The organism is Campylobacter jejuni (genome assembly GCF_049221745.1).
GTDB classification, from domain to species: domain Bacteria; phylum Campylobacterota; class Campylobacteria; order Campylobacterales; family Campylobacteraceae; genus Campylobacter_D; species Campylobacter_D jejuni_E.
Genome location: NZ_JBMJAO010000003.1, coordinates 57,672 through 115,342 on the forward strand (window position 1 = coordinate 57,672; position 57,671 = coordinate 115,342).

At 29.0% G+C, this 57,671-nt stretch carries 57 protein-coding genes and 1 pseudogene (2 of these 58 cut by a window edge); 44 read left to right on the forward strand and 14 right to left on the reverse strand.

From position 1 onward, the window contains the following. The 33 genes and pseudogenes from ACOTU8_RS03860 to ACOTU8_RS04020 all read left to right on the forward strand — a co-directional run. Window positions 1–14 carry the 3' end of a hypothetical protein gene (locus ACOTU8_RS03860; protein WP_422341859.1) on the forward strand. Its footprint begins 394 nt before the window's first position, so the window shows 14 of its 408 coding nt (coding positions 395–408); its start codon lies off the left edge, out of view; its stop codon occupies window positions 12–14. Between the two features lie 71 nt (window positions 15–85). Beyond that, entirely contained in the window at window positions 86–868 is a 783-nt protein-coding gene (gene kpsM / locus ACOTU8_RS03865; RefSeq protein WP_422341860.1) for an ABC transporter permease, read from the forward strand. Next, complete coding sequence (gene kpsT, locus ACOTU8_RS03870) at window positions 865–1,527, forward strand: ABC transporter ATP-binding protein (RefSeq protein ID WP_422341861.1); 663 nt, start codon at window positions 865–867, stop codon at window positions 1,525–1,527. The genes kpsM and kpsT overlap by 4 nt, the downstream gene beginning before the upstream one ends. Next, complete coding sequence (gene kpsE, locus ACOTU8_RS03875; protein WP_422341862.1) at window positions 1,527–2,645, forward strand: capsule biosynthesis protein; 1,119 nt, start codon at window positions 1,527–1,529, stop codon at window positions 2,643–2,645. The genes kpsT and kpsE overlap by 1 nt, the downstream gene beginning before the upstream one ends. Before the next feature lies 1 nt (window position 2,646). Continuing rightward, window positions 2,647–4,305: a polysaccharide biosynthesis/export family protein gene (gene kpsD, locus ACOTU8_RS03880; RefSeq protein WP_422341863.1), complete on the forward strand. Its 1,659-nt coding sequence runs from the start codon at window positions 2,647–2,649 to the stop codon at window positions 4,303–4,305. 9 nt (window positions 4,306–4,314) lie between these two features. Continuing rightward, a complete protein-coding gene (gene kpsF / locus ACOTU8_RS03885) occupies window positions 4,315–5,262 on the forward strand; it encodes a KpsF/GutQ family sugar-phosphate isomerase (protein WP_422341864.1) in 948 nt (315 codons plus the stop codon). Next, a complete protein-coding gene (locus ACOTU8_RS03890) occupies window positions 5,262–6,893 on the forward strand; it encodes a glycosyltransferase (RefSeq protein ID WP_422341865.1) in 1,632 nt (543 codons plus the stop codon). Before kpsF ends, ACOTU8_RS03890 begins: the two co-directional genes overlap by 1 nt. Beyond that, window positions 6,886–7,929: a glycosyltransferase family 2 protein gene (locus ACOTU8_RS03895; RefSeq protein ID WP_422341866.1), complete on the forward strand. Its 1,044-nt coding sequence runs from the start codon at window positions 6,886–6,888 to the stop codon at window positions 7,927–7,929. The genes ACOTU8_RS03890 and ACOTU8_RS03895 overlap by 8 nt, the downstream gene beginning before the upstream one ends. Before the next feature lie 4 nt (window positions 7,930–7,933). Continuing rightward, window positions 7,934–9,316 carry a glycosyltransferase family 2 protein gene (locus ACOTU8_RS03900; RefSeq protein WP_422341867.1) on the forward strand — a complete coding sequence of 461 codons (1,383 nt, stop codon included), beginning with the start codon at window positions 7,934–7,936 and terminating at the stop codon, window positions 9,314–9,316. A gap of 49 nt (window positions 9,317–9,365) precedes the next feature. After that, window positions 9,366–10,322 (forward strand): UDP-glucuronic acid decarboxylase family protein, encoded by a 957-nt coding sequence (locus ACOTU8_RS03905; protein ID WP_422341868.1) that lies wholly within the window; start codon window positions 9,366–9,368, stop codon window positions 10,320–10,322. 8 nt (window positions 10,323–10,330) lie between these two features. After that, window positions 10,331–11,629 carry a UDP-glucose dehydrogenase family protein gene (locus ACOTU8_RS03910; RefSeq protein WP_422341869.1) on the forward strand — a complete coding sequence of 433 codons (1,299 nt, stop codon included), beginning with the start codon at window positions 10,331–10,333 and terminating at the stop codon, window positions 11,627–11,629. Next, complete coding sequence (galE, locus tag ACOTU8_RS03915; protein ID WP_422341870.1) at window positions 11,626–12,600, forward strand: UDP-glucose 4-epimerase GalE; 975 nt, start codon at window positions 11,626–11,628, stop codon at window positions 12,598–12,600. The genes ACOTU8_RS03910 and galE overlap by 4 nt, the downstream gene beginning before the upstream one ends. 1 nt (window position 12,601) lies before the next feature. Then, on the forward strand, window positions 12,602–13,720 hold the full coding sequence (gene glf / locus ACOTU8_RS03920) for a UDP-galactopyranose mutase (protein ID WP_422341871.1): 1,119 nt from the start codon (window positions 12,602–12,604) through the stop codon (window positions 13,718–13,720). Continuing rightward, on the forward strand, window positions 13,717–15,003 hold the full coding sequence (locus tag ACOTU8_RS03925) for a DUF4422 domain-containing protein (protein ID WP_422341872.1): 1,287 nt from the start codon (window positions 13,717–13,719) through the stop codon (window positions 15,001–15,003). Before glf ends, ACOTU8_RS03925 begins: the two co-directional genes overlap by 4 nt. After that, window positions 14,993–16,756, forward strand: a complete 1,764-nt coding sequence (locus ACOTU8_RS03930) for a hypothetical protein (protein ID WP_422341873.1) — start codon at window positions 14,993–14,995, stop codon at window positions 16,754–16,756. The genes ACOTU8_RS03925 and ACOTU8_RS03930 overlap by 11 nt, the downstream gene beginning before the upstream one ends. After that, entirely contained in the window at window positions 16,756–18,012 is a 1,257-nt protein-coding gene (locus ACOTU8_RS03935) for a protoporphyrinogen/coproporphyrinogen oxidase (protein WP_422341874.1), read from the forward strand. The genes ACOTU8_RS03930 and ACOTU8_RS03935 overlap by 1 nt, the downstream gene beginning before the upstream one ends. Next, the gene (locus tag ACOTU8_RS03940; protein WP_422341875.1) at window positions 18,012–18,557 is read left to right on the forward strand and encodes a dTDP-4-dehydrorhamnose 3,5-epimerase family protein; all 546 of its coding nucleotides are present in this window, start codon (window positions 18,012–18,014) and stop codon (window positions 18,555–18,557) included. Before ACOTU8_RS03935 ends, ACOTU8_RS03940 begins: the two co-directional genes overlap by 1 nt. 2 nt (window positions 18,558–18,559) lie before the next feature. After that, window positions 18,560–19,493 (forward strand): annotated as a pseudogene (locus tag ACOTU8_RS03945) (hypothetical protein). Between the two features lie 3 nt (window positions 19,494–19,496). Beyond that, window positions 19,497–20,540, forward strand: coding sequence for a GDP-L-fucose synthase family protein (locus ACOTU8_RS03950; protein ID WP_422341876.1), 1,044 nt, complete (start codon window positions 19,497–19,499; stop codon window positions 20,538–20,540). A gap of 126 nt (window positions 20,541–20,666) precedes the next feature. Continuing rightward, on the forward strand, window positions 20,667–21,698 hold the full coding sequence (locus ACOTU8_RS03955; protein ID WP_422341877.1) for a GDP-mannose 4,6-dehydratase: 1,032 nt from the start codon (window positions 20,667–20,669) through the stop codon (window positions 21,696–21,698). Next, on the forward strand, window positions 21,695–22,714 hold the full coding sequence (gene hddA / locus ACOTU8_RS03960) for a D-glycero-D-manno-heptose 7-phosphate kinase (RefSeq protein ID WP_422341878.1): 1,020 nt from the start codon (window positions 21,695–21,697) through the stop codon (window positions 22,712–22,714). Before ACOTU8_RS03955 ends, hddA begins: the two co-directional genes overlap by 4 nt. Next, a complete protein-coding gene (gene gmhA2 / locus ACOTU8_RS03965) occupies window positions 22,702–23,307 on the forward strand; it encodes a D-sedoheptulose 7-phosphate isomerase (RefSeq protein ID WP_422341879.1) in 606 nt (201 codons plus the stop codon). Before hddA ends, gmhA2 begins: the two co-directional genes overlap by 13 nt. Further along, window positions 23,295–23,969, forward strand: a complete 675-nt coding sequence (hddC, locus tag ACOTU8_RS03970; protein WP_422341880.1) for a D-glycero-D-manno-heptose 1-phosphate guanosyltransferase — start codon at window positions 23,295–23,297, stop codon at window positions 23,967–23,969. Before gmhA2 ends, hddC begins: the two co-directional genes overlap by 13 nt. A gap of 12 nt (window positions 23,970–23,981) precedes the next feature. Further along, a complete protein-coding gene (locus ACOTU8_RS03975) occupies window positions 23,982–25,796 on the forward strand; it encodes a DUF2972 domain-containing protein (protein ID WP_422341881.1) in 1,815 nt (604 codons plus the stop codon). Then, window positions 25,786–26,319, forward strand: a complete 534-nt coding sequence (locus ACOTU8_RS03980; RefSeq protein ID WP_422341882.1) for an adenylyl-sulfate kinase — start codon at window positions 25,786–25,788, stop codon at window positions 26,317–26,319. Before ACOTU8_RS03975 ends, ACOTU8_RS03980 begins: the two co-directional genes overlap by 11 nt. Next, complete coding sequence (locus ACOTU8_RS03985) at window positions 26,320–27,366, forward strand: hypothetical protein (protein ID WP_422341883.1); 1,047 nt, start codon at window positions 26,320–26,322, stop codon at window positions 27,364–27,366. Between the two features lie 10 nt (window positions 27,367–27,376). Further along, complete coding sequence (locus ACOTU8_RS03990; RefSeq protein WP_422341884.1) at window positions 27,377–28,336, forward strand: pyruvate kinase; 960 nt, start codon at window positions 27,377–27,379, stop codon at window positions 28,334–28,336. Window positions 28,337–28,345: 9 nt separating this feature from the next. Next, window positions 28,346–29,599: a cation:proton antiporter gene (locus ACOTU8_RS03995; protein ID WP_422341885.1), complete on the forward strand. Its 1,254-nt coding sequence runs from the start codon at window positions 28,346–28,348 to the stop codon at window positions 29,597–29,599. A gap of 78 nt (window positions 29,600–29,677) precedes the next feature. Beyond that, complete coding sequence (gene kpsC, locus ACOTU8_RS04000; protein WP_422341886.1) at window positions 29,678–31,747, forward strand: capsular polysaccharide biosynthesis protein; 2,070 nt, start codon at window positions 29,678–29,680, stop codon at window positions 31,745–31,747. Further along, window positions 31,744–32,928, forward strand: coding sequence for a capsule biosynthesis protein (gene kpsS / locus ACOTU8_RS04005; RefSeq protein ID WP_422341887.1), 1,185 nt, complete (start codon window positions 31,744–31,746; stop codon window positions 32,926–32,928). Before kpsC ends, kpsS begins: the two co-directional genes overlap by 4 nt. A 71-nt stretch (window positions 32,929–32,999) precedes the next feature. Continuing rightward, window positions 33,000–34,121 carry a DUF829 domain-containing protein gene (locus tag ACOTU8_RS04010; protein ID WP_422341888.1) on the forward strand — a complete coding sequence of 374 codons (1,122 nt, stop codon included), beginning with the start codon at window positions 33,000–33,002 and terminating at the stop codon, window positions 34,119–34,121. Further along, window positions 34,118–35,479, forward strand: a complete 1,362-nt coding sequence (locus ACOTU8_RS04015) for a cytochrome P450 (RefSeq protein ID WP_422341889.1) — start codon at window positions 34,118–34,120, stop codon at window positions 35,477–35,479. Before ACOTU8_RS04010 ends, ACOTU8_RS04015 begins: the two co-directional genes overlap by 4 nt. After that, window positions 35,476–35,895, forward strand: coding sequence for a hypothetical protein (locus ACOTU8_RS04020; RefSeq protein WP_422341890.1), 420 nt, complete (start codon window positions 35,476–35,478; stop codon window positions 35,893–35,895). The genes ACOTU8_RS04015 and ACOTU8_RS04020 overlap by 4 nt, the downstream gene beginning before the upstream one ends. Here ACOTU8_RS04020 and acpS read toward each other — a convergent pair whose 3' ends face one another. Together acpS and fliL are read right to left on the reverse strand one after the other, a co-directional pair. Then, window positions 35,896–36,243: a holo-ACP synthase gene (gene acpS / locus ACOTU8_RS04025; protein WP_074486995.1), complete on the reverse strand. Its 348-nt coding sequence runs from the start codon at window positions 36,241–36,243 to the stop codon at window positions 35,896–35,898. It abuts the gene before it with no gap. Continuing rightward, window positions 36,243–36,779, reverse strand: a complete 537-nt coding sequence (fliL, locus tag ACOTU8_RS04030; protein ID WP_002855429.1) for a flagellar basal body-associated protein FliL — start codon at window positions 36,777–36,779, stop codon at window positions 36,243–36,245. Before fliL ends, acpS begins: the two co-directional genes overlap by 1 nt. A 121-nt stretch (window positions 36,780–36,900) precedes the next feature. On the opposite strand from fliL, the gene pgmL reads away from it, so the two are divergent. Both pgmL and ACOTU8_RS04040 read left to right on the forward strand, forming a co-directional pair. Then, window positions 36,901–38,271: a phosphoglucosamine mutase PgmL gene (gene pgmL, locus ACOTU8_RS04035; protein WP_422341891.1), complete on the forward strand. Its 1,371-nt coding sequence runs from the start codon at window positions 36,901–36,903 to the stop codon at window positions 38,269–38,271. 46 nt (window positions 38,272–38,317) lie between these two features. After that, window positions 38,318–38,695: a DUF1090 family protein gene (locus ACOTU8_RS04040; RefSeq protein ID WP_422341892.1), complete on the forward strand. Its 378-nt coding sequence runs from the start codon at window positions 38,318–38,320 to the stop codon at window positions 38,693–38,695. 31 nt (window positions 38,696–38,726) lie between these two features. Here ACOTU8_RS04040 and rsfS read toward each other — a convergent pair whose 3' ends face one another. Continuing rightward, window positions 38,727–39,053 (reverse strand): ribosome silencing factor, encoded by a 327-nt coding sequence (gene rsfS, locus ACOTU8_RS04045; protein WP_002855339.1) that lies wholly within the window; start codon window positions 39,051–39,053, stop codon window positions 38,727–38,729. 27 nt (window positions 39,054–39,080) lie between these two features. Next, window positions 39,081–39,626, reverse strand: a complete 546-nt coding sequence (nadD, locus tag ACOTU8_RS04050; protein ID WP_422341893.1) for a nicotinate (nicotinamide) nucleotide adenylyltransferase — start codon at window positions 39,624–39,626, stop codon at window positions 39,081–39,083. 59 nt (window positions 39,627–39,685) lie between these two features. On the opposite strand from nadD, the gene gap reads away from it, so the two are divergent. Genes gap through ACOTU8_RS04075 form a run of 5 tightly spaced genes read left to right on the forward strand, consistent with a single transcriptional unit; the run spans window position 39,686 to window position 44,884 of the window. Continuing rightward, window positions 39,686–40,684: a type I glyceraldehyde-3-phosphate dehydrogenase gene (gap, locus tag ACOTU8_RS04055; RefSeq protein ID WP_422341894.1), complete on the forward strand. Its 999-nt coding sequence runs from the start codon at window positions 39,686–39,688 to the stop codon at window positions 40,682–40,684. A gap of 2 nt (window positions 40,685–40,686) precedes the next feature. After that, window positions 40,687–41,889 carry a phosphoglycerate kinase gene (gene pgk, locus ACOTU8_RS04060; protein WP_422341895.1) on the forward strand — a complete coding sequence of 401 codons (1,203 nt, stop codon included), beginning with the start codon at window positions 40,687–40,689 and terminating at the stop codon, window positions 41,887–41,889. After that, window positions 41,886–42,557 (forward strand): triose-phosphate isomerase, encoded by a 672-nt coding sequence (tpiA, locus tag ACOTU8_RS04065; RefSeq protein ID WP_422341896.1) that lies wholly within the window; start codon window positions 41,886–41,888, stop codon window positions 42,555–42,557. The genes pgk and tpiA overlap by 4 nt, the downstream gene beginning before the upstream one ends. A 5-nt stretch (window positions 42,558–42,562) precedes the next feature. Continuing rightward, window positions 42,563–43,387, forward strand: coding sequence for an enoyl-ACP reductase FabI (gene fabI / locus ACOTU8_RS04070; RefSeq protein ID WP_422341897.1), 825 nt, complete (start codon window positions 42,563–42,565; stop codon window positions 43,385–43,387). Between the two features lie 3 nt (window positions 43,388–43,390). Next, entirely contained in the window at window positions 43,391–44,884 is a 1,494-nt protein-coding gene (locus ACOTU8_RS04075) for a hydrogenase small subunit (RefSeq protein ID WP_422341898.1), read from the forward strand. On the opposite strand, the gene feoB is transcribed toward ACOTU8_RS04075, so the two are convergent. The 7 genes from feoB to ACOTU8_RS04110 all read right to left on the reverse strand — a co-directional run bounded on the left by feoB (window position 44,881) and on the right by ACOTU8_RS04110 (window position 52,732). After that, complete coding sequence (gene feoB / locus ACOTU8_RS04080; RefSeq protein WP_422341899.1) at window positions 44,881–46,722, reverse strand: ferrous iron transport protein B; 1,842 nt, start codon at window positions 46,720–46,722, stop codon at window positions 44,881–44,883. The genes ACOTU8_RS04075 and feoB overlap by 4 nt on opposite strands. Beyond that, entirely contained in the window at window positions 46,719–46,943 is a 225-nt protein-coding gene (locus ACOTU8_RS04085; RefSeq protein WP_422341900.1) for a FeoA family protein, read from the reverse strand. Before ACOTU8_RS04085 ends, feoB begins: the two co-directional genes overlap by 4 nt. 81 nt (window positions 46,944–47,024) lie before the next feature. After that, window positions 47,025–48,365, reverse strand: a complete 1,341-nt coding sequence (locus ACOTU8_RS04090; protein WP_422341901.1) for an MmgE/PrpD family protein — start codon at window positions 48,363–48,365, stop codon at window positions 47,025–47,027. Window positions 48,366–48,373: 8 nt separating this feature from the next. Next, the gene (gene purB, locus ACOTU8_RS04095) at window positions 48,374–49,741 is read right to left on the reverse strand and encodes an adenylosuccinate lyase (RefSeq protein WP_422341902.1); all 1,368 of its coding nucleotides are present in this window, start codon (window positions 49,739–49,741) and stop codon (window positions 48,374–48,376) included. Between the two features lie 9 nt (window positions 49,742–49,750). Continuing rightward, window positions 49,751–50,914: a trans-sulfuration enzyme family protein gene (locus ACOTU8_RS04100; protein WP_422341903.1), complete on the reverse strand. Its 1,164-nt coding sequence runs from the start codon at window positions 50,912–50,914 to the stop codon at window positions 49,751–49,753. Window positions 50,915–50,926: 12 nt separating this feature from the next. Then, a complete protein-coding gene (dcuC, locus tag ACOTU8_RS04105; protein ID WP_422341904.1) occupies window positions 50,927–52,366 on the reverse strand; it encodes a C4-dicarboxylate transporter DcuC in 1,440 nt (479 codons plus the stop codon). A 3-nt stretch (window positions 52,367–52,369) separates the two neighbouring features. Further along, window positions 52,370–52,732: a Rid family detoxifying hydrolase gene (locus ACOTU8_RS04110; protein WP_422341905.1), complete on the reverse strand. Its 363-nt coding sequence runs from the start codon at window positions 52,730–52,732 to the stop codon at window positions 52,370–52,372. 170 nt (window positions 52,733–52,902) lie between these two features. On the opposite strand from ACOTU8_RS04110, the gene ACOTU8_RS04115 reads away from it, so the two are divergent. Beyond that, the gene (locus tag ACOTU8_RS04115; RefSeq protein WP_422341906.1) at window positions 52,903–53,559 is read left to right on the forward strand and encodes a helix-turn-helix transcriptional regulator; all 657 of its coding nucleotides are present in this window, start codon (window positions 52,903–52,905) and stop codon (window positions 53,557–53,559) included. Here the strand turns inward: ACOTU8_RS04115 and ACOTU8_RS04120 are convergent, their stop codons facing one another. Continuing rightward, complete coding sequence (locus ACOTU8_RS04120) at window positions 53,560–54,030, reverse strand: Cj1386 family hemin-binding protein (protein WP_422341907.1); 471 nt, start codon at window positions 54,028–54,030, stop codon at window positions 53,560–53,562. 56 nt (window positions 54,031–54,086) lie between these two features. After that, a complete protein-coding gene (katA, locus tag ACOTU8_RS04125; protein WP_422341908.1) occupies window positions 54,087–55,511 on the reverse strand; it encodes a catalase in 1,425 nt (474 codons plus the stop codon). Between the two features lie 170 nt (window positions 55,512–55,681). Here katA and ACOTU8_RS04130 point away from each other — a divergent pair, with 170 nt between their 5' ends. From ACOTU8_RS04130 to fldA, 3 genes are read left to right on the forward strand one after another with little or no spacing between them, the layout of a single operon-like run. Next, the gene (locus ACOTU8_RS04130) at window positions 55,682–55,996 is read left to right on the forward strand and encodes a DUF2325 domain-containing protein (protein WP_002855637.1); all 315 of its coding nucleotides are present in this window, start codon (window positions 55,682–55,684) and stop codon (window positions 55,994–55,996) included. 2 nt (window positions 55,997–55,998) lie between these two features. Next, window positions 55,999–56,694 (forward strand): hypothetical protein, encoded by a 696-nt coding sequence (locus ACOTU8_RS04135; RefSeq protein WP_422341909.1) that lies wholly within the window; start codon window positions 55,999–56,001, stop codon window positions 56,692–56,694. Then, window positions 56,694–57,185, forward strand: coding sequence for a flavodoxin FldA (gene fldA, locus ACOTU8_RS04140; protein WP_002855629.1), 492 nt, complete (start codon window positions 56,694–56,696; stop codon window positions 57,183–57,185). The genes ACOTU8_RS04135 and fldA overlap by 1 nt, the downstream gene beginning before the upstream one ends. 44 nt (window positions 57,186–57,229) lie before the next feature. Here the strand turns inward: fldA and ACOTU8_RS04145 are convergent, their stop codons facing one another. Beyond that, window positions 57,230–57,671, reverse strand: the 3' portion of a protein-coding gene (locus ACOTU8_RS04145; protein WP_422341910.1) for a hypothetical protein. The gene runs 89 nt beyond the window's last position; the window shows 442 of its 531 coding nt (coding positions 90–531); its start codon lies off the right edge, out of view; the stop codon is at window positions 57,230–57,232.

Genomic DNA, 57,671 nt, shown 5'->3' on the forward strand with positions numbered 1-57,671 from the left:
TTTGTAAAAAATAAATTTTTATGTTTTTGTTTAAAAAAACGAGTTATGATTATAGTTTATGTAAAATTGTTAGGTATAAAAATAAATGTTAAATGTAATTTATGCTTTATTTTTTAGAGAGTTAAAAACTAGATTTGGTGCTAATAGACATTTAGGTTATCTTTGGGTAGTTGGAGAGCCAATGTCAATAACACTTGCCATCACAGTAATTGTCACTATTATAAGAGAATATAATCATCAAGTTATGCCTGAGGGAATTTCTATTTTTATGTTTGTAATTTCAGGCATTATACCTTTTTTTATGTTTAGAAGTATAGTAACCCAAATTATGAATGGTACCCAAGCAAATTTGGCTCTTTTTGCTTATAAACCTGTAAAGCCTATACATGTATTTATTGCTAGAACTTTGCTTGAGTTTTGCATTTATTTTGTGATTTTTATCACTGTACTTTTTTTTGCAGGGTGGTTTTTTAGGTTTAATGTATTCCCTGTTCATTTGCTCGGGGTTTTATTTTGCATTTTTTTGCTTATGTGCTTAGCTTTTGCTTTGGGGATTTGTTTTGCTATTATTTGGCATTTTGTAGAATCTTTAAGAGCTTTGCTTATTTATTTTAGTATATTGGTTTATTGGACTTCAGGTATTATACTCCCTACTTGGTTAACCCCTCGCCCTTTACTTGATATACTATATTATAATCCCTTGCTTCATGTTTTTGAACTTTTAAGATTTAATTTTTTTGAGAATTATCCTTTGCAAGATGAATATAGTTATTTTTATGCTATATTCTGGATTTTACTTGTTTTATTTATAGGACTTTTTGTCTATTATCATAACAGACAAGCTTTAACGGCGGCAAAAAAAGAATGATAAAGCTAATTAATCTAACTAAATCTTATCCTTTATTTAGCGGTGGAAGGCATTATGTTTTTAAAAATTTTACTTTTGAATTTCCTGAAAATTGTAGCATAGGATTAATGGGGTATAATGGAGCAGGTAAATCTACTCTCATGAGACTTTTAAGCGGGGCAGAGCTTCCTGATAGTGGTAAAATAATTACTAATAAAAAATTATCCTGGCCTTTGGGTTTAAACGGAGCTTTTCAAGGTTCTTTAACAGCTAGAGATAATGCTAAATTTGTAGCTAGAGTGTATGGTTATAAAGGAAAAGAACTCCAAGAAAAAGTAAAATTTGTGGAAGATTTTGCAGAACTTGGGAAATTTTTTGATGAGCCTATGAAGACTTATTCTTCGGGAATGAGTGCTAGGATAGCTTTTGGACTTAGTATGGCTTTTAATTTTGATTATTATTTGATCGATGAGGCTGGAGCTGTTGGAGATCCTGCTTTTAGGGAAAAAAGTGTGAAATTATATAGAGAAAGATTAAGCAAATCAAAAGTGATTATGGTATCTCATGATGTAGCTGAAATTAAAGAATGGTGTGATAAAATAATTTATATGAAAAATGGTCAAATTACAGTGTATGATGATGTAGATGAAGGAATAGCTGTGTATCAAGGAAAAGCTTAATGGAAAAAAATAAAACTTTATTAGAAAAAATCAAAGATTTAAGCATATTTGATTCTTTTAAAATTGTTTGGTTTATAATGATTTTTGTTGTGATTTATTATACATTGATTGCAGCACCAAGATATGTAAGCACGATGATTTTAGATGTTAGATCAACAAGTGGAGAAAGTGTTCAAACAAGTGGAATCTTGTCTTTGCTTAGTAGTACTTCTACAGCAAGCGAAGATTTAAATTATCTAAAAGGTTATATAGAATCAAGTGATATGTTAAAGATTTTGGATGAAAAAATCAAACTTAAAAATCTTTATCAAGAACAACATATAGATTTACCTTTTAAAATTTGGGATTCAAGCTCGATAGAATCTTATCTTAAATACTACCAAGCAAGAGTTAAGGTTCATACGGATGAAACCACTAAACTTTTAAAAGTTGAAGTAGAGGGTTTTACACCTAAATCAGCTCATTTGATTGCTCAAACTATTATGCAAGAAAGCGAAAAGTTTATCAACGAAATCTCTCATAAAGCAGCTAGAGAGCAAATGGCTTTTGCTGAAAATGAAGTACAAAAATACAAAGAACGTTATCAAAAAGCACAAAATGATTTGATTGCTTTTCAAAATAAATATGGAGTTTTTGACCCTTTAAAGCAAGCTGAAACTAAAGCAAGTTTGGTTGCACAAATTGAGGCTAATCTAGCTCAAAAAGAAGCTAAACTTTTAACTTTACAAAGCTATATGAATGATGCAGCACCTGAAGTAGTAGCACTTAAAGCAGAAATTGAAGCGATTAAAAAGCAACTTTTAAGGGAAAAATCTAAAATTTCAGCTAACAATTCTTCTCAAAAGCTTAACGATTTAGCTGCTAAATTTCAGGATTTAACTATAGAAGCTACTTTTGCGCAAAAAGCTTATGAAGCAGCTTTAAAAGCTTATGAAAGTGCTAGAATAGAAGCATTAAGAAAAATAAAACAACTTGTCATCATCCAAAGTCCAGATATTCCAGAAAGTGCAAAATATCCTGAAAGAATTTATGATATTTTAACAGTATTTATTGTATTATCTTTGATTTTTGGGGTTGTTAAATTTATTAAAATGATAATAGAGGAGCATAAGTATTAAAATGAAAAAAATATTAATTTTATTTTTTAGTTGTATTTTATGTTTTGGAGCTGTGGATGTTTCACAAATCATTTCAGCAGAGAGTCAAGGTCCTACTACAACTAGCATAGATCAAAATTTAAGCTCAAATTATGATATAGTAAATAAAGAAAATAATCTTACAAAAATTCATCAAATTTTAGTATTTGGTGCTCATCTTTTTAATGGAAATTTTAAAAATTACAATCAAAGAGTTTATAACCCAGATTATAAGATCGCAGTCGGTGATCAAATCAGTCTTAAAATTTGGGGATCTGTTGAGTTTTCACAAGTTTTAGCGGTGGATTCTCAAGGAAATATTTTTATCCCTAAAGTAGGAGCTGTAAATTTACTAGGTGTGAAAAATAGTGCCCTTGTAAGTGTTATAAAAGCACGTGTTAATAAAATCTATAAAAGTAATGTTTTTGTTTATGCAGATATGAATGCTTATCAAAATGTCAGTGTTTTTGTAACAGGAAGTGTTAATGCTCCAGGACTTTATCAAGGACTTAGTTCAGATTCAGTGATACAGTATCTTGATAAAGCAGGAGGTATAAATTTAGAATATGGAAGTTTTAGAGATATTCAAATTTTGCGCAATAACAGCGTGATAAAAAATATCGATCTATATGATTTTTTGCTAAAAGGGCAAATAGATCTTTTTCCTTTTAGAAGCGGAGATGTTATCTTGGTAGGAAATGTTCAAAATTACGCTTTTGTTAACGGTGATGTGCAAAGACCTTTTCGCTTTGAACTTTCAAATGATATTAAAACTTTAGCTGACTTAGCTAGAGTATCAGGTGCTAAACCTATCGTAACTAATGCTATCGTAAAAAGTTATGGTGAAGATCATAAGCTTGATGTAAGTGCTTATAATAAAATGCAATTTTCAAAAGTTTTGCTTAGAACGGGAGATGAGGTAGAATTTAACCCTGAGTATGTTTCTGAAAATATAACTATAAGTGTAAATGGTGAGCATAATGGTTTAAAAACTTTAGTTGTAGGTAAAGGAACGACTTTAGAAGATATTTCTAAACTAATCAAGGCTAATCCGCAATCAAATATGCAAGCTTTGCAAGTATTTAGAAAAAGTGTAGCTAGAACTCAAAAAGAACTTATCAATGCTCAGCTTAAAGAGCTTGAAACTCTAGCTTTAACTAGCAGTTCTGTTACAGCTCAAGGCGCAGCTATAAGAGCTCAACAAGCAAAAACTATTTTAGAATTTATCCAAAGAGCTAAGCAAGTGCAACCAAAAGGCCAAATTGTCATCGATAATCCAAAGTCTTATAATTCGGTTATTTTAGAAAATGGTGATACTATTAATGTACCAAGTAAGAATAATCTCATTATAGTTCAAGGCGAGGTTTCTTTACCTGGAGCTTTTGTGTATGATAAAGGAAAAGATTTAAGATATTATATCAATCTTGCAGGAGGTTATGGAGAAAGAGCGGATACTTCAAAAGTTTTGGTGATACGAAGCAATGGAAAAGCTGAAAAATACCATAGTGGTATAGACATGAAACCAGGCGATTCTGTGTTGGTATTACCAAAAGTGGATAGTGAGAATTTGCAAATTTTTTCAATGTTAACTCAAATTCTTTATCAAATTGCTATCGCAACCAATGTTGTGCTTAATCTTTAAGGTTTAAATATGAATACTCTTGAAATAGCCAAAGAAGTTTTTGAAAAAGAAGCACAAGCTATTTTGGGTTTGGCTAAAAATTTAGATGAAAATTTCAATCAAGCTATAAATTTAATGTTAAATACCAAAGGGCGTTGCATAGTCAGTGGAATGGGTAAATCAGGCCATATAGGTGCTAAGATAGCAGCTACTTTAGCAAGCACAGGAACGCCAAGCTTTTTCATCCATCCAGGAGAGGCTTTGCATGGAGATCTTGGAATGTTAACTCCCGAAGATGTTTTAATCGCTATTTCAAATTCAGGAGAAACTGAAGAAATTTTAAAAATCATTCCTGCTATAAAAAAGCGCAAAATTCCACTTATAGTAATGTGTGGTAAAAAAAATTCCACCCTTGTAAAGCAAGGCGATATATTTTTAAATATAGCCGTAGAAAAGGAAGCTTGTCCTTTGCAGCTTGCTCCTATGTCATCAACAACGGCAACTTTGGTTATGGGGGATGCTTTAGCTGCTGCTTTGATGAAGGTAAGAAATTTCAAGCCTGATGATTTTGCCCTTTTTCATCCAGGGGGAAGTTTAGGACGTAAGCTTTTAACCAAGGTAAAAGATCTTATGGTTTCAAGTAATCTTCCTATAGTGTATCCTGATACTGAATTTAACGATCTTGTTGATGTGATGACTAGTGGCAAGTTAGGACTTTGCGTAGTGCTTGAAAATGAAAAATTGGTTGGTATCATCACTGATGGGGATTTGCGTCGTGCTTTAAAAGCCAGTGATAAACCGAGATTTGATTTTAAGGCTAAAGAAATCATGAGTACAAATCCTAAAGTAGTTGATGCTGATGCTATGGCAAGTGAAGCAGAGGGGATCATGCTAAAACATAAAATCAAAGAAATTATAGTAGGAAAAGAAGAAAGGGTTGTAGGGATTATCCAGCTTTATACGATAGGAAATGTTTAATGGCTCTTTTATCTGTTATTATTCCTTTTGGATTAAGTAAGGAGCGTCCTTATATAGAAGAAAGGGTTATTGAGAAAGCAAAATATTTTAAAAGTGATGAGAATATAGAATTTATTTTTGTTGAAGGATATTCATCTAAAGATCACGAGCTTAAAAATTTTATCCAAGCAAACTATCATATTTATCTTAGAGATATGGATCAAAAAGCTTTTTCTCAAGGAAGATGTAGGAATTTAGGAGCAAGTTATGCGCATTCAAATGTTCTTTTGTTTTTGGATGTGGATTGTTATATTTCTTTGGATAATTTTGAAAAAATTTTAAAACTAATTCAAATTAAAAATATTTCTCAAAATATCAATGCTTTGATAGTTTTACCCGTAGTGTATCTTAATAAAGAAGCTAATGAAAGATTAAAACAATACGATGAGAAATTTTGGGATATTTTGATACAAGAGGATTTGTTTACAGCAAAAAATACTTGGATAAAATTTTTTGCCCCAAGTTCTACTTCAAGTATTGTGATAAATAAATACCAGTTTTTAAGATTAGGCGGAAATGATGAACATTTTATCGGACATGGTTATGAAGATTTTGATCTTTTTGTTAGAATTTTAAAAGCTTGTGTGAGTTTTGAAAAAATGCCTACTAATTTAAGTTATGATGCTAGAAATTGGAATTTTTTTAATTTTAAAGGTTTTAGATCTTGGTTTTCATTACTTGGTTATGAGGCTTGTTTTTATGGAATTTATATGTATCATTTTTGTCATATAGAACCCAATCAAAATGCTTATATGCAAAATAAAGATAAGAACCATCAGCTTTTTTATAAACATTTAAAAAATATCAAAAAACACGATTTAAAACCTTTGCAAGTTTTTAAAGCCAAAGGTGAAAAAGTTTTAATGCTTTTTAAAGATCAAAATTATGATTTTAAAGATATTAGTGTTTATGTGGGAGAAATCATTTATAAAAATATAAGTGATTTTTTCATAGATAAAGAGTTAAAATATGAACTTTTGTTGAATTTTTTACAACAAGAAAAAATCACTAAAATATTTTTAGATGCAAGTATAAAACTACAATTTGATGGTATAGATTATTGTGATATTTTTTATTTTCAAAAAGGTATTTTACCTCATTCTTGGTTTTTTTCAAAAAATTTAGAGTTAGATTATAAACAAGATTTAATTTTAAGCGAGCAAAAACTTTATCAAGTTAAAGAATATTTCTTAACTTTAAAGGAGGATGAAAAAAAAGTTATCTTAGATTTTTTAAGCCAAAACAATGATGATAAGCATGATTTGTATGAAATGCTTTATTATTTGATTAACGAGCTTTATAGTTTTGAGCATGAGGGAATTTTTTATCAAATCATCATTGATAAAGAAAAAATGCTGATGGCACAAAAATATGATAAAAGTTTTTATCCTTTAAAATCTTTTGTTTATAAACCTTATTTGTATGAGCTTAGAAGCATAAGACCTTTTTCATTTTTAATGAAAATTTTAGGTTTAGAGTATCTTGGTGCTATGATTTCACATACTAAATTTTATCGTTTAGCAAGAAAATTGTTTTTTAATCCTAAGGGTTTTTTTGAGGATTTGAGAGTTAAAAAGAATGCAAATGTATAAATATTTAGTTAAACCTAAAATTTCTGTTATTATCCCTTCTTATAATTCGGCTAAATATATAAAAGAATGTTTAAACAGTGTGATTTTTCAAAGTTTAAAAGAGATTGAAATTTTATGTATAGATGCATATTCAATTGATGGAACTATAGATATATTAAAATCATATGAAAAGCAAGATAGTAGAATTAAAATTATTTTTTCAAAAAAAAAGAGTTTAGGATATCAAATTAATCTAGGATTAAAAGAAGCTAAAGGGGAATATTTTACAATAGTTGAAAGTGATGATTATGTAAAAATAGATATGTGTGAAAAACTTTATAGATTAGCCCGCAATCAAGATTGCCAAGTAGTTAAATCTGATTTTATTGGTTTTGAAGATAAGGAGAAAGAAAGAATTTTTAAAAACCTCCCTATATGTTATGATCAAACTTTGTATAATAAAAAAACTAATTCGTATTTAAATCCAAATATTATTAAAGATTCTTGGAATATGAATCAATCTAGTCTTTATAAAATGGATTTTATAAAAAAATATGATATAAGAGCAAATGAAACACAAGGAGCTTCTTATCAAGATATAGGATTATGGTTTCAAATTTTAAGTTTGGCTTCAAGCATTTATTTTTATAAAGAAAGGTTTTATTTTTATAGACAAGATAATGAACATGCTTCAGTTAAGAGTAAAGATAAAATATATTGTGTTTGTGATGAGTTTGAGTTTTTAGATAAGTTTCTTGATAAAAATTTAGAGCTTAAAAGTAGATTGCAAGATGTTTTTTATTATTTTAAATTCAAGGTATATTTGTGGAATTTAAGGCGTATTGATGATAAATATAAATTAGATTTTTTGTATAAATTTTCACAAGATTTTTCACTTATTTATAATAAGTTAGATAAAACGGTGTTTAAATCTAGCGAAATATCAGAACTACGATGTATTATTCAAGATCCTAATAAATACTATAAAAAATATAATAGTATTTTTTATAGTATAAAAAAAAAGATTTTTAGAATAAAAAGAAAAATATTTAAGTAAAAAAATGAATAAAATAGTAGGTGTGGTTATCCCAATTTATAATGTAGAAAAATATTTAAGAGAGTGTTTGGATAGTGTTATTAATCAAACTTATAAAAATTTACAAGTTGTACTTGTAAATGATGGTAGCACAGATAAAAATTCTTTTAATATAGCCAAAGAATATACTTTAAAAGATGAAAGATTTATACTTTTTGATAAAAAAAATGGTGGTCATAGTTCCGCTAAAAATGTCGGCATAGAATATTTTAGCGGAGAATATATACTTAAAAATAAAACTCAAATTTTAGAAAAAAATTCTTTAATAGAATTTAATATAAAAGGTAATAATCCCTATGAAATTTATACAGTGTATAAAAGTTATAAAGCTTTTCATACTACTAAAGATTTAGCTGATTTTATTTATCCTAGTATAGACTATATTATCTTTTTAGATTCTGATGATTATTGGGAGCTTGATTGTATAGAAGAGTGTGTAAAAAGAATGAATGGGATTAATGTTCTTTGGTTTGATTATAAGTTTTTAAATAAAAATAAAGCAACTCAAATGGAAATTTATAATTACACAAAAGAACAAATCATTACTCCTTTGCAATGGTTAAAAAGGACTAGAGAAATAGGTAATTATTTATTTTGGTATGCTTGGCAAGGAATGATTGACTTTACTTTTTTGCAAAAAATTAATATTAAATTTATCAATCAGATCATCCATGAAGATCATCATTTTGGTATAGCACTTTTTTCTATGACTGATAATATATACATTTATCCTGACAAAAAATATATATATCGTTTTAGAGAAAGCAGTATAAGCAATCAAAAACAATATAGCATAAATACTAACTCTTATTTGTATACTTTATACATAGAATTTGATAAAAATACCTATGAATTAAAAAGATATCAAATGTCTATGAACTGGATTTTGACTTGTTTGGAATTGATAAAAGTTTTAAGGTATAATGAGAATAGTAAAATATCAACACTTGTTGAACAAACTTTTTTGCCTACTTTGCTTGATAAAACTTTGATTATTTTTTTTATAGATAAAGATCCGTTGTTGCTTAAAAATAAACTGCAAGAATTAAAAGATTATTTTGAAAAATTTCATTTAAGTGGAGCAGAATGTCTTAAATATCAATTGTCTTATCGTTTAGGACAATTTGTTTTAACAAACTATAAAAATTTAACAGGCTTTATGAAAATTATCTTAAATACTAAAAAAATGATATTAAATATTAAAAAAGAAGAAGAATTGTTTCAGAAAACAATCAAAAATTACCCTTTTATTACTTTTTCTGCTTCTAGCAAAGATCTAGAAAGTAGAAAAATCAAAAAACATTATTCTTATCGTTTAGGGAAATTTTTAAAAATTATTTTAATATAAGTTAGTTTGAATTATAATAAGTTTTATAGAAATTAAGAAAGTATTTATAATGAGAGTTATTTTAATCACTGGGGGAACGGGATTTCTAGGTTCTAATTTATGTAAAAGATTGCTTAGCGAAGGCAATAAAATTATTTGTGTAGATAATAATTACACAGGTAAAATAAAAAATATTAAAGAGCTTTTAGAAAATGAAAATTTTACTTTTATAGAGCATGATATTTGCGAACCACTAAAAATCACACAAAAACTTGATCAAATTTATAATTTTGCTTGTCCCGCTTCTCCGCCTGCTTATCAAGGAAAACACGCCATAAAAACAACAAAAACAAGTGTATATGGTGCTATAAACATGCTTGAGCTTGCAAAAGAGCATAATGCAACGATTTTACAAGCTTCAACTTCAGAAGTTTACGGAGATCCACTCGTTCATCCACAAAATGAAGAATATAGAGGCAATGTAAATCCTATAGGAATTCGTGCTTGTTACGATGAGGGAAAAAGATGTGCAGAAAGCTTGTTTTTTGACTATCATAGACATGAAGGTGTGGATATTAAGGTTATAAGAATTTTTAACACCTATGGAGAAAATATGGATCCAAATGATGGAAGAGTTGTAAGTAATTTTATCTGTCAAGCTTTAAGTGGAAAAGATATCACAATTTATGGAGATGGTTCGCAAACACGTTCTTTTTGTTATGTGGATGATTTAATTGATATTATTATAGAGGTAATGAATTCTTCAAAAGATTTTCAAGGACCTATAAATATTGGTAATCCTGGCGAATTTACCATAAAAGAGTTAGCACAAAAAATTATAGAAAAAACAGACTCAAAATCAAAGATTATTTATAAAGATTTACCATTAGATGATCCAACTCAAAGAAGACCTGATATTTCTTTAGCTAAAGCTAAATTTAATTGGGAGCCAAAAATAAATTTAGATGAAGGTTTAGAAAAAACTATAAAATATTTTAAAGAAAAAATTACAGAATTTAAAGGATGAATTAAAATATGAAAATAGGAATTATAGGAACAGGTTATGTTGGACTCCCAATAGGTGTTGGATTAGCAGAACTTGGTAATGATGTTGTTTGTATAGATAGAGAAAAATCAAAAATTGATGCTTTAAATAATGGTGTGCTAACAATTTATGAAGATAGTCTTGAAGAACTTTTTCATAAAAATGTAAAAGAAGGTCGTTTAAAATTTACAACTTCTATGCGAGAAGGTATTAAAAATGCGGATTTAGTGATCATAGCAGTAGGAACTCCCCCGCATCCAGTTACAAAAGAAGCAGATATGAAGTATATCCATGCAGCTGCAACTGAGTTAGCGGATTATTTAACAGGCTATACAGTAATTGCTATAAAATCTACTGTTCCTGTTGGCACAGGTGATGATATAGAAAATTTAATTAGCAAGAAAAATCCAAATGCAGAATTTGATGTTCTTTCTTTACCTGAATTTTTAAGAGAAGGTTTTGCAGTATATGATTTTTTTAATCCAGATAGAATTATAGTAGGAACAAATTCACAAAGAGCAAAAGCGGTGATAGAAAAACTTTATGAGCCTTTTAAAGGAAAAAGCGAATTGCTTTTTGTAAATCGTCGTTCTTCAGAAACTATCAAATATGCTTCAAATGCATTTTTGGCTATAAAAATTCATTATATTAATGAAATGGCAAATTTTTGTGAAAAAGCTGGAGCTGATATTTTAGAAGTTGCTAAAGGTATGGGTCTTGATACTAGGATAGGAAATTGCTTTTTAAATCCTGGACCTGGATATGGAGGTTCATGTTTTCCAAAAGATACTTTAGCTATGGCTTTTATGGGTAAACAAAATGATATCGATTTAACTTTAATAAATGCAGCTATTAAAGGCAATGAAGAACGTAAAAACCATATGTGTGAAAGAATTTTAAATAGCGTTAAAGATATCAAAAATCCAAAAATAGCTATACTTGGCCTTGCTTTTAAAGATGGTACCGATGATTGCAGGGAAAGTCCTGCTGTAGATATTGTTTTTAAGCTTTTGGAACAAAAAGTTAAAATTTGTGCTTATGATCCAAAGGCTATGGATTTAGCTGGGCAAATTTTAGGAGATAAGATTGATTATGCTAATTCCATGTATGAAGCTATAAAAGATGCTGATATGATTGCTATACTAACAGAATGGAAAGAATTTTCAAGTCTTGATTTAAAAAAGGCTTATGATTTAGTAAGGCATAAAAAAATTGTTGATTTAAGAAATTTAATTGATAAAGATGAAGCTATAAAGCTAGGTTTTGAGTATCAAGGTGTAGGTAGATGAAAAATATTTTAGTTGTAGGTGGTGCAGGTTATATAGGCTCACATACCTTAAAGCATTTGCTGGATAATAATTATAATTGCATTGTTATGGATAATCTCATCTACGGGCATAAACGAGCTATAGATAAAAGAGCTAAATTTATTCATGCAGATTTACTAGATACCTTTTCTTTAACTAGTGTTTTCAAGCAAGAAAAAATAGACGCAGTGGTGCATTTTGCAGCTTTTGCTTATGTGGGAGAAAGTGTTGTAAATCCTGCAAAATATTATCAAAATAATGTAATAGGAACTATAAATCTTTTAAATGTGATGTTTGAAAACAATGTTAAAGATATAGTTTTTTCAAGTACTTGTGCAACTTATGGAGAGCCACAATATACTCCTATTGATGAAAAACATCCCCAAAATCCTATCAATGCTTATGGAAGAACTAAGCTTATAATAGAACAAGTTTTTACTGACTATGAAAAAGCTTATGGTTTAAGACATATTTCTTTAAGATATTTTAATGCTGCAGGTGCAAGCAAGGATGGACTTATCGGAGAAAGTCATAAACCTGAAACCCATTTAATTCCTTTAGTTTTAAAGGCTATAAAAGGAGAAATTCTTGCTATAAATATTTTTGGAAATGACTATGACACCGAAGATGGAACTTGCATAAGAGACTATATTCATGTAGAAGATTTAGCACTTGCTCATCGTTTAGCCTTAGAAAATTTACATAAATTTAGTGGTTGTATAAATCTTGGTACAGGTATAGGAACAAGTGTAAAAGAAATCATTAGTGCAGCCGAAGTTGTAAGTGGTAAAAAGTGCCCTATAAATTATGCACCACGTAGGATAGGCGATCCTGCAAGATTATACGCAGATAATAAAAAAGCAAAAGAAATTTTATCTTGGGAAGCAAAATACACTGATATTAAAGATATAATTAAAAGTGCTTGGGATTGGGAAAATAATAGAAAGTATTAAGATGAAAAAAGTTAAAAATTTAATTGTAGGTTGTGGGCTTAGTGGATCGATTTTAGCTGAGCGTTTAGCTAATAAAGGGCAAGAAGTTTTAATCATAGATAAAAGAGAACATATTGGCGGAAATATTTATGATTATAAAGATCAAGAGAGCAATATAACTGTACATAAATATGGACCTCATGTTTTTCACACTAGCATAAAAGAAGTATGGGATTATCTAAGTCGTTTTACAAAATGGCATTATTTTATGTATAGAGTAAAAGCTTTTATAGATGGTAAAGAAGTAAATATCCCTTTTAATCTTGATACTTTACATAAGGTTTTTCCTGAAAGTTTGGCTAAAGATCTTGAGCAAAAATTAGTAAATAAATTTGCTTTTAATTCCAAAATTCCTATTTTAGAATTAAAAAGTGTAAATGATAAAGATTTGGAATTTTTAGCTGAGTATATTTATAAAAAAGTTTTTTTAGGCTACACAGTAAAACAATGGGGTATAAAACCTGAAGAACTTAATTTTTCAGTGAGTGCAAGAGTTCCTGTATATATAAGTCGTGATGATAGGTATTTTGTAGATACTTATCAGGCTATACCAAAAGATGGCTATACGAAAATGATTGAAAATATTATAAATCATTCTTTGATAAAAGTGCAGTTAAACACTGATTTTAAAAACATAAAAAAAGATATAGAATATGAAAGATTGTTTTATACAGGAGCAATTGATGAATTTTTTGATTATAAATTTGGAAAATTGCCTTATAGAAGTTTAAATATAGTATTTGAAGCTTTTGATAAAGAGTATATACAATCAGGTCCTCAAATAAACTATCCTGAAAATTATGATTTTACAAGAAGTGTCGAGTATAAATATTATCTTGATGAAAAATCTAATAAAACCATACTTTCTTATGAATTTCCTTGCGAATATGAAGAAGGCAAGAACGAAAGATACTATCCTATACCTAATGATGAAAATCAAAAACTATATGAGAGATATTTAAATGAAGCTGCTAAACTTACAAATGTGCATTTTTTAGGTAGGCTTGGGGATTATAAATACTACGATATGGATAAGGCTGTAGAGAGAGTGTTAAAATTTATAAAGGAGTTTTTACAGTGAAAGAAAAAAAAGAAAATCAAAATCCAAGTATCAAAATACTTGTGGGTTACCATAAACCAGCTGAGTTGCTTAAAGATGATATTTTAACTCCTATTCATTTAGGAAGAGCTTTAGCAACTGAAGCTTCTAAAGATGGTAGCATATCAAGAAATGACTATGAGTGGATGTGTAAAAATATGATAGGTGATGATACAGGAGATAATATATCACATTTAAATCGTTATTTTTGCGAACTTACTGGAATTTATTGGGCTTGGAAAAATTATGATAAATTGGGAAATCCGGATTATATAGGATTTATGCATTATAGAAGACAATTTATTTTTGATGAATCAAAAGTTGAAAATTTAAGTATACACGAAAATGGATGGCCTTGGGTTATAAGAACTTCTCAAGATCAATTTCCTTCTTACAATAAACATGATATATTAAAGCATTTGGATGATGGACGCATTGATATGTTTATTCCAAAATTTTTTGAATTAAATTCCCCTTTTAATGATAATTTTTATAAGTTTGATACAATAGAAGATTGGTATCCTGGAGAAAAACTTTTTATCCAGAATAGAAATTTAACCATAGGTCATTATTTATATAAATATATTCTTGATACCTTTGCAGAATTTTCTGAATACAAAAGTTTAGCTAATAAATATTTCTTAGGGTGTGGATACTATCCATGTAATGTTTTTATATTAAAAAAAGAAGTTTTTTTTGAATATTGCAATTTTTTATTTAATTTGTTGTTTATAGTATATGAAATTTTAGAAAAAAATTTAAAAATTAGAAATTTGCATGAAGCAAGAGAACCAGGATATTGTGCAGAATTAATTACAACTATTTTTTTTCTAAAAAAAATCAAAGAAGGAAAAAAATATAAAGAGTTGTATCTTTTCTGGAATGATGGAATTTTTTTAAATCGCGATTCTTTTTATGTTGGAGCCGAAGATAGAGTTAAGCGTCATTTATCCTATCAAGTTGGTAATTTAATTATTCAAGATGTTAAAACTCCAAAGATACTTATTTTACCTTTTAAAATATTTTTTTTATGCTTAAAATATTTTATATTGAAAATTGCTTATCAAAAATTTATTAAAAAATATCCGGAATTAAAACCACCTAAATTAGATAATTATTTTGATTATCAAAAGGCTGTTGTTATTCAAAACTATTTTTCATATAAACTAGGAAATAATCTACTTAAGAATCCTTTAAAATTAGTAGTATTAGTTTTTAAAAATTTTAAAACTATTGTTATATCAAGGAGAAAATTTGAATTATAATAAAGATTTAATTGTTGCTTGCAGGGGAGATGGTTTTGGTGAGAGAATGTTGGCTTTATTAAACGCAATGTATATAGCCAATAGATTAAATATAAAGTTTAAATTTGTTTGGAATGTTCTTACAAATAACAATAAAGAAGATGATAGATTTGTTGATTCAACTGATGTTCCTTCTGAAAATAGAATTTTTTCTAATCAATTTATTAACAAATATTCTTGTACTCAAAGTATGAATGTATGCGCTGTTGATGGGATGGGGTTATTTTTAAAAAATGGTAAATATAGATTAGAGAAATTATTTGATTATGAATCTGGATATGATTTTGGATATGTTAGTACGCAATATGATTTATCTAAAATTTGTGAAGATGTTGAGCATGAAGAATATTATTCATCACTTAAAAATATATGGAAGCAAATTCATTTTTCTGAAAAACTTCAAGAAATAATCAATTTTGTTGAAACTTATAATGATAGTTATATAGCAGTTCATATTCGTTCCGGTGAAGCATTGTATGAATACAACAGAAGAGATATTTATTTTTTTAGAAATAAAATTTTAGATGTTAACTTGGCATTAAAGGTAATAAATTTTGAATCTTTAGATAAAAATAATAAGATTATTATTTTCAGCGATGATCTTGATGCAAAAAAACATATAAAAGATTTTTTTAAGGATAGGAATAATATTTTTACAGTTGAAGATTTTAAAATTTATAAAGATGTTTTTTCTCAAACTTTTTTTGAATTACTGTTGATGTCAAAGTCTAAAAAAATTTATAGTTCTGGTAGCTCGGGTTTTTCTCAGTTGGCTTGTAGGATATCAAATAAGGCCGAATTTATTTCGATTTATAGTTTATATACCGAGCAAGAACAATATGATATTATTAGATCCTATATCAATAAAATAGATTTTAATAATTACAGTAAAGCTTTTTCCTATTTTAAACTATACTTATTATCTGATTATTTAAAATTATCCATTTCTTTGCAAAAAAAATACTTATTTCAAGCTATGAAATTAGATCCAGTTTGCAATGTTTATATTATATTATTTATACATTTGTTAGCTCGTGAGAAAAAAATACTAGATTTAGAACTTTTTTTAAAAAAAATGTTTTTTCAAAAGAAAGATATTTTAATCGAAGATTTTTTATTTGTTAATGTTTATGATTATTCATTTTTATATTTTTTTGTTTTTGAAGAAATTTTTAAAAATATAAAAGATACTGATAAGTTTGTAAATATTCGTTATCTTTTTTATAGATTATACTTAAGAATGAGAGAAAATCAAAATATTAAAAAATTTGATGAGAGGATGATGAAATTTTTAGATTATAACTTTAATCATTACAACTTTAATCATTTTATGTTTAAAAATAAAATTCGTAATATCAGCGCCGTTAAAAGAGTAAAAGAACATTTATGCTATAAAATAGGATATGTTACAATTCTGTTATATAGGAGAAAACTTATATTTTTAATCCCGTTTGTTCATGTAATGGTTTTTATTAATTTTATGATTAATAAAATTATATATAAGTGTGCGAAAAAATATGATTCAGATTTAATCTTTCCACTTTTAGAAAATTGTTATGATTATCAAGAAGCTTTAAAAGTTAAAGAATATTTGTCTTATAAACTAGGAAAGGTTTTCATAAAGGCTTATAAAAATTGGTATAAAGGTGGAGGTATTAAATTGATTTTTGATATTATTAAGCTTAAAAAAGAATTTAAAAATAAAGGAAAATGATGAAAATAGGAATTATAGGTGCTGGCGTATCTGGCATGTCTGTTGCAAAGCTTTTAAAAGATGATTTTGAGGTGGAAATCTTAGAAAAACTTGATGTTATAGGTGGCATTGCAAGAACTAAAGATGTAAATGGTATGGCTTATCATGTTAATGGTGGCCATTGTTTTGATTCAAAATATCAAGATGTAAAAGATTTTGTTTTTAACGAGATATTATCCAAAGATGAATGGAATTATATTGAAAGAAAAGCTCAAGTTTTATTTAAAAATCAATGGGTTAATTATCCAATAGAATTTTCAATAAATGTAATAGATAAAATTGATTCAAATTTGGCATTTAATATTACAAAAGAAATGTTTAGTGCATCGTATGAAAAAGGAAATAATCTTGAAGAATGGTTTATAAATCACTTTGGTCCAACTTTAGCAAGAGAGTATTTTATACCTTATAATACTAAAATTTGGGGCATTGAGCCAAAAAATATGGATAATGTATGGATAGAGGATGAAAAACAAATGAAGTTACCTGTACCAACTAAAGAAAATTTTTATTATTCAATTTTAAACAAAAAAGAAAATTGTGATAATATGACTCATAGACATTTTTATTATCCAAAAACAAATAATCAAAATACTTTTATAGAGGCTATAGGAGAAGGTGTTAATATTCTTACAAATTATGAAGTAGGGGAGATTAAAAAGGAAAACAATCAATGGCTTGTTAATGGTGAAAAAAAATATGATATATTGATAAACACAAGTCCTTTAGATTTTATTCCTAAAATTTTAAAAGATATTCCTACTGAAGTTTTAAATTATTTTAAAAAACTCAAATATAATAAAGTTACAAATATTTTTTGGGAGACAGATGGAAGTTTAGATATTACTTGGGGTTATATTCCAGATCCAAGCATAGGTTTTCATAGAATTTCTAATACAGGTTTCATAGTTCAACCAAAGGGAAAATTTTGCACCACAGAAGCTATAGGTGAGATTTCTTATAATAAGCTAGTGCAAGAAGGACAAAAAATACCATTTTTAAAAAAAGCTCTTGACTATAATGTTACAGAGCATGCATACGTATTTTTTGATTTAAATTATTCTAAATCAAAACAAAAAGCGATTGATTATCTTAATTCTATCAATTTAATTTCTCATGGTCGTTTTGGTGAATGGGAGTATTACAATATGGATGTGTGTATTAAAAGATCTATTGATTTAGCTAAAAGTATAAAAGGAAAATATAAAGGAAAATAATGGCCATAGAATTTGATATACAAGAATCAAAAAATTTAAAGGGAGTGTATATAATAACTCCTAATAAATTTAGAGATCTAAGAGGTGAAATTTGGACAGCTTTTACAAGTGAAGCTGTAGATAAGCTTTTGCCAAGTGAACTAAAATTTATACATGATAAATTCATACATTCAAAATACAATGTTATTCGTGGTATTCACGGCGATGTAAAAACTTATAAGCTTGCTACTTGTGTTTATGGGGAAATTCATCAGGTTGTGGTAGATTGTAGAAAAGATTCTCCAACTTATTTAAAGTATGAAAAATTCGTCATAAACCAAGATAATCAGCAAATCATCTTAGTACCGGCAGGTTTTGGAAACGCTCATTATGTTAGTAGTGAAAGTGCAGTTTACTACTATAAATGTGCTTATTTAGGAAATTATGCGGATGTACCTGATCAATTTACTTATGCATGGAATGATGAAAGAATCGGTATAGATTGGCCAACAAATTCTCCTATTCTTTCGGAACGTGATAGTTTAGCAACTAAAAATAAAGGATAAATATGGAAAAATTATTACAAGAGTTAAATGCTAATATTAAAGTTGGCAATCAATTGTCTTATCAAATTTTAATGTCAAATATTATTTCAAATTTAGATATTGATAAAAGAGATAAGGAAATTTTATTCCTATTATTACAAGATAGAGATAGAAATTATATTCGCATAAATAACAATGAGCAGTGTTATAGGAATATTGTAAATTATTTAAATCTTATTCGACCTTTGAAACTGCCTTTGTATGATTTACTAAGAATTGGTGGCAATGGAGATGGTGGTTATGTAATGTATAATGGGGGGGGGGAGGTATATGAGCAATATTGATGCGAAAGCTCTTTCTTTAGGTGTTTCAGACAGTTCCCCTTGGGATTTGGAAATGGCTCAAAGAGGATTTAAGGTAATTGAATATGATGCTAGCATAGAAAAATGTCCTTATAGTCATGAAAATATTATTTTTCATAAAAAATTTATAGGCAATACAAACAACGAAAATACAATTACTTTAGCACAAGCTTTAAAAGATAATAATTTAGATGAGGGTAGGCCAAATATTTTGCAATGTGATATTGAAAATTGTGAATGGGATATGCTTGAAAATATTGATATAAGTATTTTAAATAAATATTTTTCACAAGTTATATTTGAATTTCATGGGTGTAATCCCGAAGAGCAAGATGGGGTTGAAAAAAGAATAAGTTTATTAAAAAAACTTAATAAATATTTTATTCCAATACATACACATTTAAATAATCACGGAAAGATTTTTTATTCTAAAGGATTATTTTTTAGCACTACTTTAGAAGTAAGTTATCTAAGAAGAAATGAGTTAAATTTAATGCAGGGTTTACATTATAGAAAAGAATGCGGAAATTTGCAAAATTTAGATTTTCCAGTTTGGCCATCTAATCCTGAAATTCCATTAAGATTTCAAGGATAAATGATGCAAAAAGATTCTAAAATTTATATAGCGGGTCATAGTGGTCTTGTGGGCAGTGCTATACTTGATGAACTTAAGCAACAAGGTTATAAAAATCTTATTTTTAAAACTCACTTTGAGCTTGATTTAACAAATCAAAAAGCTGTGGCTGATTTTTTTGAGAGAGAAAAGCCAGAATATGTTATTTTAGCAGCAGCTAAAGCGGGTGGAATTCTAGCTAATAGTACTTATCGTGCTGATTTTATTTATCAAAATTTAATGATAGAGTGCAATGTTATTCATAATGCTTATTTACATAAAGTAAAAAAGCTACTTTTTATAGCTTCAACTACAGTTTATCCTAAAAATGCAATATTACCAACTAGTGAAGATCAAATGTTAAGTGGAGATCTTGAATATACTAACAAACCTTACGCAATCGCTAAAATTTCAGGTTTGATGCTTTGCGAAAGTTATAATTTGCAATACAATACAAATTTTATAGCAATCACTCCTACAAATTTATATGGCAATAATGACAAATTTGATCTTGAAAAATCTCATGTATTGCCTGGAATTTTAAGAAAAATGCATTTAGCCAAGCTTTTAAATGAAAAACGATATGAGGATTTATTAAATGATTTAAAATTTGATTCTATTGAAGAAGCTAAGAATTATTTAAAAAAATTTGGCGTAGATAAGGATAATGTTGAAATTTGGGGTAGTGGAAAACCTACAAGAGAATTTTTACATAGTCAAGATTTAGCAAATGCTTGTTTATTTATCATGAATAATATAGATTTTAAAGATTTAAAAGGTGGTAATACTGAGATTATCAACACTCATTTAAATATAGGCCCACATAAGAATATCACTATCAAAGAATTAGCAGAATTAATCAAAAATATAGTAGGATTTAAGGGAAATTTAGTTTTTAATTTAAATCATCCAGATGGAGCAATGCAGAAATTTACGGATTGCTCAAAAATTCATTCTTTAGGTTGGAAACATAAAATCAAGCTCGAAGATGGTATTAGAATGATGTATAAGTGGTATATTAATAAATAAAAATTATACAATAAAATGATGTTTTTAAATTAAATAAATCTTGAAAATAATTTAATTATAGAGACATAAGAAAAATGCAAGTAAAATAAGCTAAAATACCTAAGTTAATACTTTTTAAGGAAAATCATGAGTAAAACAGCATTAATTACAGGATTTACAGGACAAGTTGGATCTCAAATGGCAGATTTTCTTCTGAAAAATACTGACTATGATGTTATAGGTATGATGCGTTGGCAAGAACCTATGGACAATATCTATCATTTAAGTGATAGAATTAATAAAAAAGATAGAATTTCCATTTTTTATGCAGATTTAAATGATTATTCCAGTCTTCAAAAGCTTTTTGAAAGCAAAAGACCTGATTTTATCTTTCACTTAGCAGCTCAGTCTTATCCAAAAACTTCTTTTGATATACCGATTGAAACTTTACAGACTAACATAATAGGCACGGCAAATATTTTGGAAAACATTAGAATTTTAAAGGCAAAAGATGGTTATGATCCCGTAGTGCATGTTTGCTCTTCAAGCGAAGTTTATGGCAAGTCAAAAGTAGGTATTAAGCTTAATGAAGAAACTGCCTTTCATGGTGCAAGTCCTTATAGCATAAGTAAAATCGGGACTGATTATTTGGGAAGATTTTATGGCGAAGCTTATGGAATTCGCACCTTTGTTACTAGAATGGGAACACATAGCGGCCCAAGACGTTCTGATGTGTTTTTTGAAAGTACGGTGGCAAAACAAATTGCTCTTATTGAAGCGGGCTATCAAGAGCCTGTTATCAAGGTTGGAAATCTTTCGAGTGTAAGAACTTTTCAAGATTGCCGTGATGCTATAAGAGCTTATTATCTACTCTCTCTTGAAAGCGAAAAAGGAAATATTCCTTGTGGCGAAGCTTTTAATATAGCAGGTGAAGAAGCCTTTAAACTTCCTGAGGTTATAGACATTCTTTTAGGATTTTCCACAAGAAAAGATATAAAAGTGGAGCAAGATGAAGAAAGATTACGCCCAATTGATGCGGATTATCAAATGTTTGATAATACAAAAATAAAAAGTTTTATTAGCTGGAAACCAGAAATTCCAGCCAGACAAATGTTTGAGGATTTATTAAATCATTGGAGAGATGAGATAAAAAAAGGAAGGATTCCGTTAAATAGATGAAAACTATACGCACGCAAACTCCACTTCGCCTCGGTCTAGCAGGTGGGGGAACTGATATAAATTTATATTGTGATAAATACACAGGTTATGTTTTAAATGCGACCATATCTTTATATATACATTGCACTTTGATTGAAAGAGAAGATGAAAAAATCATTTTTGATTCTCCTGATACAAATTCTTACTGTGAGTATAAAAGCAAAGAATTTTTAGAAAATGATGGAAAGTTAGATATTTTTAAAAGTATTTATAATCGCATTGTAAAAGATTTTACAAAAAAACCTTTGAGTTTTTCTTTGCATACATACTCAGATGTACCAAGTGGTAGTGGCTTGGGTGGAAGCTCGACTTTGGTTGTAGGGGTTATAAAAGCCTTTACAGAATGGCTTAATCTACCTTTAGGGGAATATGAAATCGCTAAGCTTGCTTATGAGATAGAAAGAGAAGATTTAGGCATAGTAGGTGGAGCACAAGATCAATACGCCGCAACTTTTGGGGGATTTAATTTTATGGAATTTTATGATAATAAAAGAGTAATTGTTAATCCTTTGCGTATTAAAAACTGGATAGCTAGTGAGCTTGAAGCTAGAACTGTGCTTTATTTTACAAATATCACAAGAGAAGCAAAAGATATAGAAGAGCATAAAAAAGGAAAGCTTGGAGATGAAAAGTCTTTAGAAGCTATGCATGCCATAAAGCAAGATGCTATAAAGATGAAAGAAGCTTTATTTAAGGCTGATTTTGATACTTTGGCACAAATTTTAAGCAAGTCTTGGCAGTCAAAAAAAATCATTTCTGAAATCGTTAGCAACGATGAGCTTGAAAGAATTTATAAACTAGCTATAGATAATGGAGCTTATAGCGGCAAAACTAGTGGAGCAGGAGCAGGTGGATTTATGTTTTTCTTCGTAAATCCTACTAAAAAATATAATTTAATCAAAGCTTTAAGCAAAGAGCAAGGTTATGTACAAGATTTTTTATTTACAAAAGAGGGGGTTAAATCATGGAGAATTTAAATTCTTATATAAAAGAACATTTTCGAGAATCGATTTTGGTAAAAGAGCAAATTTTAAAAGATGAGAATTTGATAACTCTTATTAAAAATGCTTCATTAGAAGTCATAAAAGCTTATAAAAATGGTAACAAAACTTTATTAGCAGGAAATGGTGGTAGTGCAGCAGATGCACAGCATATTGCAGGGGAATTTGTAAGTAGGTTTTATTTTGATAGGCCCGGTATTGCAAGTATCGCACTTACGACAGATACTAGTGTATTAACAGCTATCGGGAATGATTATGGTTATGAAAATTTATTTGCTAGACAAGTGCAAGCTCAAGGTGTTAAAGGAGATGTTTTTATAGGAATTTCTACAAGTGGGAATAGTAAAAATATCTTAAAAGCTTTAGAGCTTTGCAAACAAAAAGAAATCATAAGTATAGGCTTAAGCGGAGCTAATGGTGGGGCTATGAATGAGCTTTGTGATTATTGTATAAAAGTGCCTTCAACTTGCACGCCAAGAATTCAAGAAGCACATATTTTAATAGGACATATTATGTGTGCTATTGTCGAAGAAGAGCTTTTCGGTAAAGGTTTTTTTTGCAAGCAATAATACTTTGTGGCGGCTTAGGAACAAGGCTTAAAAGCGTTATAAAAAACATTCCAAAGCCTATGGCGCCGATAAATGATAAACCTTTTTTAGAATTTATCCTTGAGTATCTTAAAAAGCAAGGTGTAAAAGAGATCATTTTAGCAGTATCATACAAGTATGAAGTGATACAAGAATATTTTAAAGATGAATTTTTAGGTATAAAAATAAAATACAGCATAGAAAAAGAACCTTTGGGAACAGGTGGAGCTATAAAAGAGGCTTTAAAATTTATAAAAAATGAGACTTATGTTTTAAATGGTGATACATTATTTAACATAGATTTAACTAAATTAAAGCTAAATGAAAGTAAAATTTGCCTCGCTTTAAAACAAATGAATGATTTTGATAGATATGGCACAGTAAATGTTGATGAGCAAGGTTTTGTAATTTCTTTTGAGGAAAAGGTATTTAAAAAGCAAGGATTAATAAATGGTGGAATTTATCTTTTAAAAAAAGATATTTTTAACGATTTTACTTTACAAGAAAAATTTTCTTTTGAAGAGTTTTTACAAGAAAATTACGAAAAACTAAAAGCAAAGGCTGAAATTTTTGATAATTATTTTATAGATATTGGTGTACCTGAGGATTATTATAATTTTACAACCAATCAAAGCCATTTTTAAAGGAGAAACCTCATGCATAACCCAAACTCAGCTATAAAAAGAATAAAAAATCATCTTGCCTATAAATTAGGTCAAGCTATGATTGATTTTGCAAACAATGGGGGGGGGTATATAGCATTATTTAAAAAACTTTATAAAATTAAAAAACAGCACAAAAAAGAACAAAAAATTTATCAACAAACCATACAAGTTTTTCCTCAACTCAAATATCCAAGTTTAGAAACATGTAGTGATTATGACCAAGCTTTAAAATATAAATTTCATTTATCTTACATGTTAGGTGAAGTTTTAATCAAAGCTGATGTGAATAAGTTTAAAGATGGGTATTTTTTTCTTTTTAAAAATATAGAACAGACTAAAAAAGATTATAAAATAATAAAAGAAATTTTAGACCTTTCTAAAAAGTTTGAAGAAAATATTTATACTATACTCGCTGAAAATAAAAATTTATTTATGTGTAATTTGGATAATTTGAAAATTATTTTAGACTTGCATAAAAATTATATACCAGTATTAAAAGTTATTTTTCAAAATTTTAATTATACGTTAAATCATTTGGAAATGATACAAGAATGGTTGTTATCAAGTGATTTTAAGCAAAAATTTCAAGATGTAAATCATCCTTATCCTTCTTTACTTGACCCTAAAAAACTTAATGATCAAGCAGAAAAAATAAATTATCATAATATTTCAGGCGAATTAGCTTGGAAAATGAATTTACCATTGCCTGAAAATTATAAATTAGTATGGCTATGGGCTGCATGTAGTGGAACAATGGCTATTTATACATTTTTTAATTATTCAGGCATTTCAACTATTAATGCAAATGGTTGGGAAGATGAAAAAAAAGTTTATATCGATAATTATACGTATATATTAAGCAAAAAAACACATGTAGCAATAGCTCCAAGAGTGTTTGAAAATAATGATAAAATTTATTATTTATTTACTAGCAATGTTCCTTTATTGTATATATGTAGAGATCCAATATCAATTATCAGGCATGCAATAAATCATATAGGTGACCAAAATAGCAAAATAAAACCAATGATGAAACAGATAACTTTAAATTCAAATTTTAAAGAGCTTTTTCCAGAAATACTTTACTGGTATTCCAATTCAAGCAAACCTGAATTGAATAGCTTGATAAAAGTTTTAGATAATTATGAACTTTACTTTAAATCATATCAAAGAATTAAAATTTTAAAAAAAGATGTATTGTGTTTTGAGCTTAATGAAATCTCTGGTTTAAATGCTCGAAAAACATTTGATTTTATAGCTGATAAATTTTTTAATGTAAAATGTGATTATTCTTTTTTTTCTAAAAGAATTAATCGCCATCAAGGTGATTTGGTTGTGCTTCCAGTTGTATATTCTATTGTTATAGGTGAAATTTGTATTAATATAGTAATTACTACAAAAAATCTTATGTATTTTAATTCTTTAGAGCCTAAGATGACAAATGAAGACTATATTGACATTACTTCTGAAATTTTTAAAGAAAGAAAGTTAATGTTTGATAGTATTATTGTATTAATAAAACAAAAAGAATATAATATTTTAAAGAATAATCAAAAATGTTTTATAGATAGCAAAAAATATTTAAACGGTTATATGGATGCGTTTGAAGAGAATGAGATAAAGATTAAAAACAATCTTATTACAGAAGAAGAAATTTTGCAATATTTACAAATGAGAAAAGATTTGCGATTAAAATTAAAAGATATTTTAGATGAAGAATTAAATTTTATAAAAATAAATTATCCAAAGCATTTAAAACAATGGAAATATTATCAAAAATTTGAGCAGATGTGTAATGAAACATAATTTAATTATTTGGCTTACAGGTTTAGCAGGAAGTGGTAAAAGTTATATAGCGCAAGCATTGTATAGAAAATTAAAAGAGAAATATGACAATGTTATCTATCTTGATGGAGATGAGTTAAGAGAGCTTTTGGGATATTTTTCCTATGATAAAAAAGGTCGTATGGATGTATCTTTTAAACGATCTGATTTTGCTCGTTTTTTAAGTAATCAAGGAATGATAGTTATCGTAAGTGCGATTTCTATGTGGAATGAAATTTATGAGTATAACCGCAAGTATTTAAAAAATTATTTTGAAATTTATATAAAATGTGAATTTGAAGAGTTGAAAAGACGCGATAAAAAGAATTTATATACCCAAGCTTTAAAGGGTGAAATTTCAAATGTTGTGGGTGTAGACATTCCGTATGATGAACCAAATGCTGATTTAGTGATTGACAATACCCAAATGGCAGCACTTGATGATAAGGTTTGCTGTATTTTAACAGCACTTTGTCAAAATTTAGATAATTTAAAACGCGAATAAATGTTACAAGTTACTCATGAAAATTTCCTAGATTTAAAATATTTTGCTAGCGGTGTGTTTTATCCTTTAAAAGGTTTTATGAATTATGAAGAATATAAAAAAGTAATTTATGAAATGCAACTTTTAAATGGTGAAATATGGACTTTGCCTATTACTTTAGAAGTAGATGATTTTAAAAATACTTATGTGGGACAAAAGAAAGATTTATATTATCAAGACAAACTTATAGGAAGTATTCAAATTGAAGATAAATTTTGCATTCAAGATCAGGATCTTTATGAAATTTTTCAAACCAAAGATGAAAAACATCCTGGTATTGTCAAAGAAAAAAAACGTTCTTCTCTACGCATAGGTGGCAAAATAGAACTTAAAGAAGAATTTTATAAAGATTCTTTATATAAAAATATTTTAAAAAACGTTTTTAATACTGATATTAAGACCATAGTGGGTTTTCAGACAAGAAATCCTATTCATAGAGCTCACGAGCATTTGCAAAGAATTGCACTTGAAATTTGCGATGCTTTGTTTATTAATCCTTTAACAGGCTGGAAAAAGCAAGGCGATTTTACTGAAGTAGCAGTGATGAGTGCTTATAAAACTATGTTTGATGAGTTTTATCCTAAAGATAGGGTCTATATTCAAGGTTTACAAACCGCTATGCGTTATGCAGGTCCCAAAGAAGCTATTTTTCATGCTTTACTTAGAAGAAATATGGGTTGTACTCATTTTATCATTGGCAGAGATCATGCGGGAGTGGGAAATTATTATGGAATCTATGAGGCACAAAAGTTGGCTAAAGATCTATCAATGCGTTATGATTTAGGTATAGATTTTTTACTTTTAAAAGAGCCTTATTATTGTTCTAAATGCCAAAAAATTGTGAGTGAAAAAAATTGTGCGCATTATAAAGAACATAGAATTGCAATTAGTGGTACACAAATCAGAAAGGATTTAAGCGAAGGTAAAATTCCTAGTGAACTTATGATGCGTTCAGAAATTTCTGCTAGCTTACTTGCTTTAGGTAGAGAAAATATTTTTATTGATTAAAGGATTGACAATGAAGAAGCTTATTTTAACAACAGGTCCTAGTTTAGGTGGAAAGATAAATCTTAATCAAATTCATCAAGATAAATTTATTTATAGAATTAATGGAGCGCATGGAGATATAAAGAGTATTAAAAATACTATTATTAATTTAAGAAAACAAAAAGCTAATATTGATATTTTGATTGATTTACCAGGAAATAAAATTAGAACTTCAGGGATTAGAGAAGCTATTCAAGTAGAAAAAGATAAAGATTTTTCTTTAAAAATTGATCAGTTTAATTATACAGAATTTTATAAGCTTGTTAAACCAGGTATGGAGGTTTATGCAAATGATAGTGTGTTTTTGTTTATCGTAAAAGAAGTTAATGATGAGGAAATTATATTTACATCTAAAAGTACAGGTTTGCTTTTAAATAATAAAGGTATGCATGTTAGAAATTTACATGATAATATTCCTTTTTTGTTTGAAAAAGATAAAGAACTTATAAAGCTTTGCAATGAGCTTGATATAACTTACTTGGGTGCTTCTTTTGTAAGAAAAGCAAGTGATATAAAAGAAATAAAACAAAGACTTTATTCAAATACTAAAATTATTTCTAAAATTGAAACTTTAGAAGCAGTGAATAATTTATATAGTATTTTACAAGAAGTAGAATATATTCTAATTGATAGAGGAGATTTATCTACGGAAATTGGTATAGAAAAAATTCCACGTTTTCAAAATTATATTGTAGAAATGGCGCATCATAATGCAATTAAAGTATTTTTGGCTACGCAAATTTTAAAAAATATGGAAGAAAAACCTATTCCTACTATTGCAGAAATTGATGATTTATATAATATTGCAAAAAGTGGAGTTTTTGGAGTACAACTTTCTGAAGAGACGGCTGTTGGGCATTATATAGAAGAATGCGTTAAAATTTTAAATTTAATACAAGATGAAATTAATAATGAAAAAATTATTCTTTAAGGGGTTAATATGAAATTTGAGTCTTTAAGTCCCGAGAATATTAGTATTATATTTTTATCTTTAGGAATTTTGTTATTTTCTTCTTTTATTTTTGGAAAGATATTTACTTTATTTAAAGCCCCAAAAGTAATTGGTGAAATTTTTGGTGGTTTTATTTTAGGGGCAAGTGGTTTATATATTTTTGCCCCTGATTTGCTTACAGGTATCTTTAATGGATTTAATGAACAAGGCAAGATATTAAATATTTTTTATCAATTGGGTTTGATATTTTTAATGTTTATTGCAGGATTTAATACACAAATTAGCTTTGAAAAACAAAATATTAAAATTATTTCTACTTTATTTTTAGGCGGCACTTTTTTATCTGCTGGTGTGGGGTATTTCTTTATTGAGTATTTTAAAGAAGCTTTTATCGGGCTAAAAGGGAATGATTTATCTTTTGATTTGGTTTTTTTAATAGCCATTGCTGTAACCTCCATACCTGTGATATCAAAAATATTTTTTGATATAGGGATAATTAAAACAAGATTTGCAAGTATAGTTTTAACTACTTCAACGATACAAGATTTATTTTTGTGGATTTTACTTAATATTACCATCAATGCTGCAACAAATCAAGATTTAACTTTAATGAGTAATCTTAAAACTGCTTTTCTTACTTTATTTTTATTTATAAGTGTAAAAGTAATTTCTAATTTCTTTGTGAAAATTTCTTTTCGTATGAATACAATTGATTTTTTTACTTTAAGTTTTATTGTATTATTTTTATCAATAGCTTTTTTAAATATGATTCATATTAACCCTATGTATACTTCATTTCTTGTAGGTTTTTTAATAAAAAATATTTTAAACAATCATCAAGAGTTAAGAGAAAAGGTTAACGGTCTTTCAGACATGGTTTTTTCATTTTTTATTCCTGTTTATTTTGCTTTAATTGGCATTCAATTAAATATTATTCATGAATTTTCTTTTACAATGTTTATATTTTTCTTGGTTCTTGCATGCTTATTGAAATTTTTAGGTTGTTATATAGGATTAAATTTTGTAAAAATTTCTAATATTTCAAGGATTAATTTTGCTATAACAATGAATGCAAGAGGTGGCCCAGGAATAGTTTTGGCTAGTGTTGCTTATTATTATCAAATTATTAATGTAAGCTTTTTTACAACACTTATTTTAACTGTTTTAATTTCGTCGATGTTGGCAGGTTATTGGTTGAGATACCAAAAAAATAAAAATATAAATATTTTTTCTAAATTTTGATAAAAATTATAGGATTGAATTTTTGATATAAAAAAATTTGTTATAATTCTTTTAAAAATATTGTTAAAAGAATTATTTATGAAGTATTATTCAACATCAAAAAAGCTTATCAATAATACTAGAAATTTTTATACCATTTCTTTGTATAAGAAAAATTTAAAAATAAATAAAGATGACCTTTTTTTTGGCTGGGGACGCAAAAAATCAGGTTTAAAAGCTATGAATTTAGCTAAAAAACATAAGGCTAAATTCATACTTTTGGAAGATGGATTTATCCGCTCATTAAACTTAGGGGTTGAAAATAGCCCAAGTTTTTCTATGGTTAAAGATGATATAGGCATTTATTATGATGCAACAATGCCTTCAAAGCTTGAAAATCTTTTAAATACTTATAAATTTAAAGATGAAGAAATCAAGCAAGTTAAAAAAGCTATAAAGCTTATCAAAAAATATAAAATTAGCAAGTATAATAATAATCTTAGTGTGCCAGATAATTATTTTAAACAAGATGGAAAACGTGTTTTAATTATTACGCAAACAGCCAATGATTCCTCGCTTGAATTTGGACTTGCTAAAGATTTTAAAACTGTTGATATGATAAAAGATGCCATACAAGAAAATCCTGATTCTAAAATTTATATAAAAATTCATCCAGATGTTTTAAGCGGTAAAAAACAAAGTGATTTAGATATAAATTCCTTGCCTAAAGAATGTATTTTAATCACTGAAAACTTTAATCCTATAGTTTTGCTTGAGTTTTTTGATAAGGTTTATACCAAAACCTCTGGTATGGGTTTTGAAGCTTTGATGCAAGAATGTGAGTGTATTTGTTATGGCATGCCTTTTTATGCGGGCTGGGGTTTAACAAAAGATAAATTAGAGTGCAAAAGAAGGATACAAAAAAGAAGTTTAGAAGAAGTTTTCTATGCTGCTTATATACTTTATAGCGAGTATTTTAATCCTTATTTAAATCAAAAAAGCAATATTTTTGATACTATTCAAACTTTAGCAAAATATAAAGATATAGAAAAGGTAAATTCTAACAGGCTTTTTATGCTAGGCTTTACCTTATGGAAAAGGTATTTTATTAAGCCTTTTTTTAAGGCCAAAGACAATGAAATTATTTTTTTAAAATCTCTAAAATCTTTAGCTAGATATAAACTTAAAGAAAATGATAAATTTTTCATTTGGGGTAAAAGAATAGATTATAATATTCTTAAAACTACTCTTGTTACAAAAGCACAAGATGAGAATTTATTAGGTTTTACTCCTAAAATTTCTTTGGTAGAAGATGGCTTTATCCGCTCAATCTCTTTAGGTTCTGATCTCACGCGCCCTTTTTCTTTAATCGTTGATGATAAAGGACTTTACATAGATCCAAATAAACCAAGCAAATTAGAAGAGCTTTTACAAAATGAAATTTTCGATGAAAACACGCTAAATAGAGCAAAAAATATTATAAAAATCTTACTTGAGAACCGCTTTTCAAAATATAATGGTTTAAAGCATGAAAATTTAAAGATCAATGCCAAAATAGGACAAAAGATTATTTTAATCCCTGCTCAAGTTGAAGATGATGCTTCGATGATTTTAGGAAGTTTTGGCTTATCTACTCTTGATTTGCTTAAGGAGGTGCGTTCTAAAAATCAAGATGCTTATATTATCTTTAAACCCCATCCTGATGTGTTAAGCGGCAATCGTGTGGGTTTAAAAGATGAAAAACTTATCTTGGAATTTTGTGATGAGATTGTAAAAGATTGCAGTATTGATAGTGCTATAAAAATTGCTGATGAAATTCATACTATTACTTCTACAAGTGGTTTTGATGCTCTTTTAAGAGCTAAAAAAGTTTTTACTTATGGTATGCCTTTTTATGCGGGCTGGGGTTTAACAAAAGATAAACATAAATGCGAAAGAAGAACAAGAAAACTAAGCTTAGAAGAGCTTGTAGCAGGTGCTTTAATCACATATCCAAGATATATAAATCCTAAAACAAAAACTTTATGTGAAATTGAAGTTTGTTTAGATATAATGCTAAATTTACAAAAAGATTATTTTTCAAAAAAACATATAAAATTGGCAATAGATTTTAAAACTTTTATACTTAGAAAAATAAGAAGATTTTATGAATTTTTAGCAAAGAAATGAGATTTAGTAGTAAAATTAAAAAAGAATTTAGCGGCAAAAATGTTTTACTCTTGCAAGGACCTGTGGGAAATTTTTTTCATCATCTTGCAATAAAAATGAAAAAAAATCAAACTAAAGTTTTAAAACTTAATTTTAACGGCGGAGATTTTTTTTTCTATCCAAGTGGAACAAGGTGTAATTGTGATGAAAAAGCTCTTGAAAATTTCTATAGGGATTTTTTTCAAAGTAAAAAAATCGATGCTATTTTAATGTATAATGATTGTCGCATTATACATGTAAAGGCTATTAAAGTGGCTAAAGAATTAGGAATTGAAATATGGATTTTTGAAGAAGGGTATTTAAGACCTTATTGTATCACTTTAGAAAAAGGTGGAGTGAATGCAAATTCTTCTTTGCCGCGTGATAAAAATTTTTATCTTTCTCAAAATATTTTTATTAAAGAAAGCATAAAAGAAATTCCAGGTGCTTTTAAATTTATGGCTTTTGATGCTTTTTTGTATTGGTTTTTTGCTTTTATCTTAACTCCATTTTTTAACAACAAACTCCATCATCGCACTTTATATCCTTTTGAATTTTTATTTTGGTTTAGATCTTTATATAGAAAATATCTTTATAAAATTACAGAAAAAAAACTTAATGAAAAAATTTATAATTTAGAAAAAAAGTATTTTTTGGCAATTTTGCAAGTTTATAGCGATACGCAAATCAAACACCATTACAAAAAAAACATAGAGCACTTTATAGAGGAAACCATACTTTCTTTTGCTAATCATGCAAGAGCGAAATCTTATTTAGTTTTTAAACATCACCCTATGGATAGGGGTTATAGGAATTATTCTAAACTTATTAAGAAATTAAGTCAAAAATATCATGTAGAAGATAGAGTTTTATATGTGCATGATACACATTTGCCAACCCTTTTAAGAAAGGCTTTAGGTTGTATTACTATAAATTCAACAGTAGGTCTTAGTGCTATTTTAGAGGGCTGTCCAACTAAGGTTTGTGGTAATGCTTTTTATGATTTTGAAGGCTTATCCTATCCAAAAAAACTTCAATTTTTTTGGCGTGAAGCTCATGCTTATAAACCCAATCCTATTTTGGTATGTAATTTTAAGAAATATCTTTTACAAACCAATCAATTCAACGGTAATTTTTATAAAAATTTCTTTTTAGACAAATAAGACTAAAAAACTTTGATTAAGAGAGCTTTTAAAGCAAAGCTGTTATAATAAAATCAAAAAAGAAATATTTTATGAATAGAGAAGTATTTTATATAGCAGGATATGATCCTAAGAGTTATAGATTTTATTATGATTTGTTTAAAAAAAATCTAAAAAATTATTCTTGCAAGTTTAATATTAAAGCTAATATAAATAAAATTGAAAAAAATGAGCAATTTCCTTTTTTTAAAATTTTTTGTGAAAATGTGCGAACTAAATATTATTTTTTAACATGGAATGATATTGTTAAAAAAAATTGGTCAGAAAGTTATAAAGATGCTTTGGTAGATTGTTATAGTTTTTTTAGAATTTATACTATTACAGGACTTTTTATTAAATTTGGTAAAGAGTCAATTTATCAACTTATTACAGGTTATTACCCTTTTTTCTATGTGTTATTTTCTTTAGTATTTTCCTTAGCTTTAGCTTTTGGAAGTTTTGCTTTTTTGCAAAATTATATGCATTTTTCTTTAGCTATCATCATAGGATGTTTTTTAGGATTTTTGCTAAATCATTTTTTATTTAAATTAGGTAAAAAATTAGCTGTATTTTGGATAGCAAGAATTTGTGCTTTTTGTGCTACTTGGCAAGATAAAAAAATAGGCACTATGCAAGAAAGAATCAAGCTTTTTGCAAATACTATAGTAGATAAGCTAAAACAAAATGAAGATAAGCAAGATTATGAGCTTATTTTAGTAGCGCATAGTGTTGGAACTATAGTTTGTATAGAAGTTTTAGAGTGTATTTTAAGGCAAAATTTAACCCTATCTTTACTTCGTAAATTAAAAATTCTTACTTTAGGAGAATGTATACCTTTGGTGAGCTATCAAAAAAAAGCAGATGAATTTAGAAAAAAGCTTGAATTTGTTTCAAGATTTGATTTAAAATGGTATGATTACACATCGATTATTGATGGAGCATGTTTTCCTCAAGTGGATTTTTTCCACACGAGTGGTGTAAATGCTAAATTTACACCTCCATTTTTAAGTACTAAATTTCATACTTTATATGAAAAATATGAATATAAAAAAATAAAAAGAGATAAAAATAAAGCACATTTTTTATATCTTTATAGTATTAGTATTAAAGGCGATTATGATTTTTTTTCTTTTACCATAATGCCTAAATTTTTAGAAGAAAAGGTAAAAATATGAGTGAATGCCCCTTTTTCCCTAAGCCTTACAAAAATAAAGCTTCTACGCTTTTAACTTTTTTATTAAAACGTAGATCTTGGCTTGATGGACTTTATGAGCGTAGTTATAAAATGCAAACAGGTTATGTAAAGATGCCAAATTTTGATCTTTATGTGATTAACGATACTAAAGAAGTCAAAAGGATGATGATTGATGAGGTTAAAGAATTTCCTAAAAGTGCATTTTTACATGAGCTTTTAAACCCACTTTTAGGAGAGAGTATTTTTACTACAAATGGTGAAGTTTGGAAAAAGCAAAGAGAACTTTTGCGTCCAAGTTTTGAAATGACACGTATTAATAAAGTTTTTAATCTCATGAGTGAAGCCGTAGCTGATATGATGGAGCGATTCAGTAAGTATCCAAATCATGCCATTATTGAAGTAGATGAGGCAATGACTTTTATTACTGCTGATGTTATTTTTCGTACTATTATGTCTTCAAAACTTGACGAAGAAAAGGGTAAAAAAATTTTAAATGCTTTCGTAACTTTTCAAGAGCAAAGCGTGCATACAGCTATGCGTCGTATGTTTTGTTTTCCAAAGTGGCTTTCTTATGTGTTAGGCGATCGTAAGCGTGCTAAAGCTGGAAATGTAATCAGACAAGTTTTAAGTGATATCATAAAACCAAGATATGATATGATAAATAATACAGAATTTGAAGATATTTTAGCTTCTTTGCTTTTAGTAGTAGATGCAGATACAAATAAGCGTTTTTCTTTTGAAGAAATTTTAGACCAAGTGGCTATGCTTTTTTTGGCAGGGCATGAAACTACAGCAAGTTCTTTAACATGGACGCTTTATTTGCTTAGTCTTTATCCTAAGGAGCAAGAAAAAGCTTATGAAGAAATTGTACAAGTTTTACAAGGTAAAAATATTGAAATTTCTCATCTAAGACAATTTAAATTTTTAACCAATATTTTTAAAGAATCTTTAAGACTTTATCCTCCTGTTGGATTTTTTGCAAGAGAAGCAAAAAAAGATACTCAAGTTAGGGATAAGCTAATAAAAAAAGGTTCTGGAGTAGTGATTGCTCCTTGGCTTATACATAGGCATGAGGAATTTTGGACAAATCCACATGGATTTAATCCTTCTCGTTTTGAAGATGAATATAAAAAAGATGCGTATTTACCTTTTGGAGTAGGTGAAAGAATTTGTATAGGACAAGGTTTTGCTATGCAAGAGGCAATTTTGATTTTAGCTAATATTTTAAAAACTTATAAATTAGAACTTGAAGAAGGTTTTGTACCCGATGTAGTAGGACGTTTAACAGTGCGTTCAGCTAATGGAATGAGGGTAAAATTTAGCAAAAGAGAGTTATGAAAAGAGTAAAAACTAGAATTCGTGCTAATTTTCGTCGTCGTGTAAAACGTAGTTTAAAAGGAAGTTTGAAAGAAAAATTAGCAGGGACTATTTTACTCTGTGCTATAGTACCATTGGCAGTTTTGGGTTATCTTTTTATCGTGATTATAGGAACTTTTTTTAATACCGCACGTGCAAGACAAGGAGTTAGAGCCTTAGATCATTTTGTAAATGCAAGCTTGTTTAATGGTTATGCTTGGGAGAGCGTTTCTTCTCATGCGTGGCGTGAAAGAAATCGCAAAAAATGGGCAAGGATTGTTATAAAAATCACAGATTTTTTTCAAAAAGATCATTGTAAAAGAGCAAACAAAAGAGAACAACCTGTGGTGGATTTCATACTTTCAAGAAATTTAGATAAACAAACTATAGGAAAATAATCAAACTATAGCCACTATGGCTATAGCAAAACCATTATCATGAGAAATGCTTAGGGAAGTTTGAGTGATATTAAAATCTTTTGTAATTTTTTGAGAATATTTTAATTTAGGCGCGTTTTTTTCATCTTTTGATATTTCAATATCAAAAAAACTGCATAATTCACAAATTCCAACACCCAAAGCTTTGCTGGCGGCTTCTTTAGCAGCCCAAAGACCTGCTAGAGTTGCTGGATTTTTAATGAGTATTTGTTCTTTTGGGTTTAGAAATTTATCTAAAAAATTTTTGCCATGTCTAGAATGAATTTTTTCTATCCTAGAAATGGCGATGATATCACAGCCTACACGCATCAAGAAACTACAAAATCCGTAAAATAAACATTTTTAATAAAGCCATCGGTTAAAATTTCATTGATTTTTCCAACTAGCTCATCTTTTAAACGTTCTTTACCTTTTTGTGTGCTTACTTCTTCAAAAGTTTTAGCTGTTAATGTACGAATAATAATATCACGAATTACTGGAACTTTTTTATCAAGTTCAGGTTTTAAAAGTTCGCTATTTTGTTCTAGTTCTATAGTGCATTTTACATATCTCGAGCCGCTATCACTAAGTAAATTTAGGGTAAAAGGATCAAGCGGATACATAGGACCTATATTAGCAAAATCACTACCTCGCTGAGTAGGAGCTGAAACTTTAGGTTTATCGGCTTTTGCCTCTTCTTTTGGAGCTTCTTTTACTTCACTTTCATCACTTGAACTGCTTGAAATAAGCCAAGCAATCACTCCCATAATACTAAGAAGTAAAACAAAAAGTAAAATAACAATAATAATTACAAGTGAACCGCCTTTTTTCTTTTTCGTTTCTTCGTTTTCTAATTCTTCATCCATAAATTTTCCTTCATTTAGTGAAATTAATGTAAAATTGTAGCAAAAATTTCTTTTCTATCCAAATTTGCTTTAGAAAAACGATAAATTTAGGTCAAAGAAGAGATAAATTTGAAGGAAAAAAATGTTAGATGTGATTTTTAGAGAATATGATATAAGAGGGCTTTATGGCAAAGAACTAAATGAAAAAAGCGTTAAAGCTATAGGTTTTTTTTTGGGACAAACTATGTTAAATAGGGGTTGTAAAAATGTAAGTGTGGGTTATGATGCAAGATATAGTGCAAATGAGCTTTTTAATTATTTAGTTAGTGGGCTTAACAAAGCAGGGATAAAAATCTATGATATAGGGCTTGTGCCAACTCCATTAGGATATTTTAGTCTTTATGAGGGGTTAAAATTTGATGCAAATATTATGATAACAGGATCTCATAATCCAAAAGATTATAATGGATTTAAAATTACTATCAATAAAGAAAGTTTTTTTGGTGTGGAATTAAAAGAGTTTTCAAAAGAAGTTTATAAGCATTTAGATGATGATATTGAAGAAAATTTAGAAGTAGAAAAATACGATATTTTAAGCCTTTATGTGAAATTTATGTGTGAGCAATTTAGCTTTTTAAAGGATTTTAATTATAAATTTGGTGTTGATTGCACAAATGGTGCGGCTGGAGTGGTGATAGAGCCTTTAATCAAAGCTTTAAATTTAAAAGCTCATGTGATGTTTGCAGAGCCTGATGGACAGTTTCCAAACCATGCTCCAGATCCTACAGAAGAAGAAAACTTAAGTGCGATTAGAGAGTTTTTAAATCAAAATCAAGATTATTCTTTGGCTTTTGCTTTTGATGGGGATGCTGATAGAATGGTTGCTTTGAGTAAAACTCATGTATTTTGTGGGGATGAGCTTTGTTATTTGTTTGCTAAAAATATTCCTAATCCACGCATTTTAGGTGAGGTAAAATGTTCTAAAAATCTTTTTGATGAAGTGGCTAAATTTGGCACTATTTTTATGGGAAAAACAGGACATTCTAATATCAAAAAAATGATGAAAGAAAAAGATATTGATTTAGCGGCTGAAGTGAGTGGACATATTTTCTTTAAGCATAGATATTTTGGTTATGATGATGGAATTTATGCATTTTTAAGAGCTTTAGAGCTTGTTTATAAAGGTTTTGATTTAGAAAGTATGATTAAAGCTTTACCAAAACTTTATACTACACCTGAAATTAAAATTCCTGTAAATGAAGAAGAAAAATTCAAACTTGTGGAAGAATTTCAAAAAGAGATTGAAAAAGGAGCTTTAAAAGGTATTAAAAGTCTTTGTGAAATTGATGGAGCTAGGATAGATTTTGGCGATGGATGGGCTTTACTTCGTGCATCTAACACCAGCCCTTATCTTATCACACGCTTTGAGGCAACTTCTTTAGAAAGAGCAAAAGAGCTTGAAAGTATGGTATTTACTTTGTTTAATGATATAAAAGCTAGATTTAAGAATTGATGAGATAATATTTCGCGATTTAAATTTATCTTAAAAGGAATTAAAAATGAAAAAAACACTTGTTCTACTTATGCTATGTGCTTTTGCTTTTGGTGCAAGTGAATGCGATAAAAAAATTAATCGTATTAATAAAGAAATCAGTTTTTCTAAAGCACATAATGACACAGCTAGAACTTTAAGCTTGGAGCTTGCTTTAAAACAAGTGCAAAATGATTGTGCTAAAGATCCTATGTTTTATGATAAAAAGTTAGAAGCTAAAAAACTTAAAGAACAAGAAGTGGAAAAAATCGAAAAAGAACTCGATGCTTTGAAAGAACAAAAAGATTATATGAGTAAGGTTGAGTATAAAGCTAAAAAAGAAGCTTTAAAAGAACAAAAAGAGAAAATCAAAAAAGAAATTAAAGAATATATTGATAATCTCTAAAAATTAAAAAGGCTAATTAAATTTAGCCTTTTTAAACCCTGCCTTTTTTAAGATTTTCTAATAATTCTTCTATATTATAAATTCCTCTGTGTTCTGGTGTTAAAAGATGGATTAAAATATCGCCAAGATCAATCACGCTCCATTCTTCACTACTATCTATGTTTAAAAATTCCTCACCTTTGGCTTTAAGTTGTGTTTTAAGCTCATCGATCAAGGATAGAGCGTGTCTTTCTCCTAAAGTAGCTGCGATAATGACATATTTTACAAAGTATTCTTGCTCACTCATGTCAATAGTTTTGATATCTTCAGCTTTTTTTTCATCTAAAATTTTAACAATTAAATCTATTCTTTCTTGCATTATTTTCCTTTAATTTTTGAAATTGTATCAATTTTTTTGTAATTTTTCATAATATTTTTTTACTTCATCTTTAATTTCTTCGCAAACTTCATTTGTATTTAAAGTGTTGCGTATAAAAGAAGAAGCGATTTTTTTATCAGTTTTTAAATCTTTGAAATTCTTAGGAATTTCTATATCATTGCGATTGGCAATAACAAATTCTACTAAAGAATTAAGTTTTTCAAAATCATGCCAAAGATGAAGTTTTTCTAAATGATCTGCGCCGATTAAAAGATAAAATTTACTAGGATTGTAAAGCTTATAAAGATACTTAACGCTTTCTATACTAGGAACAGGGCGTTTTTGTTTGGTTTCAAAATCACAAATTTCAACTTTTGGCAAATACCCCCAAAGTTTTTTAACCCATAAGAATCTTTGCTTTTCGTCAGCGCTAAAATTTTGTTTAAAAGGATTGATATAAGTAGGCATAATAATAAGTTTATCAATATCTAATTTTTCTAAAGCTTCTAAAACAACGCTATTGTGTCCATTATGTGGTGGATCAAAACTGCCACCAAAAAGTGCTATCTTCATTAAAATTTTAACCTTTTTTTTGTAGAATATTAACATTATATTTTGCAAAAGGAAATTAAATGGCTGTAAAAGTTGCTATAAATGGTTTTGGACGCATAGGCAGATGTGTTGCAAGAATCATCTTAGAAAGAAATGATATTGAGCTTGTGGCGATAAATGATACTACGGATATTGAACTTACAAAATACCTTTTTAAATACGATACAGTACATGGTGAATTTAAAGGCAGTGTTGATAGTGAAGGCGATGATTTAGTGATAAATGGTAAAAAAATCAAAGTATTTAAAAGTCGCAATGTAAAAGATCTTGACTTTGCAAAATACGGCGCACAAATTGTTTTAGAGTGCACAGGAGCGCATTTAACTATGGCAAAATGTCAAGAATTTATAGATATGGGAGTGCAAAAAGTGATCATGAGTGCTCCTGCAAAAGATGATACACCTACTTATGTTTTAGGAGTAAATTCAGAACTTTACAAAGGTGAAAATATCATTTCTAATGCAAGTTGTACAACAAATTGTTTAGGTCCTGTTTGTCGTGTTTTACAAGATAATTTTGGCATAGAAAAAGGACTTATGACAACTATACATGCTTATACAAACGGACAAAGCATTATTGATGCTAAAGCTAAAGATAAACGCCGTTCTCGTGCTGCAGCACAAAATATCATTCCAACTTCTACAGGTGCAGCAAAAGCTATGAAACTTGTTATGCCTGAGCTTAATGGCAAGCTTCATGGACAAAGTATGCGTGTACCAGTGATTGATGTGTCAAGCGTGGATTTAACCGCACAACTAAGCCGTAAAGTCAGCAAAGATGAAATCAATGAAACTTTTAGAAAAGCTGCAGCCACAAATTTAAAAGGCATTTTAATGGTAGATGACGATGAAAGAGTTTCAAGTGATTTTATCACTTGTTCTTATGGAGCTATTGTGGCAAGTGATTTAACTCAAGTGATTGCGGATGATTTTATCAAGGTGATTGCTTGGTATGATAATGAATGGGGTTATTCAAGTCGTCTAGTAGATATGGCAGTATATATTGCAAATAAGGCTTAATCATGGGTGATATTATTTCTATAAAAGATATTGATTTAGCTAAGAAAAAAGTTTTTATAAGATGTGATTTTAATGTTCCTCAAGATGATTTTTTAAATATCACTGATGATAGACGCATAAGATCAGTTATTCCTACGATAAGATATTGTTTGGATAATGGTTGCAGTGTGATTTTAGCCTCTCACTTAGGGCGTCCAAAAGAAATTAGTTCTAAATATTCTTTAGAACCTGTGGCTAAGCGTCTTGCTAGACTTTTAGATAAAGAAATTATTATGGCAAAAGATGTTATCGGCGAAGATGCAAAAACTAAAGCTATGAATTTAAAAGCGGGTGAAATTTTGCTTCTTGAAAATTTACGTTTTGAAAAAGGCGAAACAAAAAATGATGAAAATTTAGCCAAAGAACTTGCTTCTATGGTTCAAGTTTATATCAATGATGCTTTTGGAGTATGCCATAGAGCACATTCTAGTGTGGAAGCTATTACTAAATTCTTTGATGAAAAACACAAAGGTGCAGGATTTTTACTCCAAAAAGAAATTGATTTTGCAAGCAATCTTATCAAACATCCAGCACGTCCTTTTGTCGCTGTTGTTGGAGGTTCAAAGGTAAGTGGAAAACTTCAAGCATTGACAAATTTATTACCAAAGGTAGATAAATTAATCATAGGCGGAGGTATGGCATTTACTTTTTTAAAAGCCTTAGGTTATGATATAGGAAATTCACTTTTAGAAGAAGAGCTTTTAGAAGAAGCTAATAAAACTCTTACTAAAGGTAAAAATTTAGGAGTGAAAATTTATCTTCCAGTAGATGTTGTAGCTGCTCCTGCGTGTTCACAAGATGCACCGATGAAATTTGTTCCAGCACAAGAAATTCCAAATGGCTGGATGGGTTTAGATATAGGACCTGCAAGTGTGAGACTTTTTAAAGAAGTAATTTCTGATGCGCAAACGATTTGGTGGAATGGACCTATGGGTGTTTTTGAAATTGATAAATTTTCAAAAGGTAGTATTAAAATGAGTCATTATATCAGCGAAGGACATGCAACTTCTGTTGTTGGCGGTGGCGATACGGCCGATGTGGTTGCGCGTGCAGGTGATGCAGATGAGATGACTTTTATTTCTACTGGAGGTGGCGCTTCTCTTGAACTTATAGAGGGTAAAGAACTTCCAGGCGTAAAAGCTTTAAGATCTAAGGAAAATGAATGATCTTTGCCGCAAATTTAAAATGCAATCACACAAGAGCAAGCTTTAAAATTTATGCTGAAATTTTAAATAAAACTATGGGGGCAAAATGTGATGATATTATCGTTTTTCCTCCTAGTATTGCTTTTTTAGAAAGTCAAACTTGCTTTATTCAAGGAGCGCAAAATTTTTATCCTTGCATTAATGGAGCTTTTACAGGTGAGCTTGGAAAAGAGCATTTGGACGAATTTGGGATCAAATGCGTTTTAATCGGGCATTCTGAAAGAAGAGCTTTAGGAGATGAAGAGCTTATTGGAGCTAAATTTGATTTTGCTAAAGAGCATGGTTATAAAATTGTTTTTTGTATAGGTGAAAATTTAGATACAAAAAATTCAGGCAAAACTCTAGAGTTTTTAAAAAAACAACTTGAAATTATTGATTTAAATTATGAAAAACTAATTATTGCTTATGAGCCTATTTATTCTATAGGAACGGGAGTGAGTGCACAAACTACAGATATCGCTAAAGTGCTTAAATTTTTAGTGAGTTTAACTAAGGCACCTTTGCTTTATGGTGGAAGTGTGAATGAAAATAATATCAAAGAAATTCTAAGTGTAAATCATTGTGGTGGAGTTTTGATAGGCTCTGCAGCTTTAAAAGTGGAAAATTTTATAAAATTAATCAAAGGATAAAAAAAATGGTTATGAAGGGTAAAAAAGGCCTTATTGTAGGGGTTGCAAATAATAAATCTATCGCTTATGGCATAGCAAAAGCATGTTTTGATCAAGGAGCCCAGCTTGCTTTTACTTTTTTAAATGATGCTTTAAAAAAACGCGTAGAACCTATAGCGCAAGAGTTTAATTCCAATTTTGTTTATGAGCTTGATGTAAATAATAATGAGCATTTAGATTCTATCGCTGAAAAAATCAAAAAAGATTTAGGTGAGATTGATTTTGTAGTACATGCGGTTGCTTTTGCTCCAAAAGAAGCTTTAGAAAATTCTTTTTTAGAAACTTCAAAAGAAGCTTTTGATATAGCTATGCAAACTTCTGTGTATTCTTTACTTTCTTTAACACGTGCGGTTTTACCTATTTTAAAAGATAAGGGTTCGATTTTGACTTTAAGTTATCTTGGTGGGGTTAAATATGTACCTCATTATAATGTTATGGGTGTAGCAAAAGCCGCACTTGAAAGTTCTGTGCGTTATTTAGCAAGAGATTTAGGAGTAAAAGGAATTCGTGTTAATGCTATTTCAGCAGGTCCTATTAAAACTTTGGCAGCAAGTGGAATAGGAGATTTTAGAATGATTTTAAAATACAATGAAATCAATTCTCCTTTAAAACGCAATGTTAGTATAGAAGATGTAGGAAATTCGGCTATGTATTTACTTAGCGATTTAGCAAATGGTGTTACAGGTGAAATACATTATGTCGATGCAGGATATAACATCATGGGTATGGGTGATGTTGAAAAAAATGAAGAAGGGCAAACTGTTCTTTGTTGGGATAATCAAAAAGGATAAAAAATGGCAAAGCTTAGCAATGAAGAATTAAAAAATATACTCGAAGATCGCATTAAAAAACTTGAGAATTCTACTTTAAAAGAGGATAAGGTTATCAATGAAGAAAGTGTAAAAATTCTTGCTAGGCATTTATCTTTAGGCAATGAAATTCCAGTTCTTGCTCAAAGATTTTTTCAAATCGCACCTAAAACAAAGTTAGTATGGCTTCATCTTTGTGAATGTACAGGATGTAGTGAGAGTTTGTTGCGTTCTGAGTTGCCAAGTTTTGATGAGCTAATTTTTGATTTTTTTTCTTTAGAATATCATGAAACTTTAATGGCAGCAAATGGCACTAAGGCTGAAGAGCTTTTAGAGCATGTTTTAGAAGAAGATTTTATTTTAGCGGTTGAAGGTGGTGTTGCAGCCATTGATACCTTTTTTCTTACTATAGGAGCACAAGGAGAGAGTGGCTATGAAATTTTAGAAAAACTAGCCACTAAAGCAAAGGCTATCTTTGCAGTGGGTACTTGTTCAAGTTATGGTGGTATTCAAGCTGCTTATCCAAATCCTAGTAAAACCTGTGGTATTAGTGAAGTCTTAAGTCAAAAAGTAGTAAATATCCCAGGTTGTCCTCCAAGTGATATAAATATCATTGCGACTTTAAGTTTTTTTGCTTTATTTGGAGTTTTACCTGAACTTGATGAGCAAAATCGTCCTATGTGGGCTTATGGTAAATGTTTGCATGATATGTGCGAAAGAAAGGCGAAATTTGAAAGTGGGATTTTTGCTGAACATTTTGACGATGAAGCCGCAAGGAATGGAGCTTGTTTATTTAAGATAGGCTGTAAAGGGCCTTATACTTATAATAATTGCCCTAAAGTGAAATTTAATGCTAAAACTTCTTGGCCAGTAGCTGCAGGACATGGTTGTATAGCCTGTAGTGAGAAAAATTTTTGGGATGAGTTTGGGAATTATGAAAAGCCTATGACAAATATTTTTTCTTATGCTAAATTTTGTAATGAAGAGTTAAAACAAGAATTTTTTATAGAAGAGCAAATTAAAATTTTAGAACAAATAGATTTTGAATTTGAAAGCAATATAAAACTTATTTTACAAAATATAGCTAAAAACAAATTAGGCGCTTTACTTGTAGAAAATTATAAAAAATCTTTTGAGAAAAACTATGCTTTTATAGAACAAAATTTTGATGAAAATCCTATGCCTTCAAAAGATTTTTGGAAATATCTTGAGATAAGCTTTATTTTAGTTAAAGGCGAGTTTTTAAAAGATAAGAATGATTTTTTAATTGCGGCAAAAAATTACGCTTTTAAACATGCAAGTCCTTATGATTTTAAGTTAAATATGAACGCCGAAAAACCAAAGCTTGATGTGAGTAAATCTTTTCGTATGACTTTAATCTATCTTTGCGGTGGACTTGATTTTGAAGGTGTTGCTTATAGCATTTTAAAAGCTTTTGAAGATAATATTACTAAAATTTCATCATTAAAAGTAAGTTAATTTAATAAAATTTTAGCGATATGAAGTCCTATAAAAGCTACTATATAAGCACTTGCGCAAGTAAAAAGAAAGAGAAAGAGAGTGTATTTTAGCTTTCCGCTTTCTTTTGAAAAAACTATAGTTGCTGCAAAGCAAGGATTATAAATCATTACAAATAAAATAAAAGCCACTGCACTTGGTATAGGTATATTTCTAGCGATAATTCCTTTTAAATCATTATTTGTTTCATCTACATCTTTTCCTAGTGAATAAAGTACTCCCATAGTTGAGATCATCACTTCTTTAGCAGCCAAACCACTGATTAAAGATACGCTTAATTTCCAATCTAGCTCAAGGGGTTTAAAAATAGGTTCTATGCCTTTGCCAAATTGTCCTAAATAACTTTGTTCTATAGCTCTTTCTTGAGCATTAAAATCACTTAAATTTTCTTCACTTTTTGGAAAATTACTAGCAAACCATATAAGCAAAGAGGCCAAAAGTATGAAAGTTCCTGCTTTTTTAAGATACATTTTGGCTTTATTGTAAACCATAAACCAAACTAAATGCCAATTTGGCATACGATATTTTGGCATTTCCATAACAAAAGGTTCATCAAGTCCACGAAATGCTGTCATTCTTAACAATTTTGCAGCACAAAGTCCTAAAATCGCACCTAAAATATAAATTCCAAAAAGATAATTACCTGTTTCTTCGCTTGGAAAAAAAGCACCGATAAAAAGCACATATACAGGAAGTCTTGCCCCACAACTCATAAAATTGATCACAAAAAGAGTTAAAAGTCTATCTCTTTTGTTCTTAAGAGTGCGTGTAGCCATAAAAGCAGGTACCGAACAACCAAAACCAGTGATTAGTGGAATAAAACTTTTACCATGCAAACCAAATTTATGCAAGATCCCATCAAGTAAAAAAGCTACTCTTGACATATAACCTGTGGTTTCTAAAAGGGCTATGCCTAAAAATAAAATCATTATATTAGGTAAAAAAAGTATCACAGCGCCAACACCTGCGATAATCCCATCGGCCAAAGCTGAAGCGATAAAGGCATTAGAAATATTGTTTTTAACAAGTTCACCTAAGGCATTAAAGCCTGATTCTATATAATCCATAGGAATTTGCCCTAAACTGAAAGTAAGTTGAAATAAAAGCCACATTAAAAATAAAAATATAGGTAAGCCAAAGAATTTATGGATAAGCAAGGCATCGATTTTTTTGGTTAAATTTCTTTCTTCTTTTTTGTGTGTGATAATTTTTTTTGAAAGTTCATTAATAAAATATAATAAATCTTCTTTTTCCGGACTTTTTTCGCAAAGCGGAGTATAAAATTGGGATCTTGGAATAAATTTACTTTCAAATAAAATAATAATTTTTTGCAGCAAAAGTTCTAAATTTTCTTTTGTTTTTGCTGAAATTTCAACAACTTGACTTTGAAATTCTTGGCTTAAAATAGAAGTGTCAAGCTCTATACCTTCTTTTTTGGCTTCATCACACATATTTAAAGCTAAAAGCATTTTTTTATTGAGGCTTAAAAGTTCTGCACTAAGGATAAGATTGCGTTCTAAATTGGTAGCATCTAAAACATTAACAATAACATCATAGTCATTTTGATTTAAAAAATGGCGTGTGATTTTTTCTTCTTCGCTATATCCATCTAAAGAATAAGTTCCTGGCAAGTCAATGACTTCAAATTCATAGTTTTTATAAAAAGTTTTTGCACTTGCTTTTTCTATGGTAACTCCGCTAAAATTTCCTACTTTCATATTGGCTTTGCAAAGCGCATTAATAAGAAGACTTTTGCCTACATTAGGCTGACCTACAAGAGCTATTTTGATTTTTTTCATATAAGATTCACTTCTATGGTTTTAGCTTCATCAGATCTTAGGATAACACAACTTGTATCAAGCTCTACCATTATGGTGGCACTTTTTAAAGAGGAGTGAATTTTTTTCAAGTTTTTATTTTTGATAAATCCAAAGCTTAAAAGTCTATTTTTGAGTTCTTTTTGAGCATTTAAATTAATAATAATAGCCTTTTGTCCATCTTTTAACTCGTTTAAAGTCATTGTAATTCCTAAATTAATAATAAATATTATAATAAAAAAGTGTAATGAATTTATCCTTCTTGTAAAAAGAAGGATAAATATTTAAAAAGAAAAGTGGTTTAAATTTTCTAGATTGATGATTTGATCTAGAATTTTGTTGGCCTTAGTATTATCAAGGTAAATTTGTGCATTTGCTAAAAATTTAGCTTTTAATTCTTCAAAACTTAGCGGATTATCAAAATTACCTTTATTGATAAAAACATTTTTTTGGATTATGCGTCCATCTTGCAAACTAGCTTCTAAATGCCCTGGAAAATATTTTGGAAAGCCTTGAGATTTCCTTTTTTCGTAACTGATTTTTTTGGCAAATTCTAGTACTTCTTTACGCTTTAAATTTTCATAAGATTTAAGAGTAATCTTACCATCAAAGAATCCTAGGGCCATTAAAAAAGGCATGGAAAATTTAGCTTCATAAGCACTATTTGGAGTGTATTTTGCTTCCAAAGGATCGCAAATAAAAGAAATAGGAACTTCATCTACAAAACAATGAATACTTTTAATTTCATTAGCTTTTAAACCATCATTTTTTAAAGTAATGGCACAATCAATAAGCCCATGAGCAAAATGACAACTTGGATAAGGCTTGATTGAAACTTGCATGGTTTGCCAAATTTCACCTAAGGCTTTACTAAGTTCTGTTTTATCACACTCTTGTTCTATACCAAAACATTTAAAGATATTATCCCTACCTTCAAAAATACTCAAAGGCCCACTCATATTGTTTTTAGCAAAATGGGCGATCATTATCCCATTTTTAATAGCATTGGCAATATGTAAAACTTTTGAATTGGATCCATTGGATAAAAACTCATTAATCCCACTTGCAAAACTTCCTGCAAGTCCTAAAGCGTTAATGATTTGTTCTTTGTTAAGATCTAGTAAGATTGCACTTGCACTCACGCTTCCAAAAACTCCTGCAATAGCAGTAGTATGAAAACCACGCTTATGAAAAGTGCCTTTACTTGCAATACCTACTCTAGCTGCAATTTCCCAGCCTACTATAAAAGCTTTGATGATTTTTTTTGCATCTTTGCTAACATGAAAACCATAACTTAAACAAAGTGGTGTTAAAATCGCACTTGCATGCAAAATCGCTTCTGTATGCGTATCGTCAAAATCTAACGCATGAGAAGCAATACCATTAAGCATAGTTGCATATATAGGGTTTAATTTTTGATCATTTATCCACACAGGAGTATTTTTTTCTGCGCTTAAATTTTCAAAAGCTTTAAAAGCGTTTAAAACACATTCTTCTTTACTTGCCGCTATAGCTGTTCCAAAACTATCAAACATAAGCTCTTTAGCCCTTTGAATAACTGCATTAGGGATATTTTCATATTTAAGATTGAAAATAAAATCCGCTAAAATTTCACTATAGAACATGATTTTTCCTATTTTAAAATAGCACTATTTTTGATTTTTGCCAAAAATTCATCTACAAGTTTTGGTGCATATCCTACATAGGTTGTTGCATCAAGCAAAGCATCAATTTCTTTTTCTTTCAATACCTTAGATACTCTTTTATCTGCAAGTAAAACTTCTTTAAAAGTTTTTTGTTTTTCAATGCCTAGCATAGCATTTTCATAAACTATTTCATGGGCATGTTGTTTTCCATAATGATCGCTTAATGCAAACATAACTCTTTCTGCTAAAACAAAACCATTAAGAGTATTTAAATTTTTAAGCATTTTATCTTTTTTTACTTCTAAATCGCTAAGAGCGAATTTCATATTTGCTAAAACCACAGAAAGCATTAAAAACATTTCAGGTAAAAGTTTCCATTCCATTTTCCAAACTTGACCATCTCTTTCATGTTCATGCCTTTCGATATCACTTAAAATGGCTAAATTTGCTTTAAAGGCATTGCTTACTGTAACTGCATTTTCACTTACTGCAGGATTTCTTTTGTGTGGCATAGTACTTGAACCTACTTGTCCTTTTCCAAAAGGTTCAGCAACTTCGTCGATTTCATTATGCGAAAGGATTAAAATTTCATGAGCGATTTTGTTAAAGGTTGCATTGATATTACCTAGCACAAAACCAAGTTCTATAAAGCGATCACGTGCGCTTTGCCAAGAAATATTAGGCACATCAAGTCCTAAATTTTCTAAAGTGAGTTTTTCTACTTCATTGCACTCATCACTTAAACTTGCTTTAGTTCCTACAGCACCTACTATACTGCCTACATAAAGTCTTTTTTCAAGTTCAAGTATTCTTTCAAAATGACGCTCAAGTTCGCTTAACCAAATAGCAACTTTATGTCCAAAAGTAATAGGCAAAGCCTGAAGTGCTAAAGTTCTTCCCATCATAGCAGTGTTTTTATGGGTTTTAGCTAGTTTTGCTAAGGCTTTTGCAATAGCTTTTAATTCACTTTTTACAAGTTGCATTGCTTCTTTAAATTGTAAAATAAGCCCTGTATCGATGATATCTTGAGTGGTTACTCCAAAATGTACATATTCGCCTAAATTATTATCGCAAGCTTTTTCTAATCCTCTTACAGTAGGAACTAAAGGGTGTTTAGTCTTTTTAAATTCAGTAAAAATAAAATCCATATCCATAAATTTATAATGAGCTTTTTTTGCGATCTCATCAGCTGCTTTTTTAGGAATAATCTTTAGTTTTGCTTGTGCTTTTGCTAAAGCCGCTTCAACATCGAGCCATTTTTGTATGCGGTTTTGTTCGCAAAAAATAGCACGCATTTCCTGCGTACTCCATGAGTCTGCTAGCAATCTATGATCAAATACGCTAATTCCTGTCATCTTATCTCCTTATTTTTTAATACTATCAAAAGCTTGTATTAAATCAGTGATCAAGTCCTTAGTATCTTCAAGACCTATATGAAACCTTACAAATGGCCCCCTTTTACTTAGATCTGTTGCAGTTCTAGGCGGAGTGGTTACAGTTGCTAAACTTTCATAGCCTCCCCAACTTGCACCTATTGAAAAGTATTCTAGTTTATCTACAAATTTAATAGCATCATCTTCACTAAAATCTTTTGCAAATTCTATGGTAATCATACCGTTTGCACCTTTATGATCACGCATGAAAATTTCATGATTTGGGTGAGATTTAAGTTTTGGATAGAAGATTGTTTTAATTTCTTTTCTGTTTTGTAAAAACTCTACAATTTCATCAGCACTTTTTTCATGAGCTTTCATTCTCACATCTAGTGTTCTTATACCACGAAGTACTAAGTAAGCATCATCAGGACTTGTTGTAAATCCTAAAGCTTCTGGAAGTTTGTCAAAATTTTTCCATTCTTTTTCGTTGATTACGACTATACCCATGGTTACATCAGAGTGTCCACTAAGATATTTTGTAGCGGCAATAACCGAAATATCTACTCCAAGTTCTAAAGGATTTAGAAAATATCCACTAGAATAAGTATTATCAATGGCTACAGGGATATTATGTGCATGAGCAATTTTACAAAGTTTTGGCAAATCTATGATTTCATAAAGTATAGATCCTGGACTCTCACATAAGATAAGTTTAGTATTAGGTTTGATTTTTTCTTCTACATCACTTGCATCAGCTTTTAAAAAATCAATTTCAACTCCTATTTTTTCCAAAAATAATTCACAAATTGTTCTTACAGGCCCATAAATAGCATCAGTGATTAAAAAATGCGCATCTTTGCTTGCATAGTTTAAAAGCACCATGGCTAGTGCTGCAAGTCCTGTTGGAAAAAGTTGAGCTCTATAGCCACCTTCTAAAGTGCAAATAAGTTTTTCAAGTTCAAAATTGGTTGTTGTTCCTCTAGCCCCATAGCTTAAAACACGGTCTGTTTTTCTTAATTCTCTGTATTTTTGCCAAGTTGTGTGATCTTTAAAAAGTATGGTTGATGCACGCATAAGTGTAGGATTAACTGATCTTACTTCAGCACTTTGATCGCCTCTACCACAATGAATAAGTTTAGTTTTTGAGTTCATTTTTTCTCCTTTTTAAAGATAAATATAAGTCATAATAACATTTACAATAGCCGCTACAAGCATAGGAATAGCTGTTCTTTTAACCACAGCAAAAGGACTTACTTTTGCAATAGCTGAAATAGCTAAGATCGCTGGTGCAATAGGACTAACACATCTTCCAAAGCCCGTCATAATTTGAATGGGTGCTATCATGGTGATAGTTTCAACTCCAAAGTGTTTTGCTATATTTGGGATAAGTGGAGCAAAGCTAAAAAATGCTGCATTTCCTGAGCCCATTAAGAAAGCACAAACCGCAAGTAAGATTGAAACGGCGATAATAATAACCAAAACTCCAAATCCTGCATTTTTGCAAAATTCTATTAAAGTATCTACAAAACCTACAGATAAAAGACCGCTTGCAAATACTTGACCACAAACGATGAGTGAAACTGTGATAACAAATAAATGTCCCATTCCTTTAAAGAAAATCATAATAGAATTAAGAGTTTCTACTATACTTTTATAGCGTATCATTTCAAAAATAATAGCCACAAAAGTTGAAATCACCATTGCCACTGGAACATTCATTTTAATTGCAGTGCTAGCAGCTGCTTTAACTTCTTCGGTGCTACTTATTCCCATTAAAATCAAGATGCTATCAAGCACTGAACTAAATCCTAGGATTAAAACCAAAGGAATTATAGGTAAAATCGCATAAATTCTAGGAGGCTTTTTAAGTTCTTTTTCTTTACCTTCATTTTCATTGAGTTCTTTTTCAATTTCTTGTGTATTGAAGACAAAATTATCTTTTCTGTCAAAAAATTTATTGCAAAGATATATTGCAATACCTACAGCTATAATGATAGGCAAGGTTGTAGGGAGTTGATAATGAACAAAATAAACCGCAGGATCAATCTCAGCTACTTTTGATGCCATGATAACATTTCCACTTCCAGGTCCATGATCGATATATTGACAAATAGCAATCACACTTAAGGCAGAAAGTTTTGAAACACCAGAGCGTACAAGTATAGGATACATAGTAACCATAAGTAAAAGTGCCAAGCCTGCGTGAGAAGGGATGAAAAGAACTAAAAATTGCACGATAAAATAAGCAACTATGAGTAAAACATAAGGAGATTTTACGGCTTTTAAAGGTTTTTCAAAAACTTTAAAAAGTGCATAAGAAGCCCCTACATGATCCATATAAGCAGAAAAACCTGCTATAGTCATAAGTGTAAGTCCAAGCCCTGCTAATGTACTTGACATGGTTTGATTGAAAACTTGAAAAATATCAAAAAAACCTAAATTTAAAGAACCTTTAGCGACAATGTGTGGAGAAAGTCCAAAAATAGCAGCTAAGGAAAGTAAAAGCAAACCACTTAAAAGCAATGCCATGTGAGCATTAATTTTTTTATAAAACATAAAAACAAGTAAAAAAACACTAAATAAAGAAAAAACAATACCTAGCATGTTTTATCCTTTTTGAGCGATGATCTCTATCTCTACTTTAGCTTTTTTTGGTAGATCTTTTACTGCAAAAGCACTTCTTGCTGGATAAGGAGCTTTAAAAAATTCAGCATAAATTTCATTAAATGCTACAAAATCATTAATATCAGCTAAAAAGCAAGTGGTTTTAACCACTTTATCATAACTGATATCATTTTCTTCTAAGATAGCGCCGATATTTTTTAAAGATTGTTTGGTTTGTTCTTTGATATCAGAGCTTTCTATTTCGCCTGAAGCAGGGTTGATAGGAAGTTGTCCAGATATAAATAAAAGTCCATTTGCTTCTCGATAAGCTGAGTATGGACCAATAGCTTTTGGATAGTTTGACATGATTTCTCCTTTTATTAAATATAGATTAAACAGAATGCATTTTATCACTACAATAATAATTTGTCAATAGTTTATTATTATAATAATAAAATTTTATTTTTTAAGAAATGTTTTAAAGTATAAAGAGTAGAATTTAATATTATATTAATTTTTTATTGAAGGTAATTCTTATGGATGAGGGGCAAAAACAGCAGTTTATAAAATTGACATATTTTTTAGGAGAAGTTTTAGGTGAGCAATATGAGATAGTTTTTCATGTAATTACTGAAGATGGGGCTTATATTGCAGCAATTGCTAATAATCACATTAGTGGGAGAAGTTTAGATTCTCCCTTGACTGCTTTTGCAAGTGAGCTTATACAAAATAAAAAATATTTAGAAAAAGATTTTTTATGTGATTATAAGACTCTTGTTGGAAAATCAAAATTAATTAGAGGATCTACTTTTTTTATTAAAAATCATGATAAATTAGTAGGTATTTTGTGTATCAATCATGATACTAGTATTATGAGAGATTTAATATGCAAGATGATTGATTTAGAAAAAATTGGAGATATGGGCGACATTTTAGGAAACATTAGTTTTTCTCAAAATGATTCAAACATAGAAACATTAAGCCGCTCGATAGAGGATATTTTAGTTCAAAGCGTAGATTCTAGTTATTTAAATTCTGATTATCAATTAAGCATTACTCAAAAAGAAGAAATTGCTGAAAAACTATATGAAAAAGGTATTTTTAATATAAAAGGAGCGGTTCCTATCGTAGCAAAATTTTTAAAAATTTCAGAACCTAGTGTTTATAGGTATCTGAAAAAATTTAGAAAATAACTAAAATTTTTTGATAAATTTTAGTATTTTTAGACTCATTTTCTTTAAAAAATTATTTTTAGATTTTTTGAGTAAAAATTCTGCCACATCTTTTCGTCCAAACATAATAGCAAAAGCATAAGGTGTCATTCCTAAGCCATTGTTTTCATCAATATTTGCTCCATATTTAACTAAAAGTTCACACATAGGTAAGTATCCTTTAAAACAAACTCCTGCCAATGGAGTTTGTCCACGATCGTTTTTTTCATCCACTTTTGCACCTTTTTCTAAAAGCATTTTAGCACTTTCATAAGAATTATTATAAGCTGCAAGCATAAGCAAGGTATCCCCTTTATGAGTTTTTAAATTTACATTTAAACCCGCTTCTATCATGATTTTGAGATTTTCACATTCATTATTTCTTGCAAAATTAAAAGCCATTTTGCAAAGTTCTTCAAATCTTTTTTCTTCTTCTAGACTAAGAGTTGTCATTGTTTTTCCTTAATTATTATAATCTTTAGTTTGCCACCAAAAGTGGCAAGTAAAAATTATTTTTCTAAAGCTTTTTTAATTCCTTTTGCATAATCAGGTGAAATTTTTTCAAAATGTTCTAAAGCTCTAGTGATAATTCTTTCATCAACTCCTTCCATGGAATCAGCGATATTATGAAAAAGTTGAGTTTTTTGATTATCATTCATAAGATTAAATAAAGCTCTTGGTTGAGTATAAAAGTCATTATCTAGTGGAGCATATCTTTGAGCTGCACCTTCTAAAACTAAATCAGGTTCAAGATAGCTTTTGTCTTCTTTTGGGCTGTTATCATAGCTGTTTGGTTCATAATAAGCTGCATCATTTTTATAACTATCAAAATTCATAGCACCAGCGACATTATAAGTATTTACTTCGCTTTTTGCACGATTTACGGGCAAAAGATGATAATTAGTTCCTATTCTATATCTTTGCGCATCAGGATATGAAAAAATTCTAGCTTGTAACATTTTATCAGGGCTAAAGCCAATTCCAGGAACGATATTGCTTGGACTAAAGGCAGCTTGTTCAACTTCATTGAAATAATTTTGAGGATTTTTATTTAGAATCATTTCGCCTATATCTATCAAAGGTACAAGACTATGAGGCCAAATTTTTGTTAAATCAAAAGGATTAAATCCAAGTTTTTCTGTATCTTTTTCAGCAAGAATTTGAACTTGAACTTTCCATTTCGGAAAATCTTTATTTTCTATAGCATTATAAAGATCTCTTTGATGACTTTCTCTATCTTTTGCTATAAGTTCAGCAGCTTCTTGGTTAGTAAGATTTTTAATTCCTTGTTGAGTTTTAAAATGAAATTTTACCCAGAATCTTTCGTTTTTATTATTGATAAAACTATAAGTGTGGCTTCCAAAGCCATGCATATGGCGATAACTTGCAGGAATTCCTCTATCACTCATAAGAATAGTTACTTGATGTAAGCTTTCAGGACATAGACTCCAAAAATCCCAAGCAGCATTATTGTTTCTTAAATGAGTTCTTGGATCTCTTTTTTGAGTATGGATAAAATCAGGAAATTTATATGCATCACGGATGAAAAAAGTTGGAGTATTGTTTCCTACTAAGTCCCAGTTTCCCTCTTTAGTGTAAAATTTAATAGCAAATCCACGAACATCACGCTCAGCATCTGCCGCACCTGCTTCACCCGCAACAGTTGAAAAACGCAAGAAAAGTGGAGTTATTTCTCCTTTTTGAAATATTTTTGCTTTAGTATAAGTAGATAAATCAGCGGTAATTTTTATTTCCCCATATGCCCCACTTCCTTTGGCATGAACAGTTCTTTCTGGAATTCTTTCTCTATTTTGATGGGCAAGTTTTTCAAGTAAAAGATAATCTTGCATAAGTAAAGGACCCTTTGAACCTGCACTTAACGAATTTTGATTATCGGCTATAATGTTTCCAAAATCATTAGTTAATTTTTTCATTTTTTTCTCCTAAATAATAATTTTTATTAACTAGTAAATTATATCTATAAAAAATTAAAATTAACTGAATAATAATTTATTATTGATAATAAATTTCAAAATAAATTTAGTTTTTTTATATTATAATAATAATTATCAAAATATATTTTAAAAATCACAAAGGAGAATTTATGTCAGTTTTGGTTATTGGTGCAGATGAAATCACTCCTATTAGAGCTGTTTTACATGATTTAGGTGCTAAAAAAATAGAACACTGGGATGCACGTAATGAAAATAGAGTTAATCGCAAGCCGATTCCTTGTGATACAGAATGTATAGTAATGTTAACAAGCTTTTTAAATCATAATACCATGAAAAAAATCAAAAATGAAGCTAAAAAGCGCAAAATTCCACTAGTTTGTGCAAAAAGAAGTGTAAGTTGTGTGTATTGTGAATATTGTAAAATTTTTAATCTCAATAAAGAATTTTCTTGCTATAAAGGTTAAAGATGTTATTTGGATTTGATGATAAGCGAGAATTTATACCGAAAATTTATCGCCATTTAAACAATCAAGAGCTTATGTTGACTTTTTTAACTCAATATAATGCCAGCGTTGATAGCGCTCTAAAAATTCCTCTTTTATATGCAAAAAATACCAAGAGTTTAAAAATGATATTTGGAAATTTTTTACATGATATAATGCATGTTTCATTTGGTAAGATTCAAAATGTAAATATCAAGCTTAATGCATACGCTTTTTACTTTCAAAAAAGAAAAAGCTTGATTTTTAATACTAAAATATCTAAGAATATCGATTTTTTAAGACTTTTAAGAATTTATCTTTATGGCATTTGTTTTGATGCGCAAATTTTATTTAGCTATTATGTTTATGATAAGGTTTCTTTTCAAAATAATGGAAAAAATATAGATCAAAATGGTGATCTTATAATAATAGATAAAAAATTTGCAATTTTACCACTTTGCAAAGAGATTGATACACATAATTTAAAAATTGAAAATGAAATTCATGAATTATTGAATTTAATAAAAGAAAACAATTTTGAAAAATTTTATATTGTTTGTCCGCGTAACAAAAATTTCACACATTTTATTGAAATAAAACATTTTTTGTGTGATTTAAACAAAACTATGTTAAAATTAGTTCCGTATAAAATATCAAATCAACTTATAAGGAGAAAATAATGTCAGTAGCAGTAATCTATGGTAGTGCTATGGGAAATACAGAAGGAGCGGCTAATACAATTGCTTCAAAACTTGGAATTAGTGATGTTTTTAATATCTCAGATATTGATGCAGCTAAAATGAATTCTTACGATAAATTAATTTGTGGAACTTCAACTTGGGGAAGTGGTGATTTACAAGATGATTGGGATGGTTTTGATTTTTCAGGGCTTAGCCTTGGTGGAAAAACTGTAGCTGTATTTGGTATGGGTGATAGTGAAAGTTATTCTGACACTTTTTGTGGTGGCATGGGTAAATTAGCTCAAAATTTAAAAGATGCAGGTGCAAATTTGGTAGGAGAAGTTTCAACTGATGGTTATACATTTGAAGCAAGCGATGCGGTTGTAGATGGTAAATTTGTTGGACTTGCTCTTGACAATGATAATCAAGAAGATCAAACCGAATCAAGAATTGATGCTTGGGTAGAACAAATCAAACCTTATTTTGCTTAATAATTCTTAAAATCAAGAGTCTTTATACTCTTGATTGTCTTTTCTTAAAAATAAAAAAAACTCACTATTTGATTTATAATTTTATTTTCTAAAGATAATTGACAGCGTTCTTTATTTCCAAGATAAGCTGTTCTTGCAAGAAGACTTGTTTTTTGAGAATTGTGATTTTTAGAGTTGATTTGTAAATTAACTTGCATAGTATAGTAGTTTTCTACCATCCATTCTCCATCACTTTCCAAAGGATCAAAATCATAAAAAAATCTTGCTGAAGTTGTGATTTTTTGAGCATAAGAATGTTTTTTCATATCTACAAGATTGATTAAAATTTCATAATCTGCATTTTCTTTTACTTCTTTTAAGCCTAAATTTTTAAGTTTTAAAGCCAAATCTCTATCCAAAGTAGTTTGAAGTTGGCTAGGATTTTGCAAGGAAATTTTAAAACTTTGTTGTTTTTGCGATCTGATAAAAATGCCTTCATTGCTTGTT

Excerpts from the sequence above, each read along its gene's own strand:
- kpsM (WP_422341860.1), top strand. The coding sequence starts at position 86 with ATGTTAAATGTAATTTATGCTTTATTTTTTAGAGAGTTAAAAACTAGA.
- kpsT (WP_422341861.1), top strand. The coding sequence starts at position 865 with ATGATAAAGCTAATTAATCTAACTAAATCTTATCCTTTATTTAGCGGT.
- kpsE (WP_422341862.1), top strand. The coding sequence starts at position 1,527 with ATGGAAAAAAATAAAACTTTATTAGAAAAAATCAAAGATTTAAGCATA.
- kpsD (WP_422341863.1), top strand. The coding sequence starts at position 2,647 with ATGAAAAAAATATTAATTTTATTTTTTAGTTGTATTTTATGTTTTGGA.
- kpsF (WP_422341864.1), top strand. The coding sequence starts at position 4,315 with ATGAATACTCTTGAAATAGCCAAAGAAGTTTTTGAAAAAGAAGCACAA.
- ACOTU8_RS03890 (WP_422341865.1), top strand. The coding sequence starts at position 5,262 with ATGGCTCTTTTATCTGTTATTATTCCTTTTGGATTAAGTAAGGAGCGT.
- ACOTU8_RS03895 (WP_422341866.1), top strand. The coding sequence starts at position 6,886 with ATGTATAAATATTTAGTTAAACCTAAAATTTCTGTTATTATCCCTTCT.
- ACOTU8_RS03900 (WP_422341867.1), top strand. The coding sequence starts at position 7,934 with ATGAATAAAATAGTAGGTGTGGTTATCCCAATTTATAATGTAGAAAAA.
- ACOTU8_RS03905 (WP_422341868.1), top strand. The coding sequence starts at position 9,366 with ATGAGAGTTATTTTAATCACTGGGGGAACGGGATTTCTAGGTTCTAAT.
- ACOTU8_RS03910 (WP_422341869.1), top strand. The coding sequence starts at position 10,331 with ATGAAAATAGGAATTATAGGAACAGGTTATGTTGGACTCCCAATAGGT.
- galE (WP_422341870.1), top strand. The coding sequence starts at position 11,626 with ATGAAAAATATTTTAGTTGTAGGTGGTGCAGGTTATATAGGCTCACAT.
- glf (WP_422341871.1), top strand. The coding sequence starts at position 12,602 with ATGAAAAAAGTTAAAAATTTAATTGTAGGTTGTGGGCTTAGTGGATCG.
- ACOTU8_RS03935 (WP_422341874.1), top strand. The coding sequence starts at position 16,756 with ATGAAAATAGGAATTATAGGTGCTGGCGTATCTGGCATGTCTGTTGCA.
- ACOTU8_RS03940 (WP_422341875.1), top strand. The coding sequence starts at position 18,012 with ATGGCCATAGAATTTGATATACAAGAATCAAAAAATTTAAAGGGAGTG.
- ACOTU8_RS03950 (WP_422341876.1), top strand. The coding sequence starts at position 19,497 with ATGCAAAAAGATTCTAAAATTTATATAGCGGGTCATAGTGGTCTTGTG.
- ACOTU8_RS03955 (WP_422341877.1), top strand. The coding sequence starts at position 20,667 with ATGAGTAAAACAGCATTAATTACAGGATTTACAGGACAAGTTGGATCT.
- hddA (WP_422341878.1), top strand. The coding sequence starts at position 21,695 with ATGAAAACTATACGCACGCAAACTCCACTTCGCCTCGGTCTAGCAGGT.
- gmhA2 (WP_422341879.1), top strand. The coding sequence starts at position 22,702 with ATGGAGAATTTAAATTCTTATATAAAAGAACATTTTCGAGAATCGATT.
- ACOTU8_RS03975 (WP_422341881.1), top strand. The coding sequence starts at position 23,982 with ATGCATAACCCAAACTCAGCTATAAAAAGAATAAAAAATCATCTTGCC.
- ACOTU8_RS03980 (WP_422341882.1), top strand. The coding sequence starts at position 25,786 with ATGAAACATAATTTAATTATTTGGCTTACAGGTTTAGCAGGAAGTGGT.
- ACOTU8_RS03985 (WP_422341883.1), top strand. The coding sequence starts at position 26,320 with ATGTTACAAGTTACTCATGAAAATTTCCTAGATTTAAAATATTTTGCT.
- ACOTU8_RS03990 (WP_422341884.1), top strand. The coding sequence starts at position 27,377 with ATGAAGAAGCTTATTTTAACAACAGGTCCTAGTTTAGGTGGAAAGATA.
- ACOTU8_RS03995 (WP_422341885.1), top strand. The coding sequence starts at position 28,346 with ATGAAATTTGAGTCTTTAAGTCCCGAGAATATTAGTATTATATTTTTA.
- kpsC (WP_422341886.1), top strand. The coding sequence starts at position 29,678 with ATGAAGTATTATTCAACATCAAAAAAGCTTATCAATAATACTAGAAAT.
- kpsS (WP_422341887.1), top strand. The coding sequence starts at position 31,744 with ATGAGATTTAGTAGTAAAATTAAAAAAGAATTTAGCGGCAAAAATGTT.
- ACOTU8_RS04010 (WP_422341888.1), top strand. The coding sequence starts at position 33,000 with ATGAATAGAGAAGTATTTTATATAGCAGGATATGATCCTAAGAGTTAT.
- ACOTU8_RS04015 (WP_422341889.1), top strand. The coding sequence starts at position 34,118 with ATGAGTGAATGCCCCTTTTTCCCTAAGCCTTACAAAAATAAAGCTTCT.
- ACOTU8_RS04020 (WP_422341890.1), top strand. The coding sequence starts at position 35,476 with ATGAAAAGAGTAAAAACTAGAATTCGTGCTAATTTTCGTCGTCGTGTA.
- acpS (WP_074486995.1), bottom strand. The coding sequence starts at position 36,243 with ATGCGTGTAGGCTGTGATATCATCGCCATTTCTAGGATAGAAAAAATT.
- fliL (WP_002855429.1), bottom strand. The coding sequence starts at position 36,779 with ATGGATGAAGAATTAGAAAACGAAGAAACGAAAAAGAAAAAAGGCGGT.
- pgmL (WP_422341891.1), top strand. The coding sequence starts at position 36,901 with ATGTTAGATGTGATTTTTAGAGAATATGATATAAGAGGGCTTTATGGC.
- ACOTU8_RS04040 (WP_422341892.1), top strand. The coding sequence starts at position 38,318 with ATGAAAAAAACACTTGTTCTACTTATGCTATGTGCTTTTGCTTTTGGT.
- rsfS (WP_002855339.1), bottom strand. The coding sequence starts at position 39,053 with ATGCAAGAAAGAATAGATTTAATTGTTAAAATTTTAGATGAAAAAAAA.
- nadD (WP_422341893.1), bottom strand. The coding sequence starts at position 39,626 with ATGAAGATAGCACTTTTTGGTGGCAGTTTTGATCCACCACATAATGGA.
- gap (WP_422341894.1), top strand. The coding sequence starts at position 39,686 with ATGGCTGTAAAAGTTGCTATAAATGGTTTTGGACGCATAGGCAGATGT.
- pgk (WP_422341895.1), top strand. The coding sequence starts at position 40,687 with ATGGGTGATATTATTTCTATAAAAGATATTGATTTAGCTAAGAAAAAA.
- tpiA (WP_422341896.1), top strand. The coding sequence starts at position 41,886 with ATGATCTTTGCCGCAAATTTAAAATGCAATCACACAAGAGCAAGCTTT.
- fabI (WP_422341897.1), top strand. The coding sequence starts at position 42,563 with ATGGTTATGAAGGGTAAAAAAGGCCTTATTGTAGGGGTTGCAAATAAT.
- ACOTU8_RS04075 (WP_422341898.1), top strand. The coding sequence starts at position 43,391 with ATGGCAAAGCTTAGCAATGAAGAATTAAAAAATATACTCGAAGATCGC.
- feoB (WP_422341899.1), bottom strand. The coding sequence starts at position 46,722 with ATGAAAAAAATCAAAATAGCTCTTGTAGGTCAGCCTAATGTAGGCAAA.
- ACOTU8_RS04085 (WP_422341900.1), bottom strand. The coding sequence starts at position 46,943 with ATGACTTTAAACGAGTTAAAAGATGGACAAAAGGCTATTATTATTAAT.
- ACOTU8_RS04090 (WP_422341901.1), bottom strand. The coding sequence starts at position 48,365 with ATGTTCTATAGTGAAATTTTAGCGGATTTTATTTTCAATCTTAAATAT.
- purB (WP_422341902.1), bottom strand. The coding sequence starts at position 49,741 with ATGACAGGAATTAGCGTATTTGATCATAGATTGCTAGCAGACTCATGG.
- ACOTU8_RS04100 (WP_422341903.1), bottom strand. The coding sequence starts at position 50,914 with ATGAACTCAAAAACTAAACTTATTCATTGTGGTAGAGGCGATCAAAGT.
- dcuC (WP_422341904.1), bottom strand. The coding sequence starts at position 52,366 with ATGCTAGGTATTGTTTTTTCTTTATTTAGTGTTTTTTTACTTGTTTTT.
- ACOTU8_RS04110 (WP_422341905.1), bottom strand. The coding sequence starts at position 52,732 with ATGTCAAACTATCCAAAAGCTATTGGTCCATACTCAGCTTATCGAGAA.
- ACOTU8_RS04115 (WP_422341906.1), top strand. The coding sequence starts at position 52,903 with ATGGATGAGGGGCAAAAACAGCAGTTTATAAAATTGACATATTTTTTA.
- ACOTU8_RS04120 (WP_422341907.1), bottom strand. The coding sequence starts at position 54,030 with ATGACAACTCTTAGTCTAGAAGAAGAAAAAAGATTTGAAGAACTTTGC.
- katA (WP_422341908.1), bottom strand. The coding sequence starts at position 55,511 with ATGAAAAAATTAACTAATGATTTTGGAAACATTATAGCCGATAATCAA.
- ACOTU8_RS04130 (WP_002855637.1), top strand. The coding sequence starts at position 55,682 with ATGTCAGTTTTGGTTATTGGTGCAGATGAAATCACTCCTATTAGAGCT.
- ACOTU8_RS04135 (WP_422341909.1), top strand. The coding sequence starts at position 55,999 with ATGTTATTTGGATTTGATGATAAGCGAGAATTTATACCGAAAATTTAT.
- fldA (WP_002855629.1), top strand. The coding sequence starts at position 56,694 with ATGTCAGTAGCAGTAATCTATGGTAGTGCTATGGGAAATACAGAAGGA.